Origin of the sequence: Saccharopolyspora dendranthemae (assembly GCF_007829955.1) — a bacterium.
GTDB classification, from domain to species: domain Bacteria; phylum Actinomycetota; class Actinomycetes; order Mycobacteriales; family Pseudonocardiaceae; genus Saccharopolyspora; species Saccharopolyspora dendranthemae.
Map to the genome: position 1 here is coordinate 230687 of NZ_VIWX01000002.1, position 57241 is coordinate 287927.

Consider the following 57241-nt stretch of genomic DNA (forward strand, 5'->3'; position numbering starts at 1 on the left):
GCTGGGCATCGCCGACGGCGCGCTGCGCGCCGCCCGCCCCCGGTTCCTCCTGCTGGACCGCGGCGAGCTCGTCGACGACGAGGCCGATCTGCCCTCGGAAGTGCGGGTACAGCTGGATGTAATTCGCAGCCGGCCGTGGGAGGTCGAACTCGAACCCGGTGGTCCCGGGTGGGTCCGGGCGCCGATGACCTTGGACGACGAGCCGGTCGGCGGGCTCGTCGGCTGGCCCGGTGACGTGCCGGTGGCCGACACCGACCTGGCGATCCTGCGGGTCCTGGCGAACCAGGCCGCCGTCGCCGTGCACAACTCGTTCCTCTTCCACGCCGCCGCCCAGCTGCGCGGGCGCACCGAGCAGCTCTCGGAAGCCGCCGCTCAGCAGGCCAGGGACCTCGCCGCTCGCAACGCGGAGCTGCAGGAGACCCAGCGGCGCCTGGTGGAGGCGATGCAGCGGCAGGCGCTCGACGACGAACGGCACCGCATCGCCCGCGAGCTGCACGACACCGTCACCCAGTACGTGCTCAGCGCCGGCATGACCGTCGAGGTCTGCCGCGGTGAACTCGCCGAGATGGGCCCGGACGCGGAGCGCGTCGCGGAGAAGCTCGCACCGGCCAAGGGATTCACGCAGCAGGCGGTGGAGCGGCTGCGGGCGGCGATCTACGCGTTGCACCACGGAGCCGAGGAACCACCGGGTTCGCTGCCCGTTCTGCTCAAGCAGCTGTCCACCGTGCACCTGTCGAGCGAGTTGAAGGTGGAGGTGCGGGTGGCGGGTTCTCCCGCACCCCTGCCGCCGGAGGACGAGAGCTCGATCCTGCGGCTCACCGGTGAGGCGCTGTTCAACATCGTCTCGCACGCCGAGGCCACTCGGGCCGTCGTGCACCTCGTCTACCAGCCCGACCAGCTCCGGCTGACGGTGTCCGACGACGGAACGGGTGATCCGGCGCGGCTCCGCCGGTCGCTGAAGCTGTCGGAGGCGACGGATCTCGCCGGTCGGCATCGCGGTCTGGCCAACATGGCCGTCCGCGCGACGGAGCTGGGAGGGACGTTGGGGATCCGCCGCTCGCGCATGGGCGGCATCGCCTTGCAACTGCGGGTGCCGCTCCCACCGGACGCGGAGGTGGTGCCGTGAACCCGGAGGTCCCCGGCCAGCGAAGCGGTTCTTCTCGGGTGCGGATCGTGCTCGTGGACGACCACGCGATCGTCCGCCACGGGCTGCGCTCCGTGCTCGAACGCGAGGACGACCTGGAGGTCGTCGGCGAGGCGGCGTCCGCGGCCGAGGCGATCAACGTCGTCGGCGGAGCCGATCCGGACGTGGTGCTGCTGGACCTGAAGCTCTCCACCGGTGACAACACCGAGGGGCTCGAGCTGTGCGGGCAGCTCACCCGGCTGCACCCGGATCTCGGCGTCCTCGTGCTGACCACGTTCCTCGACGGCCGGCTGGTCGTCGAGGCGATCCACCGCGGGGCGCGCGGCTACGTCGTCAAGGACGTCGACACCACCGAACTCGTCCGCTCCCTCCGCGCGGTGGCCCGCCGCGAGAGCTCCTTCGACTCGCGCTCCGCTGCCGCGATGGTCGAATCGATGAACTCGCCCGTCAGCCAACCTCGGCTCACCGAGCGGGAGCTCAAGGTTCTCCGGCAGCTCGCTCACGGCCTCAGCAACCGCGACATCGGGGCGGAGCTGTTCATCTCCGAGACCACGGTCAAGTTCCACGTCCGCAACATCATGCGCAAGCTCACCGCCACCAGCCGGGCCGAAGCCGTCTACGAGGCCAGCAAGCTCCACCTCATCTGAGAACCGGGGATCAGGCTTTGCTGATGGTGAGCCAGCCCCCGTGGTGGTCGGTCACCTCGTAGGGGTGGCCGGTGGTCGCGCCCATCCGGTGGAGCTCGTGGGGGGTGAAGGTGCGGACGTGGCCGAAGGCGTCGTTCGGCTCGTCCTCGTAGGGAACCGCGATGATGACGTGCCGCCGGGCCAAGCGGAGCGCTTCGGCGAGGACCGCGTCACCCCGGGCCGGTTCGAGGTGTTCGAGCAGGTGGATCGCCGTGACCGCGTCGACCGTTCCGCCCGGGAGGGGGACCTGGGTGGCGTCGCAGACCAGGGTGGGCATCCGGTGACCGCGGGTCGCGGCCACGGCCTCCAGCAGGCGCATGCTGCCGGGCGCGAGGTCCGAGGCGATCACCGAGTGCTCGGCCCGCTCGGCCAGCAGCAGCGGCAGGAAACCGAAGCACGATCCCAGGTCCAGGACCCGGCCGGGCGGCGTGAGACGCAGGACGCGCTCGTACACCGGGGCGAAGCCGGCGATCGAGGAGTGCGACGCGTCGGACGGCGGAGTCGCCCCGCACTCCCGGATCCGGGCGAGCGTGTTGTCGTAGAACGTCGTCCACGCCCGCAGCGGGTCGTCGATCACCGACTGCACGACCTCGGTGAAGACCCGCTCGAAGACCTCCACGCCGCTGAGCCAGCCGGGCGCGAACAGCTCGGCGGCGAGGATCCCGGCGAGGTTGTTGTCCAGCTCCTCTGGCCGGAACCAGTGGGTGATCTCCATCCGGTGGTCCCGCCGGTGCAGGCAGAAGTGCTCCGTGCGCGTCACCGCGACGCGCGCGTCGCACGGAGGTTCGTGCCGCGCGACGGTGACCATCGGGTCGTGGCCGTGCGGGGAGAGCGGGTCGATGTGGTGCAGCGCCGAGCGCTCTCCCGCGCTCACCGCCCGGTCACCTCCGTCGCCATCGTCTCGGCCGCCTTCGCCAGGCCCGAGAGGTCGCGCACGACCTGGACCCGGTCGCAGTGCTCGGCGTAGTCGGGCAGGTCGCAGCGGCCCAGCCGCCACGAGTAGCGCGGTTCCGGGGTGAGCCAGATGGTTTCGCGGCTGCGGCGCGCGATCTCCGCGAGGGCCTCGACGTTCGGGTCGTTGCCGTTGCCGCGCCCGTCGCCGAGGATCAGCACGGTGGTCCGCCGGTTGAGCGCGTTGCCGAACTCGTCGAGGAAGGACGCGAAAGTCGCTCCGTAGTCGGAGTTCCCGTCGACGTCGAGGATCCCGCCCTGAGGCAGGCCGTCGAAGACCAGTCCCAGCGCGCGCTCCAGCGGGTGATCGGTGAACAGCTCGGAGATCTCCACCGGGTCGTCGACGAAGGCGAACGTGCGGACCTGGGTGAACAGCGACTGCAGGCCGTGCACCAAGTGCAGCGTGAAGCGCGCGGTCGAGCGCACCGACAGCGAGACGTCGGCGAGCACGATCAACCGGGGCTTGTCCTCGGCTCGCGTCACGGTGACCGGCCGGAACGGCACGCCGTCGTAGCGCATGTTGCGCCGCATCGTGCGCGCCGGGTGCACCCTGCCGCGCGGGGTGTTGCGGCGCTTGCTGGTCGGCGCCCCGCGCAGGCTGTGCACGATCCGGCGCAGCGACTCCTCCAGCTGCTGCCGCTCGCCCTCGTCGACCCGGTCGAGCCGGCCGGTGGTGACCTCGCGGGACTCCTTGGCCGTGCTCTCCAGCTCGGCGAGCTTGGCCAGGTGCTGCTTGAGCAGTTCCGGCAGGTTCTCCAGCACGCCCGTGAGCCTGCCGCGCGGAGCGGAGTCGTCCGGGCCGCCGTCGTCGGCGAGCCAGTCCAGCAGCGTCTGCTGCTCGGCGATGCTCAGCCGGGTGTCGATGCGGTGGCCGGTGTGCTCGGCCAGCGACCCGGGTGTCCCGGCGTTGCTCAGGTGCTCGGTCTCCAGCTGGACCGAAGGCACCGATCCGCCGCCCGCGCTGCTGTCGTCGCTGGAGAACACCACCTCGTCGGTCATCGAGGCCAGGTCGATCTTGTTGCTCTCCTGGTGCAGGTTGTACTGCTGGGCCAGGTCGTCCGGGTCGAAGTAGTCCCGGATGTCCGCGGGTTTGGCGTGGGTGTGGCCTTCCTGCGGGGTTTCGGCGGGCTCCTCCGAGACCGTGAACGACTGCAGCTCACCGGTGTCGGAGAGGTCGTCGTGCTCGTGGCTGTGCTCGTGCTCGTGGTCGTCGGCCACCACCGGGCGCAACGTGAAGAACGTGGTGAAGACCTCGTCGAAGATCTCCTCGTCGCGCCGGTCCTTGATCATCGCGACCTTCAGCGCGTCCCGCAGCGCGTCCCGATCGTCGAGCATCCCGGGCTGGGCGGCGCAGCGCATCGCGTCGGTCGCCTCGGACACCGAGATGCGCAGGCCGAAAAGCCGCAGCAGGCGGACGAATCGGTGCAGTGCTGATTCCACGGCTCGCTCCTCACGACTTGCGCCGGGTCGCCGATGAGAACGAGCGCTGCCCCTGGCCACCCGTGGAGCGCTTCGGAGCACCGCTGGAACCCGGTGCGCCGTAGTAGGAATCATCGTGGCGGCCGGGTTCGTCCTTGGCGGCGCGCACATCGCGGCCGTCGACGTCGCCGTGGTCGTGGTCATGCCCGTGCCCGTGCCCGTGCCCGTGGCCGTGGCCATGCCCGTGGGTGGGCAGCTGCTCGGGGATGTCGCGGTTCGGATCGGCCATGTGCCCGATCACGTCCAGCGCCTGGTGCAGGTCGCGCTCGTACTTCACGACGACGTTGACCGTCTCGGCCAGGACGTCCGATCCCAGGTCGTCGGCGCCGAGCACCGCGAGGGTGCGGGCCCAGTCGATGGTCTCGGAGATCGACGGCGCCTTGCGCAGCTTCAGCGCGCGCAACCGCCGCACCACCGTCACCAGCTGCTCGGCCAGGTTCTCGGGCAGTCCGGTGTGCTTGGAGCGGACGATCTCCAACTCCCGGTCGTGGTCCGGGTAGTCCAGGAACAGGTGCAGGCAGCGGCGCTTCAGCGCGGCCGACAGGTCGCGGGTGTTGTTGGAGGTCAGCACGACGTACGGGGGAGTGGTCGCGGTGTAGGTGCCCACTTCCGGCACCGAGACCTGGAACTCGGCGAGGCATTCCAGCAGCACCGCTTCCAGGGACTCGTCGGCGCGGTCCACCTCGTCGACCAGCAGCACGGCGGGCTGCTCGCCGCGGATGGCTTCCAGCAGCGGCCGGGCCGCCAGGAAGCGGTCGGAGAAGAAGACGCTGTCCTGCGCGCCGATGCGGTCGATGGCGGTGCTCAGGTCCGGCGCGTCGGCGATGATCTCGCCGATCTTGTCCCGCAGCATCTGGGTGTAGAGCAGCTGCTTGCCGTAGTCCCACTCGTAGAGCGCCTTGCTCTCGTCCTGCCCTTCGTAGCACTGCAACCGCAGCAGCTTTCGGCCCGTCGCGGCGGCGAGCGTCTTGGCGAGCTCGGTCTTGCCCACGCCCGCAGGCCCTTCCAGAAGCAGCGGCTTGTCCAGCCTGGACTGGAGGTAGACGGTGGTGGCGAGCCTGCGGTCGGCGATGTAGCCGTGCTCGCCGAAGCGGTTGATCACCTCTTCCACCGACTCGAAGGGCTTGTCGGCGGCCTGGTCCTCGATGTCGTCGAGCACTGCGATACCTCCGGAGTTCGGGCGTGCGGTGGTGGGAGGGCCGTGGTGCCGCGCGGTCGGAGTGCGCGGCACCACGGCCGGTTCCGGGCCGGGGTCAGGTGATGAGGTCGTCCAGATCCCCGGTGAAGCAGTGCTCGACGACCGGGCGCACGGTGTCGAAGGTGCACTCCTTGGCGTTGCCCGGCGTGCAGGCGTCGCCCAGGACGTGGTGGGTGATGCGGTCGACGTCGCCGGCGTCGCCCTTGATCTCCTTGGACCGCTCGTAGAACTTCGTCGGTCCTTGGCCCAGCCGGTTCTTCGAGTAGCTGTCGGCGTTGACGTCGACGAAGCGCTCCGGGATGCCCACGTCGCGCAGCAGCCGGATCGCCGCGTTGAGCGCGGCGTCGGCGGCCTGCGGATCGGTCATGCCGTGGGTGTCGACGCCCATCGCCTCGGCCATGTCGGCGAACCGCTTGTAGGCCACCGGCATGTTGAACGCCCACACGCGAGGGAGCGCGACGGCGTTGTTGAGCCCGTGGTGGGTGTCGTAGAAGGCGCTGATCGCGTGCGAGATGGAGTGGATGATGCCCAGACCGCCGGAGTTGAAGGCCTGCGCGGCGATGTACTGCGCGTACATCATGCCTTCGCGGCCGGCCAGGTCCTGGCCGTTCCACACGGCTTGCCGCAGGTTCTCGGCGGTCAGCTTGACGGCGTGCAGCGCGTTGCCCAGCGACGGCTGGAAGTTCAGCCGGGACACGTAGGGCTCGGAGGCGTGCGCCAGCACGTCGAAGCCGCACTGCGCGGTGTAGTCGACGGGGCAGTCGTAGTAGAGCACCGGGTCGTCGATCGCCAGCGTGGTCACCGAGTTGTCGTCGAAAGCGACGTACTTGTGCGGGTTGTCGGGATCGGTCGTGGTGTCGGTGATGACGTACGCCCAGGACGTCTCGGATCCGGTGCCCGCCGTCGTGGACACCGCGATGTGCGGCGGGTTCTTGGGGTTCTCCGACTTGTTGAAGCCCTCGAACTCGTTGACGTTGCGGCCGTCGTGGGCGACCGCGATCCGCGCGCCCTTGCAGGCGTCGTGCGAGGAGCCGCCGCCGATCGACACGAAGGAGTCGCAGGCGTTGTCCTGGTACATCGCGACGGAATCCATCACGTTGTAGTCCTTGGGATTGGACTCGACCTGGTCGTAGACCACCACTTCCAGGCCGTGGTAGCGCATCGACTCGACGATCTTGTGCACGATGTCGGTGCCGCGCAGGCCGGAGGTCATCACCAGCGTCTTCTTGAAGCCCAGGTTCAGCGCCTCCGGGCCGATCATCTCGTGCGAACCGGGTCCCATCAGGGCGCGGGGGAACGGGTGGAACTCCTTGATCGGGAACGGCTTGAGCAGCTCATCGACCTGCATTTCGCTGTCCTTTCCACGCGCGTCGCTGCACGTTGCTCGACGGCCGGGGGTGGGGCGCCGCGACCGGTTCCGGGGGACGACCGGCGTCGAACCCGGCTCATGCCGGAAGTTAGTGCCCCAGGTCACCTCGGGAGAACGGCCGCGAGCCAAGACCCCTCGTCCGAGAACGCAGGTCCGGACGATCGGGGAGGTCGGGACCCGTCCGATCGGTCAGGTGCGCGCGATCGGCCCGTTCGATCGGACGGGGCGGGGTGGGCCCGGTCGCACGGTGCTGCCGGAGGCTGGGCGACCTAGCGTGGTTCGGCATGGCGGAGTGGTTCGAATCAGTGGCGGAGGCCCACCGGCGGGCGCGGAGACGACTGCCGAAGTCGGTCTACCTGGCGCTCGTGGCGGGCAGTGAGCGCGGGTCGACGCTCGAGGACAACATCCGGGCCTTCGGCGAGCTCGGGTTCGCGCCGCGGGTGGCCGACCTCCCGTCCGAGCGGGACTTGTCGACCAGCGTGATGGGCCAGGAGCTGTCGCTGCCCGTGCTGGCCTCACCGACCGGGGTGCAAGCCGTGCACCCGGAAGGCGAGGTGGCCGTCGCCCGCGCGACGGCCGAGGCGGGCACCGCGATCGGCCTGTCCGCGTTCGGCAGCCGCGCGGTGGAGGACGTGGCCGAGGCCAACCCGATGACGTTCTTCCAGGTCTACTGGGTGGGCGATCGGGAGAAGGTGCTGGGCCGTGCTCAGAGAGCCAAGGCAGCCGGGGCGAAGGGGCTGATCGTCACGCTCGACTGGTGCTTCGCCACGGGGAGGGACTGGGGGAGCCCGCCCATTCCCGAGAAGCTCGACCTGCGCACCAAGCTGGGATTCGCTCCGCAGGGACTGCTGCGACCCCGGTGGCTGCGCGGATTCCTGCGGCACGGGCTACCGGATCTGACCACACCGAACATGGTGCCGCGCGGCGAGGAAGCGCCGACGTTCTTCGGCGCCTACGGCCAGTGGATGTTCACCCCGCCACCCACCTGGGAGGACATCGCATGGCTTCGGGAGCAGTGGGGCGGTCCGTTCATGGTCAAGGGAATCACGCACCCCGCCGACGCCCGCCGCGCCCGCGACATCGGCGCCACCGCGATCTCGGTGTCCAACCACGGCGGCAACAACCTCGATTCCACCCCCGCGACCATCAGGCTGCTGCCGGCGATCGTGGAGGCCGTCGGCGACGACATCGAGGTGCTGCTCGACGGTGGTGTCCGCAGGGGGAGCGACGTCGTCAAGGCCCTCGCGCTGGGCGCCAGGGCCGTGCTCATCGGCCGCGCCTACCTCTGGGGCCTCGCCGCGGAGGGACAGGCGGGGGTGCGCAACGTCCTCGACGTCCTCCGCAACGGCATCGATTCCTCCTTGCTCGCCTTGGGGCGCTCCTCGGTCCACGACCTCTCGCCGGAAGACCTCATCGTTCCGCCGGACTTCGGCCGGGAGATCCGCTCCTGAGAGCGGTTCCCCGCCGCTCCCGGGGCGCCGCTCTCAGACGAGCGTGAGCAGTCCGCTGAGGACTGCCGCGATGAGGAAAGCCGTGCCGCCCATGAAGGTCTCCATCAACGTCCAGCTCTGGAGCGTGGTGCGGATGTCGATGTCCATGTAGCGGTTGAACAGCCAGAAACCGGAATCGTTGACGTGGGACAGAACGGTTCCACCGGCGGCCACCGCGACCACGACCAGGGCGATCTCCGGCTGGGAGAGCCCCATCTCCTGGATCAGCGGAGCCACGATGGGCGCGGTCGTGACGATCGCGACCGTCTTGGAGCCCAGCGCCACCCGGAGCGCCGTGGCGATCAGGAACGCCAGCACCACGACCGGCAGGGACGTGCCGCCCAGCAGGTCGGCCAGCGCCTGACCCGCACCGGTGGCCTCCAGGACCGCGCCGAACACACCGCCGGCGCCGGTGACCAGCAGGACCAGTGCCACCGGGCCCAGCGACGCCGAGGCCGCCTTCTCGACGCGCTCCCTCGAGAACCCGCCGCGCAGCCCCAGCACCCAGAACGACAGCAGGGTCGCGACGGTCAGCGCGATCACCGGCGCGCCGACGAACTCCAGCGCCTCGCGCGCTGCGCCCGCCGGGAGCACCACCCCGGCGAAGGTGTTGAGCATGATCAGCAGCACCGGCAGCAGAATCACGCCGACGGTCACCCCGAGCGACGGGGGCGCCAGCGTCGTCGCCCCGCCCCCTGCGGAGCTCCCCCTGGCTCCGGCCTGCTCGCGGGCTTCGCCCAGCAACGCGGTGGGCACCGGCGTGCCGAGACGGTCACCGATGCGCGTGCCGAAGAGGTAGGCGCCGACGAACCACGCCGGAAGGCCGCAGACCAGGCCCATGATGGTGACCCAGCCGAGGTTCGCGCCCAGCAGCCCGGCCGCGGCCACCGGTCCGGGGTGCGGCGGCAGCACGGCGTGCATGATGGCCAGGCCGCCGACGGCGGGAAGCGCGACGCTGATCACCGAGCGCCCCGATCGTTGCGCGACCGAGTAGATCAGCGGCAGCAGGATGATGAACCCGACGTCGAAGAACACCGGGATGCCGAAGAGCAACGCGGTCAGCCCGACCGCGAGCGGGGCTCGGCGTTCGCCGAACGCGGCCAGCAGCCGCCCGGAGAGCACGTCCGAGGCGCCGGATTCCTGGATCATCCGGCCGAGCATCGCGCCCAGCGCCACGATGATCGCGATCTCGCCGAGCGTGTCGCCCATCCCGTCTTCGAGCAGGCCGGGGATCTCGGTGGGACTGATGCCCGCGACCGCCGCGACCACCACGCTGACCACCAGCAGGGCGACGAAGGCGTGCAGTTTCGCCTTGATCACCAGCAGCAGGAGCAGGGCGATCCCACCGGCCACGAGCAGCAGCAGTGCCCGAGGCGGCAGGTTCCAGGCGGATTCGGGCATCTCGTTCGCGGTGAGCGCGAGCGACGAGTCGATCGATCTGGCAGGCAACGTTGCCTCCTGTTCGGGCGGCTCCAGCGACCGCGGAACCCCGGGAGGCTCGCGATCGGTTCCGGCGATCAGTCGCGTTCGAGCGCTGGGTGTTTCGGGTCGAAGGTCCAGCCCGGGATCAGGTGCTGCATGGCGGCGGCGTCGTCGCGCGCGCCGAGCCCGTGGGCGAGGTGGAGCTCGTGCGCGGCCCGTACGCGTTCCTCGTCGAGCTCGACCCCGAGTCCGGGAGCGACCGGAACCGGCAGCAGCCCGTCGGAGATGCGCAGCGGATCGCGGGTCAGCCGCTGGCCGTCCTGCCAGATCCAGTGCGTGTCGATCGCGGTGATCTCACCGGGTGCTGCCGCCGCGACGTGGGTGAACATCGCCAGCGAGACGTCGAAGTGGTTGTTGGAGTGCGAACCCCACGTCAGTCCCCAGTCGTGGCAGAACTGCGCGACCCGCACCGAACCGCTCATGGTCCAGAAGTGCGGGTCGGCCAGCGGGATGTCCACCGCGTTCGCGCGCACCGCGTGGCCCAGCTGCCGCCAGTCCGTGGCGATCATGTTGGTGGCGGTGGGCAAACCGGTGGCGCGGCGGAACTCGGCCATCGTCTCCCGGCCGGAGTAGCCGCCTTCGGCACCGCACGGGTCCTCGGCGTAGGCGAGCACGTCGCGCAGCTCGCGGCCGACCTCGATCGCCTCGCGCAGCGACCAGGCGCCGTTGGGGTCCACGGTGATGCGAGCGTCCGCGAACCGCTCGGCGAGCGCGGTGACGGCCTCTGCCTCCTGCCTCGCGGGCAGGACACCGCCTTTGAGCTTGAAGTCGCGGAACCCGTAGCGCTCCCGGGCGGCTTCGGCCAGCCGCACCACGGAATCCGGGGTCAGCGCTTCCTCGTGGCGCAGCCGAGTCCAGTCGTCGGCGCCCTCCTCGGCGGCGAGGTAGGGCAGGTCGGTCTTGGTGCGGTCGCCCAGGAAGAACAGGTAGCCCAGCACCGGCACCTCGCTGCGCTGCTGCCCGTCGCCGAGGAGTTCGGCCACCGGCACGCCGAGGTGCTTCCCGAGCAGGTCCAGCATCGCCGACTCGATCGCGGTCACCGCGTGCACGGTGACGCGCAGGTCGAAGGTCTGCGTTCCGCGCCCGCCCGAGTCGCGGTCGGCGAAGCGCGCGTGCACCTCGCACAGCATCGACCGGAGCCGGGCCACGGGTTGCCCGACGACCAGCTCCGCCGACTCCTCCAACGTGGTGCGGATCGGTTCGCCGCCGGGGACCTCACCGACACCGGTGCGGCCGTCGGAATCGGTGAGCACCAGCAGGTTCCGGGTGAACAGAGGTGCGTGCGCACCGCTCAGATTCAGCAGCATGCTGTCGTGCCCGGCGACCGGGATCACGCGCAGCTGGGAGATCACGGGTGTCATGTTCGTCTCCGAGTGTTCAGCGCCGACCGGGTTCGCCGTCGATCCGCCGCAGCTCAAGCGTCCGGTACGCGTTGGATCAGTTCGTTCAGCAGGTCCAGCTCGGTGTCGTCGAGGTCGACCAGCGGCGCGCGGACCGGTCCGGCCGGGCGACCGATGGCGCGCATGCCCGCCTTGACGATGCTCACCGCGTAACCCGCGCTGCGGTTGCGGATGTCGCAGTAGGGCAGCACGAACTCGTTGAGGTAGCGGTGAACCGCGGTGCGGTCCCGCTCGCGGACGGCGTTGTAGAACCGGACCGCGAACTCGGGGACGAAGTTGTACATCGCCGAGGAGTAGGTCGTCACGCCCAGTTCGAGGTAGGGCAGTGCGAAGGTCTCGGCCGTCGGCAACCCGCCCACGTAGGTGAGGCGGTCGCCGACGCGCGCGTGGATGCGGGTCATCTTCTCGATGTCGCCGACGCCGTCCTTGAAACCGACCAGGTTCGGGCACGCGTCGACCAATCGCATGACCGAGTCGTCGGAGTAGACGGCGTTGGCGCGGCTGTAGATGATCACGCCCAGGTCGGTGGCCGCGCACACCGCGCGGACGTGCTCGACCAGTCCCTCCTGCGGCGCCTCGGTGAGGTACGGCGGTAGCAGCAGAAGGCCGTCGGCGCCGGCGCGCTCGGCGGAACGGGCGAGCTCGACGGCGGTGGCCGTGCCGTACCCGGCGGGGGCGATCACCGGGATGTCGGCGGGCACCTCCCGCACGGCGGCGGTCACCACCGACTCCACCTCCGAGGCGGTCAGCGAGAAGAACTCGCCGGTCCCGCCCGCGGCGAACAGGCCGGTCGCGCCGAAGCCGGAGAGCCAGCCGATGTTGTCGCGGTAGGCGGCCTCGTCGAAGCCGAGGTCCTCGCGGAAGTGCGTCACCGGGAACGAGAGAAGCCCGCTGGCAAGCCGGTCGGCGGCCTCGGCAGGCGAGAAGCGCGACATCGATTCCTCCAGGTCCGGTGCTCGGTCGGAAGTGACACTAGGGGCGTGAATCAATGCGCGTCCAACTCCGATTGAGCATCCGCCGATACCGTCAGAGCATCGATGCGGTGGGGCCGGGGATCGCGCACTACGTCGGGCCGCGTAGCCGGAGCGTCGCGCCAGGGCGGACGACCGGACCCGGCGCAGCGCGCATGCTCGAGCACCGGAGTGAACGGGGGGTGCTGAGCATGCGATCTGCGGTGGCGTTGATCGGCAGGGACCTGGTCGAGGCGTACCGGGGCGGCACGCGCGTGGAGCGGGTCTGCTACCTGGTCGCCGCGGTGCTGGCGGTGAGCGGGATCTTCCACCTGGGCGTGCTGGTCGCGACGGGCGGTGCGTGGACCGGACCGCTGTCGTGGCGGAAGCCGACGACCTTCGGCCTGTCGTTCGGGCTGACCCTGGCGACGTTGACCTGGGTGCTGTCGTTCCTCCCGATGGCGCGGCGAACCCGCGCCCGGCTGCTCTCCGCGTTCGCGGTCGCCTGCGCGGTCGAGGTCGCGGGCATCACCATGCAGGCGTGGCGACGGGTGCCGTCGCACTTCATCCCGCCGGACCGGGCGACCGGGCTGGACGTCCTGGCCGCCGTCGCGGCGGCGTCGGGTGCCGTGGTGATCGTGGCGGTGGTGGTGACGTCGACGCTGCTGGTGCTGCGGTGCAGCGGCGAGGTCGAGCCGAGCATGCGACTGGCGCTGCGGGCCGGTTTCCTGTCGCTGCTGCTGGCGATGGCGATCGGTGCGCTGATGCTGGCAGGGGGTCAGGTGCTCACGCGCACGCAGGGCGACGTCGCTCCGGCCTTCGCGTTCACCGCGGTCCTCAAGCCGGGGCACGCCGCGACCATGCACGGCGTGCTCGTCCTCCCGGCGATCGCCTGGCTGCTGCGCTTCACCGCCACCTCAGAACCGTTCCGCCTCACCGTGGTTCGCTTGGCGACGATCGGGTACGCGGCCTTCGCAGCGGTCGTGGTCGTCGAGACCCTGGCCGGGATCGACCCGCCGGGCGCCGCGCCGCTGGTGGCCGGCGCACTACCGCTGGTGGGACTCGCGGCCCTCGCCGTCGCAGCCGGGGTCACGCTCCACCAGATCATCCGGAACCCGGTGCGGGCGCGGGATGTCCGCGTTCCGGAGCGCGGTTGATCCCCGGTCCTGCGCGAACGGACCTCAGCGGGATTCGAAACCCATTCCCCGGCGTCCGGTTCCGTTGAGCTGCTCGTAGGTGAAGCGGCCGTCCCAGGTGCGCTCGTAGTGCTCCGCGGGGAAGTCCGACGGGCTGGACCCGGTCAGGAACGCCTCCCGGACGCACGCGGAGTAGGCCTCGTTGCGCGGGCACCACGGGGCAGCCGGGATGTACATGACGTTGCCCCACCCGCGCTGGTCGGCGACCGGCGCGACGCTGTGGATCACGTCGCAGTGCCACCACACGGAGTCGCCCGCCCCGACGTCGGGAATCCCGACCAGGCCGTCGAGGACGTCGGAGTGCCACTTGTGGTCGGCGGGGAAGACCTGGTTCGGCATCACCCCGCACATGTCGTCGTCGGGGACGTCCGGCAGCAGCGGGCGCAGCATGAGGTAGGCCATGGCTTCCGGGATCGGCACCGCGTGCAGCACGCCCTGGTCGTGGTCCATGTCCGACAGCGCCGTCCAGCCCTGGAAGGTGCGGAACGCCGAGCACATGGTCGACCCCGGGTACTGGGTGGCCGCGGTGCGGTGCGCGGCGTCCCACGGGTCGTAGTCCTCGACGGTGCCGTCGAACAGGTGCCGGAACGCCCGCTGGTAGGACGCGGTCATCCACAGGTCGAGGGTGCCCGGGTCGCTGTGGGTCCCCAGGCCCGCCGAGTCGGCGCCCTCCGGGCGGCGTCGGATCCGGTCCGGGTACAGCGCGTCGCGGTCCGGTTCGAACCAGCGCACGCCCTCGGACTCGTGCTTCCAGAAGGAGTTCAGGAACGACTGCACCCGGGCCGTGCGGTCGCTCTGCCTCGCCCGCATCTGAGCCTGCGACCAGTAGATCGGGTAGATCTCGGGCGTGGAGCCGACGCTGCCGAAGAAGTCGTCGCCCGGGCCGCGGTAGTTCTGGAAGAACTCGTTGCGCTCGACGTAGTTGACGATGCTCTCGTCCCACAGCAGCGCCTGCGCGCGCTCGAAGTGCCCGCGCACCACCGCGCACCCGCGCCGGCGCACCGCTTCGACCTGGTCGGGAGGCACGGTGCCCGCGGCGATGTCGGCGTAGTCGATGACCGGCCAGACATCTTCGCCGCGTTCCCGCAGCCGCTGGATCTCGGCCACCCGGGCGCGGACCTGGGCCTCGACGACGGCGAAGACCGCCTCGACGCTGCGCCCGGACGCCTCGATGCGAGCGCGCAAGGCGCTCTTGGTCTCGCGGATCGCGCCGGAGAGGTCTGCGGGCAGGGTCTCCCAGTGCGGCAGCTCCGGGAGCGCTCGGTGCGTGGCGGTCATCGCCGAACTCCTTTGGTTAGGACTCCTTACCAAACCTGAAGGTAACCGGCACCGAGCATGTGGGCAACACTCCTGACCGAGGAGTCGTTTCAGATGCGGCGGTGTCGTTGTCTTCAGGTGTGGGACTCAACCTGCACCGCCGCGGGTTCTCACACGCTGTCTGGCGAGTACGCCGCGACGCCGTGTATTGGCATACATCAGGAGTGGCGCACGGAGTCCAGGCGGCGTGTGAGGTTCCGCCACCCGCGCCGTCACGCAAACCAGCCACTGGAACAACTCTTAAACTGGCCTGGTGGTCACCGCTAAGCCTTCCCTGGACCTGCTGCGCTCCATGACCGACGAGCACGTGCTGCGCGCGATCATGCGGCACGGGCGGCTGACCCGGACCGAGATCGCCGCGCTGACCGGGATCTCGAAGCCCACGATCTCCGATGGCGTCCGCAGGCTCACCGAATCCGGCGTCCTCGCCGACACCGGAGAGCGCACCACCGGTCGGGGCAGAGCGGGTTCCTACTACTCGCTGGTGCCCGCGACGGGTGCTGCGCTGGTCGCCGAGATCACCCCGCGCGGCGTGCTCGGCGAAGCGGTGGACGCCTTCGGCGACGTCGTGGCGGGTGCGCGGGCCGAGCTCGGACGTGCACCGGGGAGGGAGAAGGCGGCGGCAGCGCTGAACGAGGTCGCTGGTCAGCTCGCGGACCGGGTTCCGCTGCGCTGCGCCGTGATCAGCGCGGCCGACCCGGTCGATCGGTCGACCGGCCGCCTGGTCCACCTGCCGGACGAGCCGTTCCTGGTCGGGGACCTCGACCCGGTCGCGGTGCTCGCCCCCTTCGTCTCCGGCGAGATCGAGGTCGACAACGACGTGAACTGGTCGGCCCGCGCGGAGCGGGACGGCGGCTGCGCGGCGGGCGTCGAGGACTTCGTCTACCTGCACCTGGGCGAGGGGCTGGGCGCGGCGGTGGTCGCCGACGGCGAGGTCCGTCGTGGCGGCAACGGGCTGACCGGCGAGATCGCCCACGTGATCACCACCGGTCCGGGTGGCGTGGCGATGCCGTTCACCGAGTTCTTCCGCGCGACCGACCTCCGCCAGCCCGGCACCGCGGCCGTCGACGTCGACGCGCTCCGGGCGCGCTGCTCCGACGGTCTCCTGCCGCAGCTGGCCGAGGCGATCCGCGGTGTCGTCCTGGCCCTGATCGCGTTCACCGACCCGCGGCTGGTCGTCCTCGGCGGAACCTGGGGGCGGGACCCCGCACTGCTCGGCGCCCTCGCGGACCAGGCGACCTCACCCCGGGAGGTCGCCTACGCCCGGGCGGAGCTCGAGTCCCCGGAGATCGCCGGAGCGCGATCCCACGCGATCGACGCATTGCGCGACCGCATCATCCGGCAGGCCGCCGAGCGGTAGCCGCTGAGCCGAACTCGGCGTACATGACGGAATTTCATCTCGTCGGGCTCGATCTCGTGACACGTGCGGGTGGAACCGCCTCGCTGAGCCCAGGTTCACCAGCACCTCCCCGCACCCCTGTGCCAGCTTGGGTTGTCCGGTGATTCGACCTGTGGATTCGGCGATGGGGTGATCGGGGTGCAGGTTCCCACCGCGGAACGTGAAGTGCTGCAGGTGGAGGTCGCGGCGAGGCCGTGGCGCCGGGTTCCGCTGCTGCCGGCCGCGGTGGTGGCGGCGGTGGCGGCCGGCGTCGTCTGGCTCGTGCACGACTCGATGGTCGACGACGCCTACATCACCCTGACCTACGCGCGCACCCTCGCCTTCCACGGCGAGTGGGGCATGATCCCCGGCATGCCGGCGAATTCGGCGACCTCGCCGCTGAACGTGCTGGTGCTGGCGGCCTTCACGTTCGTCCTGCGCAGCGCGGTCCACGCGGCGGGTGCCCTGTTCATCGTCTCGGCGGTGGTCCTCGCGCTCGCGCTGCGGCGTGCGGCGATCGAGTCCGGCATGCCTTCCTGGCTGGGCCTGCTCGGGGCGGCGGCGGTCGCGTTCAACCCGCTGCTGCTGTCGACCGTCGGCCTGGAGATGCCGATGGCCGCCGCGCTCCTCGGGTTGTTGCTGGTGTCGGCGACCGGCCGCCGGCCGCTGCTGTTCGGCGTGGTCGCCGGGCTGCTCGTCATGACGAGGGTCGACCTCGCGCTGTTCCCCCTGATCGTCCTGTTCGGCCGTCCGTCCCTGCTGCGGGCCTGGTGGAAGTGGCTGATCTCCGCGCTCGTCGTGACAGCGCCCTGGTACGCGTTCAGCTGGCTGCACTTCGGCTCGCTCGTCCCCGACACGTTGCTGATCAAGACCTGGCGGGCGGACTGGAGCGGTTACTACGTCGCGACCGGTTTCGAGTTCTTCTACCGGCTGACTCCAGTCCCGGTCTCCCTCGTCATGGTCATCACGGTGGCGGGAATCCTCTGCGCGGTGGGCCTCTGCCTCGCGCGGGCCGCGGGCAAGGGCACGGCGGCCTGGCCGTGGGCGCTGCTCGGGATCGGCGGCGTCGCGCACTACTGCGCCTACAGCCTGCTGAAGGTCCCGCCCTACCACTGGTACTACGCGCCGCTGGTCATCGGAGCGACGATCGCGCTGGCCGGAGCGGGCGGACTCGTGGCGGCTCGCGGGCGGAAGGCGTTCGTGGCGACCGTCGGTGCGGTGCTGGTCGCGAGCCAGGTGGTCTTCGCGCTCGGCTGGGGCATGCCGTGGCGAGGGGCGCCGATCATGACCAACTGGGGCTTGACCGCGGACTACGCGCGGATCGGGCGCGCGGTGAAGGAGATCGTCGGCGACCGGGCGGTGGCGTCGCCGGGCGAGATCGGGCTGCTGGCCTACTTCTGCGACTGCACGATCGTCGACCAGTTCTCCGACCGGGGGTTCGTCTCCGACGCGCTGAAGGACCGGATCGACCAGTCGGGTGCGCTCGGCAGGACCTTCTTCCAGCTGAACTACTGGCACTTCGAGCCGGTCGAGCGCCGTCCGGTCGACTTCGTGATGCGCCGGGTGATGGGGCCGGGCGACCCGTTCTGGACGATCTCCTCGACGACCCACCCGCCGTCGCACCTCGTGATCGAACCGGCCCCTCGCTGAGCCCGCCGAAGACCTGAAACACGTTTCAGAAATCCGGTGCGGGCGGGTAGGGTCGGCTTCGTTGTCGTGTCGCGAGGAGGCGGGCGCCGTGGGGATCCGGGTAGCGCACATCGGCACCGGGAACGTGGGACGACTGGCGCTCGTGGGGCTGCTCGACGCAGCCGAGTGCGAGCTGACCGGCGTCTGGGTTTCCCACGAGGACAAGATCGGCCGGGACGCCGGTGCGCTCGCCGGGTCGGATCGCGTCACCGGGATCACCGCGACCGGCGATCTCGACGAGATCATCGCAGCACGACCGGATTGCGCCGTGTACTGCGCGATGGGCGACACCCGTCCGATGGAGGCGATCGCCGACGTCCGCCGCCTGCTCGAAGCGGGAATCGATGTCGTCGGTTCGGCGCCGGTCACCCTGCAGTACCCGTGGCAGGTGTTCCCGCAGGAGCTGATCGACGGGATCGAGCGGTCCGCGCGCGACGGGGGTGCGAGCCTGTTCATCACCGGCGTCGACCCGGGTTTCGCCAACGACCTCATCCCGTTCGCGCTGGCCGGCACCTGCCAGCGCATCGAGCAGGTGCGGTGCCTGGAGATCGCCGACTACGCCACCTACGACGGTGCCACGGTCATGTTCGACGTGATGGGCTTCGGCAAGCCCGAGGACGAGATCCCGATGCTGTACCAGCCGGGAGTGCTCGGAATCGCCTGGGGCACCACGATTCGGCAGCTGGCGGCGGGTTTCGGCATCGAGGTCGAGGAGATCACCGAGCACGTCGAGCGGGAACCGGCTCCGGAGGCCTTCGACGTCGCCGCCGGGCACATCCCGCAGGGCGGCACCGCCGCGGTCCGCTTCGAGATCACCGGACTGGTCGCGGGAAGGCCGGCCATCGTCGTCGAGCACGTGACCCGGCTGCGCGACGACCTGCGGCCGGATTGGGCGCGCCCCGCCCAGCCCGGCGGTTCGTACCGGGTGGAGATCACCGGCGAACCGTCCTACGCGGTCGACATCTGCCCGAGCAGCGAGCGGGGCGACCACAACCACGCCGCCATCGTCGCCGCGGCGGGCCGCATCGTGAACGCCATCCCGGCGGTGGTGGCGGCGGAACCGGGCATCCGCACCACGCTCGACCTGCCGCTGGGCACCGGCAGGGGCCGCTTCGCCTGACCGGCTGCCGTCATCCGCGTCCTGCGAGACGCGAAACCGCGGCTCTCGCGCTCTCGAGAACCGCGGTCTTCGCGTCCGGCTGCGTCGAGGTCACTTGTGGGGGACGTCGGCGACCAGGCCGCCGTCGACGACGAACTCCGAACCGGTGGCGAACGAGGACTCCTCGCTGGCCAGGAACACGACGAACGTCGCCACTTCCTCGGGTTCGGCCACCCGGCCCAGAGGCGTCTTGACCATGTCCTCGGGGACGTTCTCGGTCATCGGAGTCCGGATCATGCCGGGGTGGATGGAGTTGACCCGGATCTTGTGCGGTGCCAGCTCCAACGCCGCCGACTTCGCCAATCCCCGCACGCCCCACTTGGTGGCGACGTAACCGTGCGCCCACGGGCTGCCGCGCAGTCCTTCGACCGACGAGATGTTCATGATCGACCCACCGCCGGCGGCCTTCATCGGTTCCACCGCGGCCTGGATGCCCAGGAACGTGCCGGTGAGGTTGACGTCCAGGATCTGCTGCCAGCGGTCCAGGTCGAAGTTCTCGATGGTGCTGCCGTTGACGATTCCCGCGTTGTTGACCAGCACGTTGAGCCGCCCGAACTCGCCGACGGCGACGTCCACGGCCTTCTTCCACTCGTCCGGTTTCGTGACGTCCAGGTGGACGTAGCGCGCCGCGTCGCCGATCTCCTCGGCCAGCGCCTTGCCCTCGTCGTCGAGGATGTCGCCGATGACGACCTTCCCGCCTTCGGCGACCAGTGCCCGAGCGTGCGCGGCGCCCATGCCCCGGGCGCCACCGGAAATGATGGCTACCTTGCCCTCCACACGTCCCATGCACCGGGACGCTACCCGAGCAATAGAACATGTTTCAATATTCACCGCCCGTCCCGCGCCGCCTCAGCGCTGGTGACCAGGTAGATCATCCCGCCGAGGGGACGATTACGATGCTCCGGATGACCGCATTCGACGATCTCGACCTCGAGCACCTGGACACCTCGGTCCTCCCGGAGCGCCAGCAGCGCATCCTGGCGACGATCAGGGACTGGGTCCTCCAGCACGGGTACGCGCCGAGCACCCGGCAGATCGGCGACGCGGTCGGGCTGCGCTCCTCGTCCTCGGTGTCGCGCCACCTCGCGAGCCTGGAGGACAAGGGGTTCCTGCGGCGCAGCGAGTCGATGTCGCGGCCCATCGACGTGCGGATCTTCCTGCAGGACAGGAATTCCCGCTCCAGCGAGGAGCAGTCGGTGCCGGTCCCGGTGGTCGGTGACATCGCGGCCGGAGCGCCCATCGCCGCGGAGGAGCACGTCGACGACGTGCTGGCCCTGCCGCGCGAGCTCACCGGGCGCGGCACCGTGTTCGGACTGCGGGTGCGGGGCGACTCGATGGTCGACGCCGCGATCTGCGACGGCGACATCGTGGTCGTGCGCCAGCAGTCCGAGGCGCACTCCGGGCAGATCGTCGCCGCGATGCTCGACGACGAGGCCACGGTGAAGGTGTTCCGCCGCCGCAACGGGCACGTCCACCTCGAACCCCGCAACCCCGCCTACGAGGTCATCGACGGCGACGACGCCGTCATCCTCGGAACCGTCGTCTCCGTCCTCCGCAACGTGTAGCCGTCGGGCGAGGTGCCGTGCCGCCCGCGTCGCGCACGGCACGGCGGGGCTCACGCGTGCGCGCGAAGCGCCGCGATGAGCCATTCGAAGTTCGCCACGCGCGGCTCGAAGGGCGGCCACCCGTTGAGCACTCCCAGCAGCTGCCAGTAGCGCTCCACCCGCCGGTCGGTGAAGGTCTCCACGGTGTCGGCCAGCGCGAGGCGCTGCGCCGAGCTCAGGCCCGGATCGACGACGAGGTCCAAGACCTCCTTTCCCCGGGCGGACTCCGGCGAGATCTCCTCGCGCAGGGCGTGGCCGGCGTGCTCGATGGTCTTCTCCGGTGAGTAGCCGCCGGGCTGCTCGATGCCCTGCGCGCCGATCACCGCCATGTCGCGGCAGCGCCGCCGGAAGTCCTCGTCCCGGACCAGGTCGGCGAGCTCGACCCACGCCTCGACCTGCGCGGTGCTGGGGTCGGACGGCAGCTCCGGGGGCATGGAGCGCATGCCCTGCGCGATGCTCGCGCCCGGACCGCTCTCGTCGACCCCTTCGAAGGTGCGCTGGACGAAGTCGTCGATGATGCGCTGGCGCTCATCGGCCGACATCTTGGCCACCTCGTGCATCGTTCTCATCTCCTCGGTAGTGGTGCCGTGCTGAGCGGTCCACCGCAGCACCGCGCGCCTGGTCTGCAGGGTGCGCAGCTCCGCGTCGAGCGCCTGCAGGTGCGCTTCCGCGACGTCCTGCACCGTCACCTGGCTGGCCAGCACCCGTCGCACGGACGTCAGGCCCAACCCCAGTTCGCGCAGCGTCCGGACCAGGTCCAGGCGGGCGACGGCCTCGGCGTCGTAGAGCCGGTAGCCGCCCGTCGAACGCCCTGCGGGCGCCACGACCTCGCTGTCGGACCAGAAGCGGATCGTCCGAACCGCCAGTCCCGTCCGCTGCGCCAGCTCACCGATGGTGAACAGCTCCGGTTTCTCGCTCACGGGAACCACCCTCGACCTTCCACCGGCTGGAGACTCAAGCTCATTTTCCGTGGTCGTCGAAAATTCCGTGCACTGATTACCTAAAAGTACGTATAGTCGCGTCAACGATGGAAGGTTAGGGATGAATGGGGAGTCAGATGGACGGGGCGAAGATCTACAAGTCGGAGCGGGGCAGGCTGGCGATCCAACGCGCCTACCGGGACCTGCTCGACGACTGGCCGGTCCCGGCGATGCGGCGGACGGTCGAGACCTCGCTCGGGAGCACGTTCGTCCTGGAGAGCGGCCCGGCCGACGCGCCGCCGCTGGTGCTGCTGCACGGTTCAGGGACCAACACGGCCATGTGGCGGGCGGAGGTGCCGGAGCTCTCGCAGCGCTTCCGCGTGCTCGTGCTCGACCTGCCCGGTGAACCGGGCGGGAGCGCTCAGGTGCGTCCGCCGCTCGACTCCGACGCGCACTCCCGCTGGCTCGACGAGGTCTTCGGCGGGCTCGGTGTGCGGCAGGCGGCCTTGGTCGGTGCGTCGCTGGGCGCCTGGGTGGCGCTGGACCACGCGGTGCGGAGGCCGAACCGGGTGAGCAGGCTCGTCCTGCTGTGCCCGGCGGGCGTCGGCAGGCAGACCTACGGCTGGCTCCTCCCGGTGATCCTCCTGCGGCTGCTCGGTCCTCGGGGGCGGCGTCGTGCCGTGGCCAGGGTCGCCGGGGTCGACGGATCGCCGTTGCTGGACTACCTCGCCGAGATCTACCGCGAGTTCCGGCCGCGGACCGAACGGCTCCCGGTCTTCTCCGACGAGCACTTGGCCGGGCTGCCGATGCCGGTGCTGGCCATCGCGGGGGAGCGGGACTCGATGTTCGACACCGCCGACACCGCCCGCAGGCTCGGCACCGTGCCCGGGGCGACGGTGCACGTGCTGCCGGGCGTGGGGCACTCCGTTCTCGGGCAAGTGCAGCGCGTGTCGGCGTTTCTTGTGATGAAGTCCACAATGGAGTAACGGAACACTTTGGTGTCGGGTAATTTTGGTTGCTGCACGACCGGGTGATCCTTTTTGGACGGTTCCTCACGGAAGCTCTTGATATGACGCCCGATCGGTGCACGCGGCCGATCGGGCCTCTTCAGCTTCGATCTTGACGCGACCGATGGGGATGGCGAAGCGGACGTCGGAAGATCCGCTTCGCCATCATCAAGAGGAGGATCGGGATGACCGCGATCGAGCTGAATCGATACGGGCCGGCGCCGGAAGTGCTCGCGCTGAACTGTCCACTGTGCACTGAAGAGGTCCGCTGGCTGGAACCGCCTCTGCTGCGCTGGTTCTGCCCGGACTGCGCCGTGTTCTGGCGCCACCCCTGCGAACCGGGCCGGCTGGAGGACCCGATCCGGACCGGCGGCGCGGTGATCAGCACCGCACCGGCACTGATCGGGGAGGACGGGGCATGACCAACACCCAGCCCATCGGAGTGCACGCGTGCACCCGGACGATCACCCGCGCGCACACGGTTCCGAGCATCCTGCCCGGAACGCTGCTCGCGAGGCGCGGAGAGCCGGTGCTCGCGACCGGCACCATGATCGCGATGCTGGAGGACGCGACCTGGGAACTGCTGGCCCCGGACGTGCCCGACGAGTTCGCGATGCTCGGGTGCGGTGGCGTGTACGAGCACACCGCGCCGACGCTGCCGGGACAGGTGGTGCGCATCGAGGTCGAGCGCGGACCCGCGCCCGACGTCGGACGCCAGACCTGGACGGCACGGGCCTTCAACGTCGACACCGGCCAGCAGGCGGGCGTGCTGCACCACCAGGTCGCCACGGTCGACCGCGAGCGCTTCTACCGCCGGATCAGCCGATGAGCGCGTCGTTAGCTGGATGCGGCCTGCTCCGGGTCGGGCCGAGAGCAGGCCGCCCAGCGCCGCAGGGCGCCGCGAGTGGCGGAACCTCCCGCGTCGTCCGGACTTCGCGAGGGGTCCGCAGAACGCAGCTCCGAAAAGGCCTCGGGGGTTCTCAGCCGAGCGCCTGGCGGAGAACCTTTGGAGGCGGCAGCGCTTCGAAGACCACCTCGGCGCCTGCGGACCGGAGTTCCTCGGCGCTGTAGGAACCCGTGGCCACCGCCACGAGCCTCGCTCCGGACTCGTGGGCCGCCCGGACGTCGTTGAGCGTGTCGCCGATCAGCACGACCCGGTCGGGAGCGAAGTCGATGCCGAGCTTGAGCCTCGCGCGTTCGCGGGCGATCGGCACCAGCCCGCCGCGTCGCAGGTGGTCGTCGCCGAAAGCTCCGATGCCGAGGTCGAAGCGGTCCAGCAGGTCGAAGGCACCGAGCTTGATCCGCGCCACGTCGGCGGTGTTGCCGGTGAGCACGCTCTGGTGCAGCAGCGGGTCGGCGTCGAAGGCCGCCAGCGCCTCCGCCGCACCGGGCAGAACCCGTCCCCGCTCGGCCAGTTCCGCCCGCACCTCCTCGAAAACCCCGGCCAGCGCGGTGGCCATCGCCGACACCAGGTCTTCGGTCGGCTCGATGTCGTGCGAGCGCAGCATGTGGTCGATCGTGCCCAGGTCCGTGCGCCCGTCCAGCACCGCGCGCTGCTGCACCGGTCGTCCGGTGACCTCCGGGAAGATTCGGTGATAGGCCGCGCCGCCGAGACCGAGCGAGTCGATCAGCGTGTGGTCGACGTCCCACAGCACCATGCGCTCGTCCACGTCACGTCTCCTCGGCCTTGGTGGGGGATCGGTTCGTTCCGCGGTGCGTGCCACACCGCACGGTCGAAGCTTAGGGGTCATTTGTCAGTATGCGGCGAAGCCGTTGTGTCAGGTGTGGGACTCAACCTGCACCGCGGTGCCTTCCCCTGTGGGGATTTCTCACCCGCTGTCTGGCGAGTACGCCGCGACGCCGTGTATTGGCATACAAAAGGAGTGGCGCACGGAGTCCAGACGGCGTGTGAGGTTCCGCTACTCGCACCGCCAAGCAAGGTGATACTGGAACAACTCCCTAGTTCTCCGAGGTCTGCTCGCGCACGGAGTGCATCGCGCGGACTTCCTCGCGTAGCTGCTGGATCTCGGCGAGCAGGAGCGTGGTCTGGTTCTCCTCGGCGATCTCGTGCTCCCGCGCGACCTGCGATTGCATCGCCGAGACCGTCACCGCGATGAACAGGTTGAGCACGGTGAACGTCGTGACGGCGATGTAGCCGATGAAGAAGATCCAGGCCAGCGGCTCGGCCTCCATCACCGACCGCGCCACCTCCGACCACGCCTCACCCGTCATCACCTGGAACAGGGTGAACAGCGAGTCGCCCAGATCGCCGAAGTACTCGGGCGCGACGGCGCTGAACAGCTTGGTGGCGATGACCGAACCGACGTAGAGGATCAGCCCCAGCAGCGCCGCGATCGAAGCCATGCCGGGAAGTGCGCCGAGCAGCGCACCGACGACGCGACGCATGCTGGGGATGGCGGAGATCAGGCGCAGCGCCCGCAGGATCCGCAACGCGCGCAGCACCGCGAACGGGCCCGAGGTGGGCAGCAGCGCGAGGCCGACGATGACCGCGTCGAAGCAGTTCCACGGGTCGCGGAAGAACCTCGGACCGTGGGCGTAGAGGCGCGCGGCGAGTTCGAGGGTGAACACCGCCAGCGCGATCCGGTCCGCCGCGTGCAGCAGCGTGCCGTGCTCGGCGACCAGCGCGGGCGAAGTCTCGCAGCCGAGCGTGACCGCGTTGATGAGGATGACGCCGATGATCGCCTGCTGGAAGCGCGGCGCGTCGACGAGTTCGCGCAGCCGCTGCCGCGTGCTCACTGGTGGTGTCCTCCGGGACGTCGGGCCTCCTGCGGAATGTTGATCAAGCTATCCGGTGGGCCTCGCGCCGCCGCGCTGAGGGCGACCCGCTGTCGTGCGGACCACAGTGCCGGTGCTCACCGCCGCCGCTCGTGCAGCCGCCGGACTTCCAGGGCCAACTCGGGATCCGGTCCGTCGACCTCGGCCCCGGGCACCACGGTCCGGATCGGCAGCGCCGCGACGGGAGAGCGCGGCAACCCCAGCTCGGCGGCCCATTCGCCCAGCTGCTCCGACGACGACGCGTAGACGATGCGCCCCAGGCCGACCCAGCCGTGCGCGGCCGAGCACATCGCGCAGTGCTCGCCCGAGGTGTAGACGGTGCAGCGCGGACGCGTCCCGGGCGCGACGTGGCCCGCCGCCCACCGGGCGATCGCGAACTCCGGGTGCTGGGTGTGATCGCCACCCGCCACGTGGTTGTGATCCGAGAACAGCACGTCGCCCTCGGGCGAGACGAGGAGGGACCCGAAGGGTTCGTCCCCGGACGCCAGCGCGCGCTCGGCGAGCTCGACGGCGCGTCGCAGGTGAACCCGGTCCTGATCGGTGATGGCCATGCGAGGACGCTATCGCGGCCACCAGCCCGTCAGCGCTGTTCGGCCGCTCCGGGCACGTCGTGGGCCGACGGTGGCGGGAGGTGATGTGCGCTGGGGCGGAGGCCGTCGAGCAGGAGCGCCAGGTAGCGCTCCCGGTCCGCGCCCTCGGGGTCCTCGGGGTGGATCGTGCTCAGCGTCATCACGATGACCGCCGCCAGGTCGCGCACCTCCAGCTCCGGGCGCACCACTCCCGCGGCGATGGCGCGCTGCAGCATCTGGTGCAGCGAATTCGCGCACCGGTGCACGCTTTCCACGTCGAAGGTGCGGGATTCGCGGGCCGCGGACAGCAGTCCGCGGTGCTGTGCGAGCGAATCGACCGCGGTGCCCAGCAACCCGGCCAGGTCGTGCCACGCGTCGTCGGTGTGCGCGGCCGCCACCGGCTCGATCTCGGTGCTGAGCACGTGGTCGAGCACGGCGCTGACGACCTGGTCGCGGTTGCGGAAGCGCCGGTAGAGCGTCGCGACGCTCAGCTCCGCGCGGTCGGCGATCTCATCGAGCGTGACGCCCGGGCCGGCGTCCTGGAACGCCGACAGCGCCGCGTCGATGATCCGCTGGTGGTTGCGCGCCGCGTCCGCCCGCAATGTGCGCTCTCGCCTCGCCATGGCCAGGGACGGTAGCACCGCGGAGCCGGGCGAGATCGCCGACGATCACCAGGTCAGCTCGAGGGTCTGCAGCCCGTAGACGGCGTTGTAGGTCCGGAAGTCGGGCTGCGCGGCGGGGTCCGCCACCGCGAGGTCCGGGAACCGGCGCAGCAGCGCGGGGAATCCGATGCGCATCTCCATCCGCGCCAGCGGCGCTCCTAGGCAGTGGTGCACGCCGTGCCCGAAGGCCAGGTGACCACCTGCTCCCCGGGTGATGTCCAGCTGCTCGGGAGCGTCGATGAACGACGCGTCGCGGTTGGCGGTGGGGACCGACAGCAGCACCAGCTCACCGGCCGGGATCGTGCGACCGGCGAGCTCCACGTCCTCGGTGGTCATGCGCGGCGCCAGCGAGTGGACGATGGACAGCCAGCGCAGCAGTTCCTCCACGGCGGGCTCGACCATCGCCGGGTCGTCGCGGACCAGGGCGAGCTGGTCGGGGTTCTGCAGCAGCGCCAGCGTTCCGAGGCCGAGCATGTTCGAGGTGGTCTCGTGGCCCGCGATCAGCAGCAACGCCGCGATGCCCACCAGCTCGTCGGTGGTGATGTCGTGACCGTGCTCCCGGACCAGCATCCCGAGCATGTCCTCGCCCGGTTCGGCCTGCGCTCGGGCGACGAGGGTGCCCATGTAGGCGCGGTTGGCCTGCTGCGCGGCCGTCCGCTGCTCGATCGGCAGGGAGGTGTCGAGCAGCCGGGCGGAGATCCCTTGGAACTCCTCGCGATCCGAGTAGGGCACGCCCAGCAGTTCGCAGATCACCAGCGACGGCACCGGGAGCGCGAAGTGGGCCACCAGGTCGGCGGGTGCGCCCACCCGCTCCAGGTCGTCGAGCGCGGATTCGACGATCTCCACGACCCGAGGCTCGAGCCTGCGCATCCGGCGCACGGTGAACTCCGGGGTCAGCATCTTGCGGAGCCGCGAGTGCTCCGGCGGGTCGTAGCCCAGCAGGCCGCCCGCCCGCAGCCGCGCGGCCTCCTGCTCGCTCAGCTGGGCCGTGAGCGGCGAGAGGGCTCGGGCGCGCTCGTTGCTGAACCTGGCCGGATCGCCGAGGACGGTGCGGACGTCGGCGAACCGGGTTACCAGGTGTCCGGTCTGCCCGAACGGCGTCTGCACCTGGACCACGCCGTCGTCGTCGCGCACCTTCTCGAGCTCGGCGGCGGGGCTGAACCCGTCGCGTCGCATGTGCACCGGTAGTTCGACAGTCATGCCCGCCCCTCCCGATCTCCAGAGCCGGCTCGCTGCGGTGCGGGCGGATTCCCGCGCCTGGATCAGCGGCCGCATCACGTTAAGTGCAAGGCTACTAGCACTTAGGTCGTCGTCGCCACGAATCGGCCCCGTTCGCCGGGAATTCGGCGTTTCAGGCAGTTCGGGGTTTCCGGGCCAGAGCCGTCGTGCGGCGGACTAGGGTGCCGGGAGGCTTGTGAGACGCCGGCCGAGGCCGGTTCGAGTGTGGCTGGGGGATGTGGTGGAGCACGTCGTGGTCAGCGGGGGAGGGATCGCGGGGACGGCCTTGGCGCTGGCTCTGCGGACCGCGGGAATCGCGGTGACCGTGGTGGAATCGCGCCCCGCAGATCACGGCGAGGGCGCCGTCGTCCGCCTGAACCCCAACGGGATGGACGCGTTGCGGGCCGTCGGCGCGCACCAGCCGGTGATCGCCCGGTCCTTCCCGCTCGTGCGCACCGAGCGAGTCCGGCCGGATGGCAGTCGGCTCGGGTACTCCCTCGGCGCCGATCCGAGCTCGCAGCGCGGTCTGCCCCGGGTGATGCACTGGCCGGTGCTCTCGGCGGTCCTGCGCGAGCTGGCCATCGAGCGCGGCGCGGTGTTCCGCCACGGCAGCCGCGTGGTCGACGCCGAGGTCGATACGCCGACGGCCGCGGTCTCGCTCGCCGACGGCAGCCGGGTCGAGGGCGACGTGCTGGTCGGTGCCGACGGGGCGAACTCCCTGGTGCGCGGCCGGATCAACCCCGACGGGCCGGAACCCGAACGGCTCGGCACCCGCACCATCTACGGCTACGCGGCGGAACCCGGCTGCGAACCGCCGCCCCCCGAGGTCCTGCGCTCCTACATGGGCGCGAGGGGATTCTTCGCCGCCACCCGAGATGCGCACTCCGGCGGCTGCTTCTGGTTCACCAGCCTGCACGCCCCGAACCCGCGCCGCCGCGACGACCCGCAGCGCACCGACGAGCTGCGGGCCGAGATGAGCGAACTGTTCGCCGGGGACGACACGATCGCGCCCGAGGTCGTCGCGCGGTCCGAACGCATCCTGGCCTTCGACGATCACGCGCTCGCGCACGTGCCGCGCTGGCACACCGACCGGGCGATCATCATCGGCGACGCGCTGCACGTCGCCCCGCCGGCGTCCGAGCAGGGCGCGGCGATGGCGCTGGAGGACGGCGTCCAGCTGGCCCGCTGCCTGCGCGACCACGTGGACCCGGCAGCGGCCTTCGCGGCGTTCGAGCGGCTGCGCCGGGACCGGGTGGAGGCCGTCGTCGCCCTGGGGAGGATGGGAACCAGTCGCGCGCACCAGAACGCGCTGGCACGTCGCCTCCGCAACCTCCGCACCAAGGCCAAGCGGTACGTCGAGTGGCAGCGCAAGCCCCCGATGGGCCGGGGCTGGGCCTACGACCACCACATCGACTGGGAGTCCCGAGCCTGAAGCGCGCTGCCCGCCGGGTTCTTGGCGTGAGTTGAGATGTGGGCCACACTGAGGGCGTGCGCGGGGAGAGCTTCGAGGCGGCGTTGCCGGTGGGCGAGGACCCGCACCGGTACGCGCGGTTGCTGGCCAGGGTGCACGACGCGGCCGTGGCCGGAGAGGTCCCGCCCGCGCGGCCCCGGGCGGTGATCGGCGCGTCGTGGACGCGGATGCGCTCGCGGGGGATCGACCCCGAAGGCGGCTGCGCCGGCCGGCCGCTGCAGGCCGAAGAACTCCTCGAGCGCAGGCGCGCGTCCGGGCTGTCGGAAGTGCTGCCGCTGCTGCGCGCGAAGCTCGGCGGAGTCGCCGAGCAGACCGCCAACATCATGGTGGTCACCGACGCCGACGGACACCTGCTGTGGCGCGACGGGAGCACCGCGGTGCGCCGCAACGCCGACGCGCTCGGCTTCGTCGAAGGCATGGGCTGGGGCGAGGACGTCGTGGGCACCAACGCGATCGGAACAGCGCTGGTCACCGGGCTGCCGATGCAGGTGTACTCCGCTGAGCACTACGTGCGCACGCACCACGCCTGGACCTGCGCGAGCGCGCCCGTGCACGATCCGCGCAGCGGGCGGCTGCTCGGAGCGGTGGATCTCTCCGGCCCGGCCGCCACGGTCAGCCCGACCACGTTCGCGCTGGTGCAGACCGTGGCGCAGCTGGCCGAGTCCCAGCTGCACGCCGCGCACCGCACCGCGCTCGAAGCGCTGCGCGGCAGCGCGGTTCCCGTTCTCTCGAAGGTCTCGGGGCGAGCGGTGGTGACCGACCCGCACGGATGGGTCGCCGCCTCCACCGGCATCGCTCCGCGCAACCACGTCGCGCTGCCGACCGGGTGCGGTGCGGGCCGGGCGTGGCTGCCCGCGCTCGGTGACTGCGTCGTCGAGCCGGTGCGCGGCGGCTGGCTCGTGCGGTTGCTCGACGAGGACCCCGCGACGCCCGGCGACGGCACCAGGGCGCTGCTCGACCTGCGGACCTCGCAAGCCCGCATCGAGGTCACCTCCGCGTCGGGCGGTTGGGACCACCCGCTGAGCCCGCGGCACGCGGAACTGCTGTTCCTCCTGGCCGCGCACCCGGACGGGCGCACCGCCGCGCAGCTGGCCGCCGACGTGTTCGGCGACGCGCGGCGCACGGTCACGGTGCGGGCCGAGATGTCCCGGCTGCGCCGCAACCTCGGCGGTCTGCTCAGCGGACGGCCCTACCGCTTCAGCGACACCGTCGAGGTCGAGGTGCTGCGGCCGGACGAACCGGGATCGCTGCTGCCGCACTCGACGGCCCCGGCGGTGCGCGGCTGAGCGCCGATGCAACTCCCCGCAACCCGTGCGCGGCCCGGTTCGGTGTGGCTCCATGACAGTGGACATGTGATCGCGACCACTCAGGGCGTCGCGACGAGGGCAACGACGCCCGCGCGGGAGGTAGTCCGTGAGTCAAACGGTGGAGCACGACGCGACCCGAACCCGGGTCGAGCAGTGGATTTCCGAGTTCTCCGAGGCGCTCGCCGCCCAGGACGCCGATCGTGCGGCGTCGCTGTTCGGCGACGACAGCTACTGGCGCGACCTGGTCGCGCTCACCTGGAACCTCAAGACCTCCGAGGGCCGCGAGGAGATCGCCGCCATGCTGCGGGCGACGCTCGCGACCGCGACCCCGGGGGAGTTCGCCGTCCTGGGCGAGCCGACCGAGGCCGGCGGGGTCACCGAGGCCTGGTTCTCCTTCGAGACGGCGGTGGGACGCGGGACCGGTCACCTGCGGCTCGTCGACGGCAAGGCCTGGACGTTCCTGACCACGCTGGACGAGCTCAAGGGTCACGAGGAGCCCAAGAAGCACCGCAGGCCGAGGGGCGCCGAGCACGGCGCCGACCCGGACCGGGTGACCTGGCAGGAGGGACGGGACGCCGAGCTCGCCGAGCTCGGGCGCACCCGCCAGCCCGAGGTCGTCATCGTCGGAGGCGGTCAGGGCGGCATCGCGCTCGGCGCGCGCCTGCGCCAGCTCGGCGTGCCGACGATCATCGTGGAGCGCAACGAGAAGCCGGGGGATTCCTGGCGGCGCCGGTACAAGTCGCTCGCGCTGCACGACCCGGTCTGGTACGACCACCTGCCCTACATCGACTTCCCCGACAACTGGCCGGTTTTCGCGCCGAAGGACAAGATCGGCGACTGGCTGGAGATGTACACCAAGGTCATGGAGCTCAACTACTGGGGCTCCACGACGGCGCTCAGCGGCAAGTACGACGAGGACGAGGGGCGCTGGGAACTCGTCGTGGACCGGGAGGGCGAGCAGGTGACGCTGCGCCCGCGCCAGCTGGTGATGGCGCTGGGAGTGTCCGGCAAGCCGAACGTTCCGGTGTTCCCCGGCCACGAGACGTTCCGCGGCGACCAGCACCACTCCTCCCAGCACCCGGGTCCGGACGCCTACCGGGGCAAGAAGGCCGTGGTCATCGGGTCGAACAACTCCGCCCACGACATCTGCGGGGCGCTGTGGGAGGCCGGCGCCGACGTCACCATGGTCCAGCGCTCCTCGACGCACGTCGTGCGGTCGGAGTCGCTGATGAAGCACAGCCTCGGACCGCTGTACTCCGAGGAAGCCGTCGCCGCGGGAGTCGACACCCGCACCGCCGACCTGACGTTCGCCTCCATCCCGTACCGGATCCTGCACGAGTTCCAGAAGCCGGCGTTCGACGTGATCCGGGAGCAGGACGCCGAGTTCTACGCCCGGCTGGAGAAGGCGGGGTTCCAGCTCGATTTCGGCGATGACGAGTCGGGCCTGTTCATGAAGTACCTCCGCCGCGGATCGGGCTACTACATCGACGTGGGTGCCTGCGAACTCATCGCCGACGGCAGGGTGAAGCTCGCCGGCGGCGACGTCGCCGAGTTGAGCGAGGACGCGGTGGTCCTCGCCGACGGCACCCGGTTGGACGCCGATCTCGTCGTGTACGCCACCGGGTTCCGGTCCATGAACGGGCTGGCGGCCGACATCGTCGGTCAGGAGGTCGCCGACAAGGTCGGCAAGGTGTGGGGCCTCGGCTCCGACACCACCAAGGATCCCGGTCCGTGGGAGGGCGAGGAGCGCAACATGTGGAAACCGACCCAGCAGCAGGGCCTGTGGTTCCACGGCGGCAACCTGCACCAGTCCCGCCACTACTCCCTCTACCTGGCGCTGCAGCTCAAGGCGAGAGCGGAGGGAATCGCGACGCCGGTCTACGGACTCCAGGACGTCCACCACACGTCCTGAGAGCTGCGGCGGGTGCCGGTCGCTGATCACGACGGGGTTCACCGGGTGAGCGGAGGCGCTAGGCTCGGCGACCGGCACGGCTCCGCCTCGCCAGGCGGAGCGGGTGAGGGCGGGGTGATGACGGCGGCAGAACCGGTGATCTTCGGACGGGAACCCGAGCTCGGCGAGCTGCGCGAGCTGGTCGCGTCGCTGGTGAGCGGTGCGGGCGGTGCGGTGTGGCTGGAGGGCGAACCGGGGATCGGCAAGACCGCCCTGCTGGGGCAGGTCATCGCCGAAGCCGCGCGCAACGGGTGCGTCGTCCGCCACGCCACCGCCGACCGGCTCTCGGCGCAGTTCCCGCTGAGCCTGCTGCTGAACTGCCTCGGCATCGGCCCGGATGCCCACGAGGAGGAGCTGCGCGAGCTGCACGGCAGGCTCTCCGCAGCGGATCCGGCCGCGCCGGTGGTCGCCGACGAGCTCGCCGAGCTCGTGGTCACGTGGTGCGTCACCGCACCTGTGGTGCTGCTGGTCGACGACGTCCAGTGGGCGGACGAGGCGAGCCTGCTGGTGTGGCAGCGGCTCAGGGCCCTGACCGAGCAGCACCCGCTGCTGCTGGTCGCCGCGTCGGGACCGGCTCGCGGCCGCACCGAGGAACGCGGTGGGGGTGCGCGGCGGATCGTCCTGCCGCCGCTGGAGGACACGGCGATCGCGTCGTTGGCCGCTCACCTGGCATCGGCCGCCGCCCCCGGCCCGAGGCTGCGCCGGATGCTCGCCGGAGCTGCCGGGAACCCCCGCTACGCGCGGGAGATCGTGCGGTCGCTGAGCCGCGAACGGCTCCTCGAGGTCGGCAACGGGACGGCGGAGCTCACCGGCGAGGTCGCGGTGTCGCGCTCGCTGGCGGAGTCGGTCCTGGGCGGGCTCGGCTTCTTCGACGGCCAGATGATCGGTTTGCTGCGGATGGCCGCGATGCTCGGCCCCGCCTTCTCCGTGACCGAGCTGTCCACGGTCTCCGAACGGCCGGTGTCGGACCTCGTCGGACACGTCGAGGACGTGCTGAGCACCGGGGTGCTGGTCGAATCGGGGCTGCAGCTGAGCTTCCGGCACGAGCTCGTGCGCCAGTCCCTCTACGAGACGACCCCGACCGCGCTGCGCCTGGCGCTGCACGGCCAAGCGGCCCAGGTGCTGCGGGAATCCGGTGCGCCCGTCGAGCGGGTCGGCGAGCAGCTGCTGGCGTCGATCTCCACGGGTGACGCCGAACTGGACGAGTCGGGGGTGGACTGGCTGGTGCGCCACGGGCGAGAGCTGGCCCACCGGGTGCCCGCCTGCGCGGCGGAACTCCTCGGCGCGGCCCTCGTGCCGCTGCCCGCCGAGGACGAGCACCGGGAGGTCCTGCTCACCGCCCGCGCGCTCGCGCTGGTGCAGCTGGAGCAGTCCGAACAGGCCCACGATCTCAGCGAGCGCGCTCTCGACGAGGTCGCCGATCCGGTCCGTGCCGCGGAGCTCACCTGGTACCTGGTGTGGTCGCTGGCGGCGCGGCGGATGGCCGACGAAGCCGCGGCGGTCATCGAGAAGGCCGAGACCGCAGCCGGTTTCGAGCTCCGCTGGTTGGCCAGGATGCGCGCCAAGCTCGCGCAGGCGCACCTGATGCGCGGTGCCTCCGCCGAAGCGGAGGCGACCGTGGACCGCGCGCTGACCGAGGCGCACGCGTCCGAGGACGACTACGCGCTGGGGCTCGCGCTGCACGTCAGGGGTACCGCCCGGGCCCGCAACAGCGACCTCGCCGAGGCGCTGGTCTGCTACCAGCAGGCGGCGTCGGCGCTCGGCGACGACCTGGAGCACGCGGACCTGCGACTGCAGGTGCTCAGCAACCGGATGATGTTGCTGTTCGCCCTCGGGCACGCCGAGGAGGCGGGCAGCGCGCTGCACGAGATGCTGGAGATCGCCGAGCGCAGCGCCACGCCGTCCCGGCTCGCGGTGGTGCGGCTGTCGGCGGCGAACCACTACTTCACCGTCGGTCGATGGGACGACGCCGCCGCCGAGCTGCAGGCCGCGGGCGAGCTCACCGGCGAGATGACCTCGCACCAACTCCGCTGGCTGCACGGGATCTCGGCGATGCTCGCCGGGCACCGGGGCAACCGCGCGGCCTTCGAGCAGCTGCTGGCGGTCGCGGGGGAGCCGACACCGGATTCCCAGGAGAACTCCGGTTTCCTGATGGTGGCCTCGGTGCTGCGGGCCGAGATCGACGGCGAACCGCAGCGCGCGGTGGCCATGCTCACCGATGTGATGGACACCAGCGAGCGGTTCGGCAGCAGCTACGTGTGGCTGCCGATGCTGGTCCGGCTCGCCCGGGACATCGGCAACGAGGAGATCGCCACCCGCGCCACCAACACCTGCGTGGGCGGTGCGACGGTCGGCGCGGCGCCCAACATCCTCGCCGCCGCCCAGCACTGCCGGGGACTGCTCGAACGCGACCCGATCACGCTGCGCGCCGCCATCGAGCACTACGACAAGACCACCCAGCCGCCCAAGCTCGCACGGGCCGTGGAAGACCTCGCCGTGGTCCTCGCAGAGAACGGCGACAAACCCGCGGCGCGCAAGGCCTACGCGCAGGCCGTGGAGGTCTACGTCGGCCTGGGCGCGCACTGGGACCTGCAGCGATCCGCCGCCAGGATGAGTCCGCACGGAATCCGATCGCCGCGCGGGAAGCGCCCCCGCGCCACGACGGGATGGCCGGCGCTGACCAGGACCGAGCGGCAGGTCGCCCTGCTGGTCGGCGACGGCATGTCGAACCCGGAGATCGCGGCCGAGCTGTTCGCCTCGCGACGCACCATCGAGGTGCACGTCTCGCACGTGCTCGCCAAGCTCGGGGTGCGCTCCCGGGTCGAGGTCGCGGTGGAGGCCGCGGGGCAGCAAGCCCAGGCCTGAGATCTCCCGCAGCGCGGGCACGTGGCCGGGCGCGCAGTTGATCTCGCGTTCCGGAGCGGAGATGCTGGGCGCGATCGTTCGGGGCAGCACGCGCGCCGTCGCGACGAGCGCGGTCGGTGACGAGGAAGAGGGCAACGGTGGACGTCGAGGAGTACCTGCGGCACGACGGTCTCGGATTGGCCGAGCTGGTCGCGTCGGGCCAGGTGAGCGCGCGAGAACTGCTGGACACCGCGCGCAACAGGGCCCGAGCGGTCAACCCGGTCATCAACGCCGTCGTCGCCTGGCTCGACGAGCACGCCGATCTGCGCGCGTCCGGGGGGCTCTCGGGCCCCTTCGCCGGGGTCCCGTTCCTGCTCAAGGACCTGCACCAGAACCTCGCCGGAACCCCGAGTTCCGACGGCTGCCGCGCGTTCGCCGGCCGCACGGCGTCGGGAACCGACACCGTCGTGCGGCGGTGGCTGGACGCCGGGCTCGTCGTGTTCGGCAAGACCAACACGCCCGAGTTCGGTTCCAAGGGCATCACCGAACCGGCTCTGTTCGGGCCCGCCCGCAACCCCTGGGACCCGCAGCGCACCCCGGGCGGCTCGTCCGGTGGATCCGCCGCGGCGGTCGCGGCCGGGATCGTGCCGGTGGCGGCGGCCAGCGACGGCGGTGGCTCCATCCGCATCCCCGCCGCCTGCACCGGGCTCGTCGGCCTCAAGGCCGGGCGCGGGCTGGTGCCCGCCGGGCCGGTGGAGAGCGAGCCGCTCAACGGCCTGGCCACCAACGGCGTCATCTCCCGCACCGTGCGCGATTCCGCGGCGATGCTCGACGTGCTGGTGGGGCCCGAGCCGATGAGCCCGTTCGTGGCGGCGCTGCCCGACCGGCCGCTGGCCGATCAGCTCGACGACGCTCCGGGCACGCTGCGCATCGGCTACACCACCCGCTGCGCGCTGCGCGAGAAGCCGCACCCGGAGGCGGTTCGGGCGGTGGAGCGCTCGGCGGAGCTGCTCACCGAGCTCGGCCACGAGGTAGAGGAGGTCGAACCGCCGCACGACGACCGCCAGCTCGGCAAGGACTTCCTGCTGGTCTGGTTCGTCCACCAGGCGGTGGAAATCGCGCGCATCAAGCGCGAAACCGGCTGCGGTGATGACAGTTTCGAGCCCGACACGCTGATGATGGGCGCCCTGGGCGAGCTGACCGGTGCCACCGAGCTGTCGCAGGCGCAGGAACGGCGACGCGAGCACATCGCCGCGCTGGCCGGTTTCCACTCCCGCTACGACCTGCTGATGACGCCCTCCCTGGGCGAGCCGCCGATCGAGGTCGGATCGCTGGACACCCCGGCCGCGTTGCAGACGATGTCCAAGCTGCTGGTTCGCACCAGGACGACGCGCGTCCTGCGACTGCTCGGGCTGGTGGACCAGATCGTCGAGAAGAACCTCGCGTGGGTGCCCTACACCCAGCTGGCCAACATCACCGGACGCCCGGCCATCAGCCTGCCGCTGCACCGCACCGAAGCGGGACTCCCGCTCGGGGTGCAGTTCGTCGGCCCGCTGCAGAGCGAGGCGCTGCTCCTGCGCCTGGCCAGGCAGCTCGAGGTCGCGGCGCCCTGGCAGCACCCGACACCGCTCCGGGACCTCTCGTGAGGGAGCTGTTCGGCGGTTCTGGTCCGAATTGACCCGGCACAACGATCATGGGCAATTCGGACCAGAACCGCCTCTCGGATGTGCGCCCGCAGAACCCGCGGTGGTGCGAGCTGAGTCCCACACCTGAAGCGGCGGCTACCCCCGCATACGGAGTGTCTAGTCCGGCCAGTCGGGTTGGCGCTTCTCGAGGAAGGCCGCCATGCCCTCGCGGGCTGCTGGTAGCTGGGAGGCGGCGGCCATGACCTCCAGGGCGATGGCGTAGGCGTCCTGCTCCGGGCGGTCGAGCTGGGAGTAGAGGGTCTGCTTGCCGAGGGCTTTGCTCGTGCGGCTGCCGCGGGTGGCGCGGGCGAGCAGGTCGGCGACGACGTCGTCCAGGGCGTCGTCGGCGGCCACCCGGTTGACCAGGCCCCAGTCCAGAGCTGTGGCCGCGTCGATGACGTCGCCGGTGAGCGCCATCTCCATCAGGCGCTTGCGGCCGATGGAGCGCGCCACCGGCACCGCCGGGGTGTGGCAGAACCAGCCGCCCTTGCCGCCGGGCAGCGCGAACCCGGCGGACTCGGCGGCGACCGCCAGATCGCAGGCGCCGACCAGCTGGCACCCTGCCGCTGTCGCCAGGCCGTGCACCCGGGCCACCACGACCTGCGGGACGGACTGGATCGCGTTCATCAGCTCGGTGCACAGCCGGAGCAGGTCGCGAACGCCGGTGAGGTCGCGCGCGGCGACGTCGCCGAAGTCGTGACCGGCGGAGAACACGGGACCCGAGCCTGCGAGCACGATTCCGGTCGCATCGGACTCGCCCGCGTCGCGGAAGGCCGCCAGCAGTTCGGCGAGGTGGTCGTGGGACAGGGAGTTGCGACTGCGCGGCCGGTTCATCGTGATCGTGACGGTCGCGCCGTCGCGCCGGGTCAGGATGTGCGCGTGCTCGCCCATGCGGCGACCGTACCGCGACGAGGCGTCCGCGGTCGGGATCCGCGGCGGAGCAGGTCGACACCCCCGAGAGCCGACCTGCTCCTGTCCCGCGGGGGAGATTCAGTGCAGGTTCGCCACGGAGTCCTTGGTGAACGGGATCAGCTCGTGCTGGCGGTCCTCGAGCACCTTCGACCCCCACTGCGGGTCGGCCAGCAGCGCGCGGCCGATCGCGACCAGATCGAACTCGTCGCGCTCGAAGCGTTCCAGGAGGCGCTCGATGCTCTCGACGCCGGCGCCCGCGCCGGACAGCGATCCGGGTTCGAAGATCGCGTCCAGACCGACCGAGCCCACCGTGATGACGGGCTTGCCGGTGACCTTCTTCGCCCAGCCCGCGACGTTGAGCTCCGAACCCGACTCCGGGAACTCCGGTTCCCAGTAGCGGCGGCCGGACGCGTGGAACGCGTCGACACCGGCGTCGGCCAGCGGCGCGAGGATCGCGGACAGCCCGTCGGGCGTCTCGGCGAGCTTGGCGCCGTAGTTGTCGGCCTTCCACTGCGAGAACCGCAGCACGACGGGGAAGTCGGGAGCCACGCGCTCGCGGATCGCCTTGACGATGTCGACCGCGAACCGGGTGCGCTCGATCGGATCTCCGCCGAAGCGGTCGGTGCGCTTGTTGGTGCGCTCCCACAGGAACTGGTCGATCAGGTAGCCGTGGGCGCCGTGCAGCTCGACGCCGTCGAAGCCGATGCGCTCGGCGGCCCACGCGGCTTCGGCGAAGGCGTTGATCAGGTCGTCGATGTCCGAGAGGGTCAGCGGGGAACCGGCGCCCGGCGCACCGTCGATGCCGATGCCGGACGGGCCGACCACCGGTGCCTCCGGGAACGGGCCCGCACCGGCCGGGCGCTGGATGCCCACGTGCCACAGCTGCGGCATGATCTTGCCGCCCTCGGCGTGCACGGCCTCGACGACCCGCGACCAGCCGGCCAGCTGCTCCTCGCCGTGGAAGCGGGGGATGTCGGCGCTGAAGCCCGCCGAGGCGTGGTCGACGTAGGTCCCCTCGGTGATGATCAGTCCGGTACCCGCGGCCGCCCGGCGCGCGTAGTAGTCCGCCACGTCGGAGCCGGGGATGCCTCCCGGGGAGAACTGCCGGGTCATCGGTGCCATCACGATGCGGTTGGGCAGCTCGGCGGAACCGAGGGTGAAGGGGCGGGCCAGTGCCTGCGAAGCGCGACTGCTCACAGTGGTGCTCTCCTGTCGGTGCGTTCCAGGTCTGAAAGGCCCGGACTTGAAGTGTGCATGACAAAGGTACATATTCGATTCAGGAAACTGCAACTGTGACAGTCGCTATTCTGGTGGCGTTGCTAGACTGCGTGCCGACTTGTGGACGGGGGTGGAAGACGTGCTGGACATCCGGTTCTGCCGCGCACTTCAGGTGATGATGCGGCTGGCGATCGCGGCGGAGGAGGGCTCCGAGGTCCGCAGCTCCACCCAGTTCGCCGAAGAGCTGAGCACCAACCCGAGCCTCGTGCGCAAGCTCCTCGTCCCGCTGCACGCCGAAGGGCTCGTGATCTGCACGAAGGGGCGCGGCGGAGGTGCCAGGCTGGGCCGGTCCGCCGAGGAGATCACCCTCGCCGAGATCTACCGCTGCGCCGTCGGCGACAAGCCGCTGTGGGCGCGCTCGCCCGACGGCGAGCACATGTGCATGGTCGCCGCCCGCACCGGCGAGTTCTTCGCCAACCTCACCGAGGAAGCCGAGCGAGCAGTGCTGGCTTCCCTCGGAGATCGCACGCTCGCCGACAGCGTCCGCGAGATCCGCGCGTCGGACCCCGAACCGGCCCGAAGCTGACCCCGGAGCTGACGAGAGGGCGGGAGCTCCAGCCGGAGCTCCCGCCCTCTCGTGCGCCCGCTTCGGGTCAGACGCGGCCCGCGTAGTCCGGCGCCGGTTCGAGGCGATCGGACAGCGTCGAGGCGATGTCCTCCGGGAACGGGGTGGTGCGACCCTGCTCGGAATCCACGTGCAGGGCCACGAGTTCCGTGGTCGCCCGCAGGACGTCGTCGACCACCATCTCGTGGCAGAGGCGGAGCTTCTTGGCACCCACCTCGACGACCCTGGTGGTGATGAGCATCTCCGAGTCCGGCGGGACTTCGCGCAGGTACCGCACGTGGGCCTCGACCGTGTAGAGCGAGCAGCCGGTCCGCTTCAGGTAGTCGGCGTCCATGCCGACCTGGTCCATCAGGGCGTCGGTGGCGAAGCCGAACACCAGCACGTAGTAGCCCTCGCTGAGGTGGCCGTTGTAGTCGACCCACTCCGGCAGGACCTGCTGCCGCATCGTCATCGCGCCTCCCGGACCTCGCCGACCGCGCGCATCACCGCGATGACGGCCTTGTCCCGGTCGGCGACCAGGTCGGGGATGCTGCGGCCGTCGGCGGCCTCCTCGCACCCCTCGACCATGCGGTCGCGCAGTTCGGGGGTGAGCTCCGGCGCCTCCAGCCGCGTCCACGGCGACTTCAGCGACGGTCCGAAGTGGTCGAGCATGTGCGCCATCCCGCCCTCGCCGCCCGCGAGGTGGAAGGTCAGGCACGGTCCGAGCAGCGGCCAGCGCAATCCCGGGCCGTCGGTGATGGAGGCGTCGATCTGCTCCACGGTCGCCTCGCCGTTGTCCACCATGTGCAGGGCTTCGCGCCAGATGGCCTCCTGCAGGCGGTTGGCGATGAACCCGGGTACCTCGCGGTCCATCTTGATCACGCGCTTGCCCGCGACCTCGAAGAACTCCGCCGCGAAGTCCACCGCCCACTGCTCGGAGGACTCGCCGCCGACGACCTCCACCAGCGGGATCAGGTAGGGCGGGTTGAACGGGTGCCCGACCACCAGGCGGCCCGGGTTGGTGCACCGGGTCTGCATGTCGGTCATCGGGTAGCCGGAGGTCGACGAGGAGATCACCACGCCCGCAGGGGTCGCCGCGTCGATCTTGGCCAGCAGGTCCTGCTTGAGCGCCAGGTCCTCCGGTGCGCTCTCCTGCACGAACTCGGCTTCGGCGACGGCCTCCTCGAGCGTCCCGGCCACGGTGAGGTTGTCGCGGGAGGCGCCTTCGGCGAGACCGAGCTCGGTCAGCGCCGGCCACGCGGCGTCGACCAACCGCTGGAGCTTCTCGGCCGCGTCCGGCGCGGGGTCCCAGGCGGTGACCTGGTAGCCGCGGGCGAGGAAGTGCGCGGCCCAGCCGCCGCCGATCACGCCCGCGCCGATGCAGGCGACCCGCCGGACCTGCGATGCGCTGTTGTTGTCCACAGTGGATTCCCTTCGTGAGGTCAGGAGCGGGGCTTGAGGCCGAGCTTGGCGCGGGCCTCGTCCGGGGAGGCGATCTTGGCGCCCATGCCCTCGATGATCGTCACGGCCCGCTCCACGAGCTGCGCGTTGGTGGCCTTCACGCCGCGGCTGAGGTAGAGGTTGTCCTCCAGGCCGACGCGGACCTGCCCGCCCAGCAGCGCCGACTGCGCGACCCACGGGAGCTGGTTGCGGCCGATGGCGAAGCTCGCCCAGTTCGATCCCGCGGGGAGCATGTTCACCATCGACTGCAGGACGCCCGGGTCGACCGGCGCGCCGTAGGGAATCCCCATGCACAGCTGGAAGAGCGCGGGCGCGTCGATGAGCCCCTCTTCGATCATCTTGGTGGCGAACCACAGCTGACCGGTGTCGAAGATCTCCAGCTCCGGCTTCACGCCCAGCTCCTGGATGCGCTTGGCGCCCGCGCGCAGCATGTCCGGCGTGGAGATGTAGAGCTGGCTGCCGTCGCCGAAGTTCAGCGAGCCGCAGTCCAGCGTGCAGATGTCCGGCAGCAGCTCCTCGACGTGCGGCAGCCGCTCCAGGCCGTTGACCAGATCCGTGCCGTCGACCGGCTTGAGCGGGTCGTCCTGGTCGATGAACAGGTCTCCGCCCATGCCCGCGGTCAGGTTCAGCACCACGTCCACACCGGACTCGCGGATCCGCTGCACGGTCTCCCGGTAGACCGACACATCGCGGGTGCCCTGGCCGGTCTCGATGTCGCGCACGTGCACGTGGACCACGGCCGCGCCCGCGTTCGCCGCCTCCACGGCCGACTGCGCGATCTGCTCCGGGCTGACCGGCACGTGCGGGCTCTTGCCCGTGGTGTCGCCCGCGCCGGTGAGCGCAGCGGTGATGATGACCTCTTCGTTCATGTCTCTTCCCTTCGAGTCCTTGTGGTGCGGACGACTTCCCGTTCGACGAAGTCGTGCAGAACCCGGCGCATCAGCTCCACGGAGCGGCCGGGACGTTCGGTGATGACCTGGATGCCGAGGCCGTCGATGAGCGCGGTGAGGTGCATCGTCATCTCGTCGGCATCGGTGTCGGCGAAGACGCCCTGCTGCTGGCCCTGCCGGATGGTGCGCGCGATCGTGTCGTGCCAGCGGGAGTAGGAATCGCTGTGCAGCACGCGGAGTTCCGCGTTGAGCGCGCTCTCGTTCCAGACCTGCAGCCAGATCGACCACTCCATCCGGAGCGGGCCGGGAGACGGCAGCTGCAGTTCGACCAGGCGCAGCAAGCGCTCGTGGGCATCGTCGATGACGTGCAGTTCGGCGACCTGCCGGTCGAAGGCCTGCTTGACCGAGTGCCGCAGCGCTTCGGTGAGCAGGTCGTCGCGGCCGGGGAAGTGGTAGTGGATCGTGGCGGCCGAGGTTCCGCAGGCCTGCGCGACGTCGGCGACGCGCACCGAGTGGTACCCGCGCTCGGCGATCATGTGCCAGGCGGCGTCGAGGATCTGGTGGTAGCGGTCCGAGCGCTCCGGGCTGCGGGCGGCGGTCCGCTGCGGGGCGCTGGCGACGGTTTCGAGGTCGTCGGCGCCGTTGATCAGCCAGTTGACCGTCACGCCGCCGGCGTCGGCGATCCGGGTCAGCTCCTCGGGGGTGAACCGGCGGGTTCCGTTGAGCCCCTTGGACAACTTGGTGGAATCCAGGCCGATGCGCTCGGCGAGAACCCGCTGGCTCTCCGGGAATCGCCGGACGGCCGACCGGACCCGCTCGACCAACTCGTCGTCTGACACGACGCAGACCGTACCCACAGATTGCGCAAATCGCAATATCTGACTGTCAGCTCAGTCAATCCGCAACACACCAGGTCGCGGGTCATTTCACCGGTTCGCCACACGACCAGGCGCGGGGTGGCTTCGGGTGACGTCAGGGCGTGTTGCGGTAGCCCTCGACGGCCGCTCGGGCGGCTCGGGAGGACTTCCGGACCACCAGCTCCGGGTCGTAGCCGTGCTTGGTGAAGACCCCGTTGAGCCAGAACGTGCCGTAGCCGTGCGCCTGGGTGAACAGCTGCTCCATGAGTTCCAGGGCGTCGGCCGGTTCCGCGACCGCCATGGTGCGCAGCAAGAACTGGTCGGTGAGCCGGCGCGTCCGGTCGTGCAGCTCGGCGTAGCGCTCGCCCTGCAGCACTTCGGCGTTGATCAGGTCCATCCCGACCCGCTGCCGAATGAGGTAGCCGGTGTAGGTCCCGGCGGCGGCGGCGAGGCCTTCGGCGGGATCGGCGTGCTCGCCCGCGGCGCGCTCGACCTCGTCGGCCAGCTGGTGCGCGACCTCGGTCGCCACGGCCGCGAGCAAGCTCTCCCGGTCGGCGAAGTGCCGGTAGGGGGCGCCCGGGCTGACCTTGGCGCGGCGGGCCACCTCGGCGACGGAGAAGCCGTCGACGCCGCGCTCGGCGATCAGCTCCAGGGAGACGCGCACGAGCTCGGCGCGGAGGTCACCGTGGTGGTACTTGCCGGCCATGCGCTGGATCACATCTCCCGGTCGGAATAGGGAAGGGCCCTCTCACGTCTCAATGTAAGAAGGCTCTTACATCGAGAGCTCGTGCACAAGCTGTTCCATGGAGGGTTCATGAGCACGATCACGAACGCTATCGCCGTTCCGTCCCCGGGGGCAGCCCTGGAGCAGACGACGATCACGCGACGTGACCTGCGGCCGGACGACGTGCTGATCGACATCGCCTACGCCGGCATCTGCCACAGCGACATCCACCAGGCCCGCGAGGACTGGGGCACCGCGATCTTCCCGATGGTCCCGGGACACGAGATCGCGGGGACGGTCGCCGCGGTCGGTTCGGAGGTCACCCGCTACCAGGTGGGCGACCGCGTCGGCGTCGGCTGCATGGTCGACTCCTGCGGCGAGTGCGAGCACTGCCAGGCCGGGACCGAGCAGTTCTGCGTGAAGGGCAACGTCCAGACCTACAACGGCGTCGGCTTCGACGGTGAGAACACCTACGGCGGCTACAGCCGGCAGGTCGTGGTCAAGGACTCGTTCGTCTGCGGCATCCCGGAGGGCATCGGTCTCGACGTCGCCGCTCCGCTGCTGTGCGCCGGGATCACCACCTACTCGCCGCTGCGGCAGTGGGGTGCCGGCCCCGGCAAGAAGGTGGCCGTCGTCGGGCTCGGCGGTCTCGGCCACATGGCCGTGAAGCTGGCCGCTGCGATGGGCGCTGAGGTGACGGTGCTCAGCCAGAGCCTCAAGAAGCAGGAGGACGGTCTCCGGCTCGGTGCCCAGGACTACTACGCGACCAGCGACGAGTCGACCTTCGAGACCCTGGCCGGTCGGTTCGACCTGATCCTCAACACGGTGTCGGCCGAACTGCCCGTCGACTCCTACCTGGGTCTGCTGGGCGTCGGTGGCGCCATGGTCAACGTGGGCGCTCCGGGCACGCCGCTGTCCTACAGCGCGTTCTCGCTGATCGCGGGCAACAAGTCGCTGGCCGGATCGATGATCGGCGGCATCGCCGAAACCCAGGAGATGCTGGACTTCTGCGCCGAGCACGGCATCGGCGCGGAGATCGAGACCATCTCGGCCGACCAGGTCAACGCCGCCTACGAGCGCGTCACCGGAAGCGACGTGCGCTACCGCTTCGTCATCGACACCGCCACCATCGGCGCCTGACGACGTTCCGGTGAAGCCCCGGGGCGCCGAACGCGGGACGCGGCGCCCCGGGGCTTGCTCACGATCACTCCGGCCGGTAGACGTGCAGCGCGCCGTCGCGCGCGGCGAAGTCGAAAACGTTGCCCTTGAGCGAGACCTCGCCGTCCCTGGCCAGCGCCACCGGGGCCCCGAGGACCTCGACCCGAACCCGGTCGCGCTCCTCCTGGACGTAGGCGCGGTTGTGGAACAGCGCCCCGGTCAGCGCTCCGGCGACGAACCTGGTCCTGGAGAACGGCAGATCCGCCCGGATGTAGCGGACGTCGAGCACGCCGGTGTCCAGCCGCGGCCGCCACGTCGGCGCCAGTCCCTTGGGCTGATAACCGTTGCCCCCGGCGAAGAACAGCCAGATCTTGCGCTCGATCCCGTTGATGCGCACCGGGATCGGCTCCGCGCTGGCCAGCACCCGCACCAGCGCGGCCGCGCCGGCGGGCCACTTGCCCCACCGGTGCGTCCACTTCTCGCGCAGCCGCACCATGTCCGGGTAGCCGCCGAGGCTTGCGGTGTTGACGAACCACTGCTGCGGGAGGTCGTCGACGTGGACGGTGCCCAGGTCGACGTTCACAGCCGATCCCTCGCGCAGCGCCTCGACGGCCTCCTCGGTGCTCGGAACCCCGAGATCGCGCGCGAAGTGGTTCAGCGTCCCGCTGGGTACCACCAGCAGCGGCAACCCGCGCTCCACGGCCACGGCCGCTGCCGCCGCGACGCTCCCATCGCCGCCCGCGACGCCGAGGACCTTCACGTTCCCGCAGGTGTCGAGGTGGGCGTGCAGCTGCTCCTTGAGATCGGTCTCGGGCTCCGGGTGCACGAGCTCGGCACCGGGCAGCAACTCCGCGAGCTCGTCGGAGGGGTCCTGGCCCGGGTCCCCGGAGGACGGGTTGACCAGCAGGACCAGGCCATCGCCCCCTTCCAGCGCGACGGTGCGCTCGCTGGTCCGGGCGAGACTGGGTGTGGAGGGCCGGACCGGCCACCAGCGGCTGGTCGCCGCCGCGACGGCGGTGCCGATCGCCCCACCGAAGAGCACGTCGGTCGGCCAGTGGACCCCGGTGTGCACCCGGGAGTAGGCGACGGCCCCGGCCAGCGGCAGCAGCGCCACGCCCAGTTCAGGAGCTTCCATCCAGACCGCCGTGGTGAACGCGGCGGCCGAGGCCGCGTGGCCCGACGGGAACGACGAGGAGGACGGCGGCGTGCTGAGCCTGCGGTGGGCGGGCAGCAGGTTGGCGGCCGGGCGACGGCGGGGGAGCAGCGGTTTGCCGATCCCGTTGGTCACCGCGCTGGCGAACGCGATGGCGCTGGCTCCGCGCAGCGCCGCGCGCCGCCACCGACCCCGTTTGGTCGCCAGCACCGCTGCCACGCCCAGCCACAGCTTGCTGTGGTCGGCGAGGTGGGTGATCCCGCGCAGCGCGGGGTCGGCGGTGCTGCGCGGCCACGAAGCCGACCGCAGCACGAAATCGTGGTCCGCTGCGTTGAACTGCTGGACCGTCCTGCGCACCCTGCTGAACACGCCGCGACCCTAGTCCTCGGTCGCGCTGCCTACCGCTCGCGGGTGTCCCGGAAGATGACCCAGCGCATGACGCTGTACATGTAGACCGCCTCGCAGAGGCCCGCCACGATCCGCGACACGTGGTACTGCACGCCCAGCGCCGCCAGTCCGCTGCCGAGGCCGAGGATGAAGGCCGCGTAGTTCACCAGGATCGCCACCGCGTAGAGACCGGCCTGCGGGCCGACTGGGGCGTGCGACCGGAAGTTCAGCGCCCGGTTGAGCACGAAGCTCAGCGCGAAGGCGATCAGGTAGGCGATGGTGAAGGCGACCGGGACCGGCCAGTGCAGTGCGCTCCGGAACAGGGTCAGCAGCAGCAGGTCGAAGGCGAACGTCGAGCCGTTGATCAGCGCGAATCCGAGGAAGCTCGGCGCCACGAGGCGGGAGAGCCCGAAGGGCAGTCTTCGGGTCACGGCTTCCATCGCGGCGTGGAACCGCTCACCGCGGTCAGGTGGGGACTGCTGTGCGATCGGCTCGGCCTGCTGCCCGGCGGTCATGGGACCAACGATGGCATGACCGGATGAACGCGACCCGTCGAGGGTGCGCACACGAGGTAATGACTGCTATCGCTTCAGTGAATAGCGAAATCAAATCGAAAATCGATGAATTCGCGGCGAATCCGAGACGATCCACAATGGAAAGCGAATGGAATTCGCTGGATTTCGGCTGCGCGACGACCCCGCCGTGAAGATCGACATCGGATGACGCATACTAGATTCGAAGGCAGCGCGTGCTCTCCTGCCCAAAATCGCTTTTTTACCTACTTTTCGCTGGTGAGAACTGTGTCCAAGCACGCCCAGCCCCGCCCGGAGTCCGGACTCACCCGGATCGCCGAAGGTGGGCGCACCTGTCCGCTTCCGTCCGACATGATCGCCCTGCACGGTCCGTGGGGCACCCGCCGCGCCAAGCGGCGATTGGTCTCGACCGGCGTCGTCACCGCCGACGTCGGCGCCCGGGCCTGATCACCCGTTCTCGTCACCTGCTGGTGGCGGAACGCTTCCGCGGTCGCACCGTTCGGTGGAGGTGCCCCACGGGTCCCGGCCGTGACCTGGCGAAGGTAGAAAGGACGCCGTCGGTGTCCCCGAACTTCGCAGGAGGCGGACCATTCGCATCGAGCGGCCTGTCACGAAAGCCGCCCTGGTGGTCAACGTGCACTCGCGCACCGGAGGCAAGGCCTACGCCTACGCCCTCGACCGGTTGCGCGAGCTCGGCGTCCCCCTGGGTGCCACCTACCCGCTGCAGGACCCGTCACGGCTCGTCGAAACCGTCGACTCGGCGGCCAGGAGCGGCCACGACCTGATCATCGTCGGCGGTGGGGACGGCAGCGTCAGCTCCGTGGTCGACTGCCTCGCGCACCGCGACGTCCCGCTCGCGCTGCTCCCGCTGGGCACGGCGAACGACTTCGCCCGCACCATGCACATCCCCGACGACCTCGACGGTGCCTGCCGGACGATCCTCGACAGCCACATCGTCGACGTCGACCTGGGGCTGTGCGGTGACAACTACTACGTCAACCGCGCCTCCGTCGGCATCGGCGCCGAAGTCGCGCAGGCGATGTCGCCGCGGTTGAAGCGCTTCGTCGGCCCGCTCGCCTATCCCGTGGCCACCGCGAAGGCGTTCCTCAAGCACCGGCCGTTCGCCGCCAGGCTGAGCTTCCCGGACGGGGACTACGAGGACCGGGAGTTCGACCGGCTCCTGCAGGTCTCGATCGCCAACGGCCGCTACTTCGGTGGTGGTCAGCTGGCCGCCAGCGATTCCGGCATCGACGACAACGCACTGGACGTCACCGTCATCCGGCAGGGCAGCATCGGCCAGCTCGCAGGGGTCGTGCGCGGGCTCAAGACCGGGGAGCCCAGCGACCAGGTCGAGCACTTCAGGACCCGCGCGCTGCGGATCGACACCGACGAGGTGCTGCCGATCAACATCGACGGCGAGGTCGTCGCGAGCACACCGGAGTCCTTCGAAGTCGCGCGCAACGCGCTGCACGTCGTCACCCCGCGCACGTGGACCGACGGCGAGGCGCCGGAGGATCAGGAGTAGGGCGACGGGGTCGGCAGGTCGCCGAGCAGGGTGTACCGGCCGACCTCGACGCGCTTGTAGGCGACCGGGTCGTGCAGGCTGTGGGTGCGCAGGTTGCGCCAGTAGAGGTCCATGCCCACGGAGTTCGCGGTGGCGCGGGCGCCGGTGAGCTCGAAGACCTTGTTGGCGACTTCCAGTCCCACGTCGATCGCGCGCTGCTTGGCGGCCGAGACGAGAACCGCTGCGCGGCCGCGCTGTTCGCGCGTCACCGCGTCGCGGCTGCCGTGCAGCAGCTGCGCCAGGTTCGCTCCTGCGGCGTCGGTGAGCGTTTCGGCCGCCCACAGCTTGGACTGCAGATCGCCGTAGCCCTCCACGACGTAGAACTCCTCGGTGCCCGAGTTCTTCCCCTCGCCGCCGTAAGGCCAGGCGCGGGTGTGCCCTCGCGTGTAGTTGGCACCGGCGCGGAGCGCGGCCTGGGCGATGCCGAGGTAGAGGTTGGCGAACACCAGGTGCAGGGCGGGCACGTGCAGGGTGCTGAAAGCCGAAGTGCGGAACTGCTTGTCGACGTACCCGGCCGCCGCGGACCAGGGAACGCGAACGTCGGTGATCTCCACGCTGCCGGAGGCGGTGAGCCGCTGGCCCAGGTTGTTCCAGTCCCCGCCGAAGGTGATTCCGCTCTGCCGGGTGGGAACGACCGCGAACACGCTGCGTCCGCCGGGTTCCAGCGTTCCTTCCAGGATCAGGAGGTCGGAGACCTTGCTGCCCGTGGAGAAGAACTTCTTCCCGTTGTAGAGCAGGGTTTCGCCCTCGTCGGTGACGATGAGGTCGTTGTCGCGGGGGTTGACCACGCCGCCGAAGAAGTGCCCCTCGGTGGTGTAGAGCTCGTCGACCTCGGCGATCTGCTCCGGCGTGCCCACCAGCCGCATCGCCCACGCCCACACGTAGTGGTGCCCGAGCAGCTGTCCGATCGACCCGTCTCCGGCGGAGACTTCGCGCACCACGCGGCAGGCGGTCGTCCAGTGCTGTTCCGCGCCACCGTGCTCGGCCGGTCCTAACAGCGTGACGAGACCGGAATCCTTGAGCAGCTGGACCTCTCGCGTCGGGTCCGCTCCGGCCCGGTCCCGTTCGACGGCGTCGGCGGCGAGGACCTTGGCCACGTCGCGCGATCGCGCGATCCACTCTTCAGCGGAGGACGGCTTGGGCTGATCGGCCCAACGCGTGATCTCGTTGCTGCTCAAGGTCATTCCCTCCGAGGAGACGAGAACCCCGGCGCCATCACCGACGCCGGCGAAGCGAAAACGCCACGACGTCACGCACGATAACGCCCCACGCACCGCCGGTGGCCAACACCCGGCCAAGTCCGCGGTCGGTAGCGGGTGGCGGGGTGGGGGAGAGCTGGGAGATCTCCTCGCGCAGGTCCGCGGTCATACGGTCGCCTGCTCCCGCCCGACCTGCTCCCGCCTTGTCGGCAGGGCCCAAGTCGCTGCCGGACGTGCCTTCTGTTCGCTCCTGTGCCGAGTCGTGGCTGATGCCACGAACCAACTGGACCGCATCCTCGCCGATCTTCCCGCTGATGTCGTGAACAAGATTAGGCCCGAGTTGGTCGCCGAGCTTGACGCGGTGACGGCGCTCTCTGTCGCTCTGGACCGCTACTCGACCCCCACAGGGCCCTCTTTCAGAAAATGCCCGCAACGATTGGCGTGACGACCGCAGCCACGAGCATCACGCCGGTAATTAGCAGAGCAACGAGCGTGGTCCGACTCTTCCTGCCGAAGAAGAAGGCCACGAGTGCCAAGGCCAAACCCCAAAAGACGACCCAAACGCCCAAACCGATCATGAAGAATGGCGTTGCTACATCGGAGAGGCCGCCGCGACCTTGTACGGAGACGGCGAGTAGGTAGAACCAGCCCCACGCGCCAACGAGCCCCGCCGCAGCCGCGAGCGTGCCGCCGATCGTCTTACCCGCCCGTCCGAACCGGCTTCCCGTTCGCTGCGAGGTCACCTATTCGCGTCCTTTTCAACCATGATTTCTGCCATTGCATTGCGTGAGACTGGCTTGTCCCAGTGCCCGCCGTGATCCGTGGTCGGGTCGGTCGGCATTGTTCGGCCGCCGAATGCCGGGTCACTCGGGTTCACGCCGAACCAATGGTCATCACGCCCGTTGTTGTAGTCCAGGGGATTAATGGACGTTGCGGAATGGATTTCCTCGTCACGTGAGGTTCCACCCCAGACATGGTCGCTCGGTACATCGAGTTGACTCGCGTGGTCGACGCCAACTCCCGGACTTCCCAAGAAAACCAGCTCATCGGAGTGTGTGCCTCCGTTGGTTGCGGTTTCACCGACCACGGTTGAACCGTAGCTATGACCCATGAGCGTGTTGTGCGAGGGCGCTTCGCCCTGATGTGTTGCCCGAAGCCCTTCTTGGAACTTGGACAGGTCTTCATGGAGACGAGAACCCCGGCGTCACCACCGACGCCGGCGAAGCGAAAACGCCACGACGTCACGCACGATAACGCCCCACGCACCGCCCGTGGCCAACACCCGGCGAAACCCTCGGAATCGACGTTGTGGGGAAGGGGTTGCCACGCGCGGGCCGGAGTCGAATTTCCAGTGAACGCGAGTCGGTACGCCGGCGAGGTCGCGTCCGGTGGCTCTCGACGTTGTTCTCCAGCGGCGGTGTGCGGAGGTCAGGGCAGGGCGGGGGTCCGCGTTTCGGTGCGGTCGGTCGCGGGTGGTGGTGTGGGGGAAAGCTGGGAGATCTCCTCGCGCAGGTCCGCGGTCATGTCGATCTCCAGCGCGTCCAGGGAGTCGGCGAGCTGGTCGAGGTCTCGGCCGCCGATGATGGGGGCGGTGACCCCGGGGGCCGACATCGCCCAGGCGACCGCGAGGGTCGCGGGCTTGACTCCCTGCTGCCGCGAGAACTCGGTGAACTTCTCGGCGGTGACGTAGTCGGACTCCTGGCCGTAGCGCCGGGCGTAGCGCTCGTTGTCGACGAGGCGCCCGGTCTCGGGGCGCCGTCCGGTTCCGTACTTCCCGGTGAGCAGGCCGCCTCCGAGCGGGCTGTAGGTGATGGCGCCGAGCTTCTCGGACTCGGCCATCGGCAGGATCTCGACCTCGGCCTGGCGCCGGACCAGGTTGTACATCGGCTGGATCAGCTCGAAGCGCGCCAGCCGGTCCCTCGCCGAGATCCCCAGCGCCTTGGCGATCTGCCAGGCCGCCCAGTTGCTCACCGCCGGGTAGCGGATCTTGCCCTGGCGCTGCAGGTCGTCGAGCACGCGCAGGGTTTCCTCGATCGGCGTGAGCTCGTCGAAGGAGTGCACGAAGTAGAAGTCGATCCACTCGGTACCCAGCCGCCGGAGGCTGGCCTCCACGGCGCGCGTCAGGTGCCTGCGGGACGCGCCTTGGGCGTTGACGTCGTCTCCGGTGGGGAAGAAGGCCTTCGAGGTGAGCACGACCTCGTCGCGGCAGTCGGCGATGAGCCTGCCGAGGATCTCCTCGGAACGTCCGCCCGCGTAGACGTCGGCGGTGTCGAAGAAGTTCAGGCCGAGTTCGCGCGCTCGCTGGAACATCTCGGCCGACGTCTGCTCGTCGGCTTCCGCGCCGAACGACATCGTGCCCAGGCACATCGGCGACACGCGCACTCCGGTCGCCCCGACGGTCCGGTACTCCATGACGTTCCTCCAGTGATCGCTCGGACCACAGTGCCACGCACGTCCAGCGGTTTTTCAGGATTCGTCCTCGCGAAGGATGATGACCGGGCAGTGCGCGTGGTGCACGACGTGCTGGCTGACCGAGCCGAGCAGCGCTGGGGCGAATCCGCCGTGACCCCGGGCGCCGACGGCGATGAGGGTCGCGTCGAACTCCTCGGCCGCGTCCAGCAGGGAGCGTGCCGCGTGACCTGCGGCGACCTCCTTGTGGATCTCGATGCCGGGCTCGTCTCCGAGCGCCTCGGTGATCTCGGCGTCCAGGCCGGCGGCGGTGCGCCGGGCGAAGTCGGCGCTGTCCGGGACCTCCCAGTTGTAGATCAACGGCATGTCCCAGGCCATCACCGCGATGATCGTGCCGCCGACGAGCTTCGCGTGCCACGCGCCCCAGCGCAACGCGGCGCGAGCGGCAGGCGAGCCGTCGACTCCGACGACCACGACGTGTTCGCGAGCTGCTTCTTCCATGCGGGCCTCCCGGCCCGGCGTACCCGCGCGGTGCGCCGGGGGAAACGGTCCGCCGGGGTGCGGCCGATCGGAGCACGAGGTTCCGCTGGTCGACGTTTTCCCAGGTCGCTGGCCGGGGTGCGCGGGGCGATCACACGGACGGGTTAGCCTGGTCGGGTTGTCTGAGCGGAAGGGCTACGTGTGACAGAGGTGGGCGCGCTGCTCGCCGGCCGGTACCGGCTGGAGCGGCGACTGGGCAGCGGCGGCATGGGCGTGGTGTGGCTGGCCACCGACGAGCTGCTGCAGCGCCCCGTCGCGGCCAAGCAGCTCAACGCCGCCGACGGCACCAACCAGGCCCTCGTCGAGGAGGCTCGGCAGCGGGCGATGCGCGAGGGCCGCATCGCCGCGCGCCTGCACCACCCGAACGCGGTCGCGGTGCACGACGTGATCGAGCAGGACGGCTTCCCGGTGCTGATCATGGAGTACCTGCCGTCCCGCAGCCTCGCCGAGGTGCTGGCGGAGAAGGGCCGCATGACGCCCGGTGCGGTGGCGAGCATGGGCGCGCAGGCCGCCGCGGCGCTCGACGCGGCGCACGCCGCCGGGATCACCCACCGGGACATGAAGCCGGGCAACATCCTGATCGGCGACGACGGCACCGCCAAGATCACCGATTTCGGCATCTCGCACGCCGCCGACGACGTGGCCGTGACCCGGACCGGGATCATCGCGGGCACCCCCGCCTACCTGTCTCCCGAGGTGGCTCGCGGTCACGCACCCACCCCCGCCTCCGACGTCTACTCGCTGGGGGCCACGCTCTACGCGGCCGTCGAGGGCGCTCCTCCCTTCGGGGACGACGCGGAGAACTCGATCGCGCTGCTCCACGAGGTCGCTGCGGGGGCGTTCCGGCCGCCGCAGCTGGCGGGTGTGCTGGCGCCCGTGCTGACCCGGATGCTGCACGTCGACCCCGCGCAGCGGCCCACCCCCGCGCAGGCGAGCGAGGCGCTGCGGGCCGTCGTCTCCGGCGCTCCGTCGCCGCTTCCACCGGCCCCCGTCCCGGACCACGCGCAGCCGACCGTTCCGGCCGCCGCGGTGGCCGGTCCGGCGCGGGAGAGCACGCGCCTCGACGGCCGTCCCGTGCCCGAGCCGGAGCCCGTTCGCTCGCGGCGGTGGATCTACCTGAGCGCGGGTGCGGCAGCTGTGGTGCTGGTCGCTCTGGCGTTCCTGCTTCCCACCCTCGGCCAGGAGGAGACCCCGCCGGAACCGGTGTTCGCGCCCGCCGAGCTCGAACGCGTCGTCTCCGACTACTACGCGCTGCTGCCCGAACACCCGGCGAACGCGTGGACGCGGTTGGGCGCGGGCATGCAGGCCCAGGGTCGCGAGGGGTACGAGGGCTTCTGGTCGAGCGTGTCCGAGGTGCGCATCGTCGAGCCGCCGGCGGTCGGCGCGCCCAACACCGTCCGGGTCGCCATCGAGCTCGTCATGCCCGGCGGCACTCGCATCACCGAACAGCACCAGCTGGGACTGCGCGGAGCGCGGCAGCCGCTGATCGAGTCCGACGCCGTCCTGAACTCCTCGACCAGCACACCACCTCCACCACCGCGTCCGGCGCCACCCGAGAAGGACACCCCCAAGCACCCTCCGGGCAAGCAGAAGGGACCGGGGTCAGAGCAGGGCCACAACGGGAACAAGGGCAAGGGCGAGGACGACTGACCGCCGGAGCCCACGAGGGGAAGGGGGAGTCGTGCGCACGCTGCTGGTGGACAACCACGACTCCTACACCTACAACCTGTTCCACCTGCTGGCCCGGGTCAACGGGTGCGAACCCCACGTGGTCACCAACGACACGGCGGAGACCGTCGATCTCGACGATTACGACAACATCGTCATCTCGCCGGGGCCCGGCACCCCGGAGCGGTCGCGGGACTTCGGCATCTCCGCCGGCGTCCTGGCCGCGGCCACCGTTCCGGTGCTGGGCGTGTGCCTGGGGCACCAGGGTCTCGCGGTGAGCGAGGGCGGGCGCATCGTGCCCGCCCCGGCAGCGCGGCACGGTCATCTGACTCGCGTCACCCACGACGGTGATGCGATGTTCGCCGGAATTCCGGCGGAGTTCGGGGCCGTGCGCTACCACTCGTTGTGCGTCGCCGAGCCGGTTCCGGAGGACCTGCTGGTCACGGCCAGGTCTGAGGACGGCGTGGTGATGGCGTTGCGGCACGAGCGGTTGCCGCGCTGGGGCGTGCAGTTCCACCCCGAGTCCGTCGAGTCCGAGCACGGCGAGCGGCTGCTGGCGAACTTCCGCGATCTGAGCACCGGGCGGAAACCCGCTCCGGTGCTGCCCAGGTCGTCGGCCGCGCCTGCGAAGCGCCGGTTCCGGGCCAACGTGGTGGAGCTGGGCGCCGAGGTCGACGCGGAATCTGCCTTCGCGCAGCTGTTCTCCGAGTCCGCCAACGCGTTCTGGCTCGACAGCTCGAAGGTCGAAGACGGCCTGTCGAGGTTCTCCTTCCTGGGCGATGATTCAGGACCGCTCAGCGAAACCCTCGTCTACCGGGTGGGTTCCGGTGATGAGCCGGTGCTGGACCGGTTGCAGCGGGAACTGCGACGCCGGGAGATCGAGGCGCCTCCGCTGCCGTTCGACTTCACCGGGGGCTACGTCGGGTACTTCGGGTACGAGCTCAAGGCCGACTGCGGATCGCCGAACCGGCACCGATCGCCGAGCCCGGACGCGGCGTGGATCTTCGCCGATCGCTTCCTCGCCGTAGACCACCAGGAGCAGCGCACCTACCTGGTGGCACTCAGCGAGGGGGCGGACCGCTCGGCCGCGGTCGACTGGCTCGCCGACACCGCCGCTCGGCTGTCCCGCGCTCCCCGGCTCGGCGACCCGGGTGAGGCGGGGGAGGGCTGCGTCGAACCCGCGCTGGCCCGCGACCGCGCCGAGTACGAACGCGACGTGCTGACCTGCCAACGACATCTGCTGGCGGGCGAGAGCTACGAGATCTGCCTGACCAACTCGGCGGACCTGCCCGCCACCGAACCCGCGCTGCGGACCTATCGCCGCTTGCGGCGCCGGAACCCCGCGCCCTACTCGGCTTTCCTGCGCGCCGGTGGTGTCGAGGTGGCGTGCTCCTCGCCGGAGCGCTTCCTCAAGGTCACCCCGGACCGGGTGGTGGAGGCCAAGCCGATCAAGGGCACGGCCGCGCGCGGGCAGGACGCCGAACAGGACGCCCGCATCCGGCGGGAGCTCGCCGCGGACGCCAAGACGCGGGCCGAGAACCTGATGATCGTCGACCTGATGCGCAACGACCTCGGCAGGGTGTGCGCGGTGGACACGGTCCACGTGCCCGAGCTGATGGCGGTGGAGACGTACGAGACGGTGCACCAGCTGGTGTCGACGATCCGCGGAGTCCTGCGGCCGGAGCAGGACGTGATCGACTGCGTGCGCGCCTGCTTCCCCGGCGGTTCCATGACCGGGGCGCCCAAACCCCGCACGCTGGAGATCATCTCGGCCATCGAGGATCGGGCGCGCGGCGTCTACTCCGGCGCGATCGGATACCTGGGCTGCTCGGGCGTTGCGGACCTCAACATCGTCATCCGCACCATGGTCCTGGCCGACGGGCGTTGGCAGGTCGGTGCCGGTGGCGCGATCGTGCTGGACTCCGATCCGGCAGCCGAGTTCGACGAGATGCTGCTCAAGGCCGCCGCGCCGACGCGGGCGCTGCGCTGGTCAGTCGGGAGCGCGCATGGCGGTGGCCAGCAGCGCGGCGGCGGGCCCGGTGAGCTGGAGGCCTGAGCGCCACACGGCGTGCAGCGGGCGGCGCAGGTCCAGTTCCGCGACCGGGACCTCCACCAGCCGGTTCTCGGCGAGGTCGGTCGCCACCGCGAGGGTGCTGAGCACCGCGGGGCCGGCGCCCGCGACCACCGCGTTGCGCACGGCCGTCGTGGAGCGCAGCTCCAGCAGGGGTGCGACCGCGGTGGCACCGACGGCGGCCAGCGCCCGGTGCAGCGTTTCCCGCGTGCCGGAGCCGTGCTCGCGCACGATCACCGGGGTCGCGGCCAGTTCGCTGGGCGTCAGCGGTCGCCGCAGGCGGGACCAGGGATGTCCGGGCGGGGCGATGACGACCATGCGGTCCCGGGCGACGTAGCGAGTCGAGACGCCCTCGGGCGGGTCGGGCGTCTCGATGAAGCCGAGGTCGGCGTGCCCGTGCCGGACCGCGTCGGCCACCGCCGCCGAGTTGGTGACGTCGAGCTCCAGGTGGACCTCGGGCAGCGCTTGCCGCAGCAGGCTGATCCAGCGCGGCACCAGGTACTCGGCGACGGTCATGCTCGCCGACACCCGCAGCTTTGACTCGTGCTGGGCCCGCAACGCCCGCACGCCGTTCATCAGGCCGTCCACGTGCGCGAGGACCTCTCGCGCCCAGCCGCACACCATCTCCCCGGCGGGCGTGGGTGCGCAGCCCTGCCGGGTGCGCTCCAGCAAGGACAGGCCGAGCTGCCGTTCTAGCCGGTTCAGGCGCTTGCTCGCCGAGGGCTGGCTGATGTGCAGCTCGGCTGCCGCCGCTCCGATGCTGCCCAGCTCGCTCACCAGCACCAGCAGGCGCAGCGATTCGGAGTCAGGTGCGGTCATGCCTGAAGCGTAGGTCCTGAGCGGCTCCGCTGGGCGATGGGCATTCCATTCGGCTATGACGACCCTCGTGGGTGACGGCTACCGAGTCGCGGTGGGGTCGGCGAGCCTGATCGGCATGAGGATCCTGACCGGCGTCGACGCTCGCCTCGCAC

53 protein-coding genes (2 of these 53 cut by a window edge) are annotated in these 57241 nt (G+C 70.6%); 23 read left to right on the plus strand and 30 right to left on the minus strand.

Going from position 1 to position 57241, the window contains the following annotated elements:
• Positions 1 to 1126, plus strand: the 3' portion of a protein-coding gene (locus tag FHU35_RS10010; protein ID WP_246110209.1) for a MadS family sensor histidine kinase. Its footprint begins 245 nt before the window's first position; 1126 of the gene's 1371 nt are visible here — the last part of the coding sequence; the start codon falls outside the window, past its left edge; it ends in the stop codon at positions 1124 to 1126.
• Complete coding sequence (locus FHU35_RS10015; protein ID WP_246110210.1) at positions 1123 to 1791, plus strand: MadR family response regulator transcription factor; 669 nt, start codon at positions 1123 to 1125, stop codon at positions 1789 to 1791. Before FHU35_RS10010 ends, FHU35_RS10015 begins: the two co-directional genes overlap by 4 nt.
• Positions 1792 to 1801: 10 nt before the next feature.
• Here FHU35_RS10015 and mftM read toward each other — a convergent pair whose 3' ends face one another.
• The 4 genes from mftM to mdo all read right to left on the minus strand — a co-directional run bounded on the left by mftM (position 1802) and on the right by mdo (position 6806).
• Entirely contained in the window at positions 1802 to 2704 is a 903-nt protein-coding gene (gene mftM, locus FHU35_RS10020) for a mycofactocin oligosaccharide methyltransferase MftM (RefSeq protein WP_246110211.1), read from the minus strand.
• Positions 2701 to 4221 carry a VWA domain-containing protein gene (locus tag FHU35_RS10025; RefSeq protein ID WP_145738237.1) on the minus strand — a complete coding sequence of 507 codons (1521 nt, stop codon included), beginning with the start codon at positions 4219 to 4221 and terminating at the stop codon, positions 2701 to 2703. Before FHU35_RS10025 ends, mftM begins: the two co-directional genes overlap by 4 nt.
• Before the next feature lie 10 nt (positions 4222 to 4231).
• The gene (locus FHU35_RS10030; RefSeq protein WP_246110212.1) at positions 4232 to 5419 is read right to left on the minus strand and encodes an AAA family ATPase; all 1188 of its coding nucleotides are present in this window, start codon (positions 5417 to 5419) and stop codon (positions 4232 to 4234) included.
• 94 nt (positions 5420 to 5513) lie between these two features.
• Positions 5514 to 6806, minus strand: coding sequence for an NDMA-dependent methanol dehydrogenase (mdo, locus tag FHU35_RS10035; protein WP_145738238.1), 1293 nt, complete (start codon positions 6804 to 6806; stop codon positions 5514 to 5516).
• A 305-nt stretch (positions 6807 to 7111) separates the two neighbouring features.
• Between mdo and mftD the strand changes: the two genes are divergently transcribed.
• Positions 7112 to 8278 carry a pre-mycofactocin synthase MftD gene (gene mftD, locus FHU35_RS10040; RefSeq protein ID WP_145738239.1) on the plus strand — a complete coding sequence of 389 codons (1167 nt, stop codon included), beginning with the start codon at positions 7112 to 7114 and terminating at the stop codon, positions 8276 to 8278.
• A gap of 33 nt (positions 8279 to 8311) precedes the next feature.
• Here the strand turns inward: mftD and FHU35_RS10045 are convergent, their stop codons facing one another.
• The 3 genes from FHU35_RS10045 to kdgD form a co-directional block, all read right to left on the minus strand.
• Complete coding sequence (locus FHU35_RS10045) at positions 8312 to 9766, minus strand: GntP family permease (protein ID WP_246110213.1); 1455 nt, start codon at positions 9764 to 9766, stop codon at positions 8312 to 8314.
• Positions 9767 to 9834: 68 nt separating this feature from the next.
• Positions 9835 to 11160, minus strand: coding sequence for an enolase C-terminal domain-like protein (locus FHU35_RS10050; RefSeq protein WP_145738240.1), 1326 nt, complete (start codon positions 11158 to 11160; stop codon positions 9835 to 9837).
• Positions 11161 to 11213: 53 nt separating this feature from the next.
• Positions 11214 to 12134, minus strand: coding sequence for a 5-dehydro-4-deoxyglucarate dehydratase (kdgD, locus tag FHU35_RS10055; protein ID WP_145738241.1), 921 nt, complete (start codon positions 12132 to 12134; stop codon positions 11214 to 11216).
• Positions 12135 to 12361: 227 nt separating this feature from the next.
• On the opposite strand from kdgD, the gene FHU35_RS10060 reads away from it, so the two are divergent.
• Positions 12362 to 13306, plus strand: coding sequence for a hypothetical protein (locus FHU35_RS10060; RefSeq protein WP_186459359.1), 945 nt, complete (start codon positions 12362 to 12364; stop codon positions 13304 to 13306).
• Between the two features lie 24 nt (positions 13307 to 13330).
• On the opposite strand, the gene FHU35_RS10065 is transcribed toward FHU35_RS10060, so the two are convergent.
• The gene (locus FHU35_RS10065; RefSeq protein ID WP_145738242.1) at positions 13331 to 14623 is read right to left on the minus strand and encodes a DUF1479 domain-containing protein; all 1293 of its coding nucleotides are present in this window, start codon (positions 14621 to 14623) and stop codon (positions 13331 to 13333) included.
• A 292-nt stretch (positions 14624 to 14915) separates the two neighbouring features.
• Between FHU35_RS10065 and FHU35_RS10070 the strand changes: the two genes are divergently transcribed.
• The 3 genes from FHU35_RS10070 to FHU35_RS10080 all read left to right on the plus strand — a co-directional run bounded on the left by FHU35_RS10070 (position 14916) and on the right by FHU35_RS10080 (position 18849).
• Positions 14916 to 16022 carry an ROK family transcriptional regulator gene (locus FHU35_RS10070; RefSeq protein ID WP_145738243.1) on the plus strand — a complete coding sequence of 369 codons (1107 nt, stop codon included), beginning with the start codon at positions 14916 to 14918 and terminating at the stop codon, positions 16020 to 16022.
• Between the two features lie 177 nt (positions 16023 to 16199).
• Positions 16200 to 17690 (plus strand): hypothetical protein, encoded by a 1491-nt coding sequence (locus tag FHU35_RS10075; RefSeq protein WP_145738244.1) that lies wholly within the window; start codon positions 16200 to 16202, stop codon positions 17688 to 17690.
• A gap of 88 nt (positions 17691 to 17778) precedes the next feature.
• On the plus strand, positions 17779 to 18849 hold the full coding sequence (locus tag FHU35_RS10080; RefSeq protein ID WP_145738245.1) for an NAD(P)H-dependent amine dehydrogenase family protein: 1071 nt from the start codon (positions 17779 to 17781) through the stop codon (positions 18847 to 18849).
• 90 nt (positions 18850 to 18939) lie between these two features.
• Here FHU35_RS10080 and FHU35_RS10085 read toward each other — a convergent pair whose 3' ends face one another.
• Positions 18940 to 19674: a glucose 1-dehydrogenase gene (locus tag FHU35_RS10085; protein WP_145738246.1), complete on the minus strand. Its 735-nt coding sequence runs from the start codon at positions 19672 to 19674 to the stop codon at positions 18940 to 18942.
• A gap of 119 nt (positions 19675 to 19793) precedes the next feature.
• Here FHU35_RS10085 and lexA point away from each other — a divergent pair, with 119 nt between their 5' ends.
• On the plus strand, positions 19794 to 20453 hold the full coding sequence (lexA, locus tag FHU35_RS10090; protein ID WP_145738247.1) for a transcriptional repressor LexA: 660 nt from the start codon (positions 19794 to 19796) through the stop codon (positions 20451 to 20453).
• Between the two features lie 50 nt (positions 20454 to 20503).
• Here lexA and FHU35_RS10095 read toward each other — a convergent pair whose 3' ends face one another.
• Positions 20504 to 21412 carry a helix-turn-helix domain-containing protein gene (locus tag FHU35_RS10095; protein ID WP_145738248.1) on the minus strand — a complete coding sequence of 303 codons (909 nt, stop codon included), beginning with the start codon at positions 21410 to 21412 and terminating at the stop codon, positions 20504 to 20506.
• A 125-nt stretch (positions 21413 to 21537) separates the two neighbouring features.
• On the opposite strand from FHU35_RS10095, the gene FHU35_RS10100 reads away from it, so the two are divergent.
• The 3 genes from FHU35_RS10100 to FHU35_RS10110 all read left to right on the plus strand — a co-directional run bounded on the left by FHU35_RS10100 (position 21538) and on the right by FHU35_RS10110 (position 23248).
• The gene (locus tag FHU35_RS10100) at positions 21538 to 22398 is read left to right on the plus strand and encodes an alpha/beta fold hydrolase (RefSeq protein WP_246110214.1); all 861 of its coding nucleotides are present in this window, start codon (positions 21538 to 21540) and stop codon (positions 22396 to 22398) included.
• A 206-nt stretch (positions 22399 to 22604) separates the two neighbouring features.
• Complete coding sequence (locus tag FHU35_RS10105; RefSeq protein WP_145738249.1) at positions 22605 to 22841, plus strand: hypothetical protein; 237 nt, start codon at positions 22605 to 22607, stop codon at positions 22839 to 22841.
• On the plus strand, positions 22838 to 23248 hold the full coding sequence (locus FHU35_RS10110; RefSeq protein ID WP_145738250.1) for a thioesterase, FlK family: 411 nt from the start codon (positions 22838 to 22840) through the stop codon (positions 23246 to 23248). Before FHU35_RS10105 ends, FHU35_RS10110 begins: the two co-directional genes overlap by 4 nt.
• A 151-nt stretch (positions 23249 to 23399) precedes the next feature.
• Here FHU35_RS10110 and FHU35_RS10115 read toward each other — a convergent pair whose 3' ends face one another.
• The 5 genes from FHU35_RS10115 to FHU35_RS10135 form a co-directional block, all read right to left on the minus strand.
• Positions 23400 to 24089 carry an HAD hydrolase-like protein gene (locus FHU35_RS10115; RefSeq protein WP_145738251.1) on the minus strand — a complete coding sequence of 230 codons (690 nt, stop codon included), beginning with the start codon at positions 24087 to 24089 and terminating at the stop codon, positions 23400 to 23402.
• 289 nt (positions 24090 to 24378) lie between these two features.
• Positions 24379 to 25176, minus strand: a complete 798-nt coding sequence (locus tag FHU35_RS10120) for an ion transporter (RefSeq protein WP_186459360.1) — start codon at positions 25174 to 25176, stop codon at positions 24379 to 24381.
• Positions 25177 to 25292: 116 nt separating this feature from the next.
• A complete protein-coding gene (locus FHU35_RS10125; protein ID WP_145738252.1) occupies positions 25293 to 25766 on the minus strand; it encodes a nucleoside deaminase in 474 nt (157 codons plus the stop codon).
• Between the two features lie 29 nt (positions 25767 to 25795).
• Positions 25796 to 26407: a TetR/AcrR family transcriptional regulator gene (locus tag FHU35_RS10130; RefSeq protein ID WP_145738253.1), complete on the minus strand. Its 612-nt coding sequence runs from the start codon at positions 26405 to 26407 to the stop codon at positions 25796 to 25798.
• A 45-nt stretch (positions 26408 to 26452) separates the two neighbouring features.
• Positions 26453 to 27646 (minus strand): cytochrome P450, encoded by a 1194-nt coding sequence (locus tag FHU35_RS10135; protein WP_222429337.1) that lies wholly within the window; start codon positions 27644 to 27646, stop codon positions 26453 to 26455.
• A gap of 271 nt (positions 27647 to 27917) precedes the next feature.
• On the opposite strand from FHU35_RS10135, the gene FHU35_RS10140 reads away from it, so the two are divergent.
• The 5 genes from FHU35_RS10140 (at position 27918) to FHU35_RS10160 (ending at position 36883) form a co-directional block, all read left to right on the plus strand.
• Positions 27918 to 29096: an FAD-dependent oxidoreductase gene (locus tag FHU35_RS10140; RefSeq protein ID WP_186459361.1), complete on the plus strand. Its 1179-nt coding sequence runs from the start codon at positions 27918 to 27920 to the stop codon at positions 29094 to 29096.
• A gap of 56 nt (positions 29097 to 29152) precedes the next feature.
• The gene (locus tag FHU35_RS10145; protein ID WP_246110215.1) at positions 29153 to 30421 is read left to right on the plus strand and encodes a helix-turn-helix domain-containing protein; all 1269 of its coding nucleotides are present in this window, start codon (positions 29153 to 29155) and stop codon (positions 30419 to 30421) included.
• Between the two features lie 127 nt (positions 30422 to 30548).
• Positions 30549 to 32354 (plus strand): NAD(P)/FAD-dependent oxidoreductase, encoded by a 1806-nt coding sequence (locus tag FHU35_RS10150; RefSeq protein ID WP_145738255.1) that lies wholly within the window; start codon positions 30549 to 30551, stop codon positions 32352 to 32354.
• 45 nt (positions 32355 to 32399) lie between these two features.
• A complete protein-coding gene (locus FHU35_RS10155; RefSeq protein ID WP_145738256.1) occupies positions 32400 to 35258 on the plus strand; it encodes an ATP-binding protein in 2859 nt (952 codons plus the stop codon).
• 116 nt (positions 35259 to 35374) lie between these two features.
• Entirely contained in the window at positions 35375 to 36883 is a 1509-nt protein-coding gene (locus tag FHU35_RS10160) for an amidase (RefSeq protein ID WP_246110216.1), read from the plus strand.
• A 156-nt stretch (positions 36884 to 37039) separates the two neighbouring features.
• On the opposite strand, the gene FHU35_RS10165 is transcribed toward FHU35_RS10160, so the two are convergent.
• Positions 37040 to 37813, minus strand: a complete 774-nt coding sequence (locus tag FHU35_RS10165) for an enoyl-CoA hydratase-related protein (protein WP_145738257.1) — start codon at positions 37811 to 37813, stop codon at positions 37040 to 37042.
• Positions 37814 to 37912: 99 nt separating this feature from the next.
• Complete coding sequence (locus FHU35_RS10170) at positions 37913 to 39031, minus strand: NADH:flavin oxidoreductase (RefSeq protein WP_145738258.1); 1119 nt, start codon at positions 39029 to 39031, stop codon at positions 37913 to 37915.
• 160 nt (positions 39032 to 39191) lie between these two features.
• Here FHU35_RS10170 and FHU35_RS10175 point away from each other — a divergent pair, with 160 nt between their 5' ends.
• On the plus strand, positions 39192 to 39638 hold the full coding sequence (locus FHU35_RS10175) for an Rrf2 family transcriptional regulator (RefSeq protein ID WP_145738259.1): 447 nt from the start codon (positions 39192 to 39194) through the stop codon (positions 39636 to 39638).
• 67 nt (positions 39639 to 39705) lie between these two features.
• On the opposite strand, the gene FHU35_RS10180 is transcribed toward FHU35_RS10175, so the two are convergent.
• From FHU35_RS10180 to FHU35_RS10200, 5 genes are all read right to left on the minus strand, one after another.
• A complete protein-coding gene (locus tag FHU35_RS10180) occupies positions 39706 to 40128 on the minus strand; it encodes a thioesterase family protein (RefSeq protein WP_145738260.1) in 423 nt (140 codons plus the stop codon).
• Entirely contained in the window at positions 40125 to 41078 is a 954-nt protein-coding gene (locus FHU35_RS10185; protein ID WP_145738261.1) for a 3-hydroxyacyl-CoA dehydrogenase NAD-binding domain-containing protein, read from the minus strand. Before FHU35_RS10185 ends, FHU35_RS10180 begins: the two co-directional genes overlap by 4 nt.
• Before the next feature lie 20 nt (positions 41079 to 41098).
• The gene (locus tag FHU35_RS10190) at positions 41099 to 41986 is read right to left on the minus strand and encodes a beta-keto acid cleavage family enzyme (protein ID WP_145738262.1); all 888 of its coding nucleotides are present in this window, start codon (positions 41984 to 41986) and stop codon (positions 41099 to 41101) included.
• On the minus strand, positions 41983 to 42846 hold the full coding sequence (locus FHU35_RS10195) for a TetR/AcrR family transcriptional regulator (protein ID WP_145738263.1): 864 nt from the start codon (positions 42844 to 42846) through the stop codon (positions 41983 to 41985). Before FHU35_RS10195 ends, FHU35_RS10190 begins: the two co-directional genes overlap by 4 nt.
• A 133-nt stretch (positions 42847 to 42979) precedes the next feature.
• Complete coding sequence (locus FHU35_RS10200; protein ID WP_246110217.1) at positions 42980 to 43570, minus strand: TetR/AcrR family transcriptional regulator; 591 nt, start codon at positions 43568 to 43570, stop codon at positions 42980 to 42982.
• Positions 43571 to 43678: 108 nt separating this feature from the next.
• On the opposite strand from FHU35_RS10200, the gene FHU35_RS10205 reads away from it, so the two are divergent.
• Positions 43679 to 44728, plus strand: coding sequence for an NAD(P)-dependent alcohol dehydrogenase (locus tag FHU35_RS10205; RefSeq protein ID WP_145738265.1), 1050 nt, complete (start codon positions 43679 to 43681; stop codon positions 44726 to 44728).
• A gap of 64 nt (positions 44729 to 44792) precedes the next feature.
• On the opposite strand, the gene FHU35_RS10210 is transcribed toward FHU35_RS10205, so the two are convergent.
• Positions 44793 to 46268: a bifunctional phosphatase PAP2/diacylglycerol kinase family protein gene (locus tag FHU35_RS10210; protein WP_145738266.1), complete on the minus strand. Its 1476-nt coding sequence runs from the start codon at positions 46266 to 46268 to the stop codon at positions 44793 to 44795.
• A gap of 29 nt (positions 46269 to 46297) precedes the next feature.
• Positions 46298 to 46726, minus strand: coding sequence for a GtrA family protein (locus tag FHU35_RS10215; RefSeq protein WP_145739856.1), 429 nt, complete (start codon positions 46724 to 46726; stop codon positions 46298 to 46300).
• Positions 46727 to 47077: 351 nt separating this feature from the next.
• Between FHU35_RS10215 and FHU35_RS10220 the strand changes: the two genes are divergently transcribed.
• Both FHU35_RS10220 and FHU35_RS10225 read left to right on the plus strand, forming a co-directional pair.
• Complete coding sequence (locus tag FHU35_RS10220) at positions 47078 to 47266, plus strand: hypothetical protein (RefSeq protein WP_145738267.1); 189 nt, start codon at positions 47078 to 47080, stop codon at positions 47264 to 47266.
• A 178-nt stretch (positions 47267 to 47444) separates the two neighbouring features.
• Positions 47445 to 48344, plus strand: coding sequence for a diacylglycerol/lipid kinase family protein (locus tag FHU35_RS10225; RefSeq protein WP_281290230.1), 900 nt, complete (start codon positions 47445 to 47447; stop codon positions 48342 to 48344).
• Here FHU35_RS10225 and FHU35_RS10230 read toward each other — a convergent pair.
• From FHU35_RS10230 to FHU35_RS10250, 5 genes are all read right to left on the minus strand, one after another.
• Positions 48335 to 49567, minus strand: coding sequence for an acyl-CoA dehydrogenase family protein (locus FHU35_RS10230; RefSeq protein ID WP_145738269.1), 1233 nt, complete (start codon positions 49565 to 49567; stop codon positions 48335 to 48337). The two genes, FHU35_RS10225 and FHU35_RS10230, sit on opposite strands and share 10 nt — an antisense overlap.
• A gap of 431 nt (positions 49568 to 49998) precedes the next feature.
• Entirely contained in the window at positions 49999 to 50325 is a 327-nt protein-coding gene (locus tag FHU35_RS10235) for a hypothetical protein (RefSeq protein ID WP_145738270.1), read from the minus strand.
• The gene (locus tag FHU35_RS30155; RefSeq protein WP_145738271.1) at positions 50322 to 50759 is read right to left on the minus strand and encodes an alpha/beta hydrolase; all 438 of its coding nucleotides are present in this window, start codon (positions 50757 to 50759) and stop codon (positions 50322 to 50324) included. Before FHU35_RS30155 ends, FHU35_RS10235 begins: the two co-directional genes overlap by 4 nt.
• Before the next feature lie 251 nt (positions 50760 to 51010).
• Positions 51011 to 51994, minus strand: a complete 984-nt coding sequence (locus FHU35_RS10245) for an aldo/keto reductase (RefSeq protein WP_145738272.1) — start codon at positions 51992 to 51994, stop codon at positions 51011 to 51013.
• 54 nt (positions 51995 to 52048) lie between these two features.
• A complete protein-coding gene (locus FHU35_RS10250) occupies positions 52049 to 52492 on the minus strand; it encodes a universal stress protein (protein WP_145738273.1) in 444 nt (147 codons plus the stop codon).
• 180 nt (positions 52493 to 52672) lie between these two features.
• On the opposite strand from FHU35_RS10250, the gene FHU35_RS10255 reads away from it, so the two are divergent.
• The gene (locus FHU35_RS10255) at positions 52673 to 54181 is read left to right on the plus strand and encodes a serine/threonine-protein kinase (protein WP_246110219.1); all 1509 of its coding nucleotides are present in this window, start codon (positions 52673 to 52675) and stop codon (positions 54179 to 54181) included.
• A 31-nt stretch (positions 54182 to 54212) separates the two neighbouring features.
• Positions 54213 to 56255: an aminodeoxychorismate synthase component I gene (gene pabB / locus FHU35_RS10260; protein ID WP_145738274.1), complete on the plus strand. Its 2043-nt coding sequence runs from the start codon at positions 54213 to 54215 to the stop codon at positions 56253 to 56255.
• Here the strand turns inward: pabB and FHU35_RS10265 are convergent.
• Complete coding sequence (locus FHU35_RS10265; RefSeq protein ID WP_145738275.1) at positions 56190 to 57089, minus strand: LysR family transcriptional regulator; 900 nt, start codon at positions 57087 to 57089, stop codon at positions 56190 to 56192. The genes pabB and FHU35_RS10265 overlap by 66 nt on opposite strands.
• A gap of 115 nt (positions 57090 to 57204) precedes the next feature.
• Here FHU35_RS10265 and FHU35_RS10270 point away from each other — a divergent pair, with 115 nt between their 5' ends.
• Positions 57205 to 57241: the 5' end (the start) of a YeiH family protein gene (locus FHU35_RS10270; protein ID WP_145739861.1), read on the plus strand. 947 nt of this gene lie beyond the right edge of the window; 37 of the gene's 984 nt are visible here — the first part of the coding sequence; it begins with the start codon at positions 57205 to 57207; its stop codon lies beyond the right edge, outside the window.

Bases quoted from the DNA above. Each gene is read 5' to 3' on its own strand.
- mdo (WP_145738238.1), bottom strand. From the start codon at position 6,806: ATGCAGGTCGATGAGCTGCTCAAGCCGTTCCCGATCAAGGAGTTCCAC.
- mftD (WP_145738239.1), top strand. From the start codon at position 7,112: ATGGCGGAGTGGTTCGAATCAGTGGCGGAGGCCCACCGGCGGGCGCGG.
- FHU35_RS10050 (WP_145738240.1), bottom strand. From the start codon at position 11,160: ATGACACCCGTGATCTCCCAGCTGCGCGTGATCCCGGTCGCCGGGCAC.
- kdgD (WP_145738241.1), bottom strand. From the start codon at position 12,134: ATGTCGCGCTTCTCGCCTGCCGAGGCCGCCGACCGGCTTGCCAGCGGG.
- FHU35_RS10060 (WP_186459359.1), top strand. From the start codon at position 12,362: ATGCGATCTGCGGTGGCGTTGATCGGCAGGGACCTGGTCGAGGCGTAC.
- FHU35_RS10065 (WP_145738242.1), bottom strand. From the start codon at position 14,623: ATGACCGCCACGCACCGAGCGCTCCCGGAGCTGCCGCACTGGGAGACC.
- FHU35_RS10085 (WP_145738246.1), bottom strand. From the start codon at position 19,674: ATGGGACGTGTGGAGGGCAAGGTAGCCATCATTTCCGGTGGCGCCCGG.
- lexA (WP_145738247.1), top strand. From the start codon at position 19,794: ATGACCGCATTCGACGATCTCGACCTCGAGCACCTGGACACCTCGGTC.
- FHU35_RS10100 (WP_246110214.1), top strand. From the start codon at position 21,538: ATGGGGAGTCAGATGGACGGGGCGAAGATCTACAAGTCGGAGCGGGGC.
- FHU35_RS10105 (WP_145738249.1), top strand. From the start codon at position 22,605: ATGACCGCGATCGAGCTGAATCGATACGGGCCGGCGCCGGAAGTGCTC.
- FHU35_RS10110 (WP_145738250.1), top strand. From the start codon at position 22,838: ATGACCAACACCCAGCCCATCGGAGTGCACGCGTGCACCCGGACGATC.
- FHU35_RS10125 (WP_145738252.1), bottom strand. From the start codon at position 25,766: ATGGCCATCACCGATCAGGACCGGGTTCACCTGCGACGCGCCGTCGAG.
- FHU35_RS10130 (WP_145738253.1), bottom strand. From the start codon at position 26,407: ATGGCGAGGCGAGAGCGCACATTGCGGGCGGACGCGGCGCGCAACCAC.
- FHU35_RS10135 (WP_222429337.1), bottom strand. From the start codon at position 27,646: ATGACTGTCGAACTACCGGTGCACATGCGACGCGACGGGTTCAGCCCC.
- FHU35_RS10165 (WP_145738257.1), bottom strand. From the start codon at position 37,813: ATGGGCGAGCACGCGCACATCCTGACCCGGCGCGACGGCGCGACCGTC.
- FHU35_RS10180 (WP_145738260.1), bottom strand. From the start codon at position 40,128: ATGACGATGCGGCAGCAGGTCCTGCCGGAGTGGGTCGACTACAACGGC.
- FHU35_RS10190 (WP_145738262.1), bottom strand. From the start codon at position 41,986: ATGAACGAAGAGGTCATCATCACCGCTGCGCTCACCGGCGCGGGCGAC.
- FHU35_RS10200 (WP_246110217.1), bottom strand. From the start codon at position 43,570: ATGGCCGGCAAGTACCACCACGGTGACCTCCGCGCCGAGCTCGTGCGC.
- FHU35_RS10205 (WP_145738265.1), top strand. From the start codon at position 43,679: ATGAGCACGATCACGAACGCTATCGCCGTTCCGTCCCCGGGGGCAGCC.
- FHU35_RS10215 (WP_145739856.1), bottom strand. From the start codon at position 46,726: ATGGAAGCCGTGACCCGAAGACTGCCCTTCGGGCTCTCCCGCCTCGTG.
- FHU35_RS10230 (WP_145738269.1), bottom strand. From the start codon at position 49,567: ATGACCTTGAGCAGCAACGAGATCACGCGTTGGGCCGATCAGCCCAAG.
- FHU35_RS10245 (WP_145738272.1), bottom strand. From the start codon at position 51,994: ATGGAGTACCGGACCGTCGGGGCGACCGGAGTGCGCGTGTCGCCGATG.
- FHU35_RS10250 (WP_145738273.1), bottom strand. From the start codon at position 52,492: ATGGAAGAAGCAGCTCGCGAACACGTCGTGGTCGTCGGAGTCGACGGC.
- FHU35_RS10265 (WP_145738275.1), bottom strand. From the start codon at position 57,089: ATGACCGCACCTGACTCCGAATCGCTGCGCCTGCTGGTGCTGGTGAGC.